Raw genomic sequence first — 55161 nt, forward strand, 5'->3', positions numbered from 1 at the left:
GCGTTCTTCGGCGTAAGGCCGCCCGGGACCGGCCGGGTCAGGGCGCTGCTCGAAGCCCGGCTTGAGGCGCGCTCATGATCGTGGTGGGGCTCACAGGCTCGATCGGCATGGGCAAGTCGACCACGGCGCAGCTCTTCGCCGAGGAAGGCGCGGCCGTGTTCGACGCCGACGCCGCGGTGGCCGAGCTCTACGGGCCGGGCGGGGCCGCACTAGCGCCGATAGAGGCGATCTTCCCCGGCTGCACCGGGCCTGACGGCGTGGACCGCGCGAAGCTCAGCGCGGCGCTTCAGGCCGATCCGTCGGGGTTTCAGCGCCTTGAAGCGGTCGTCCATCCGCTGGTCGGTCAGGCGCGGAAGGCCTTTTTCGCCGAGGCTGAAAAAGCCGGCGTGGAGATCGTGATCCTCGACGTGCCCTTGCTGTTCGAGACCGGTCAGGCGGACGCGGTGGACGCGGTCGTCGTGGTCAGCGCTGACGAAGCTGTGCAAAAGGCCCGCGTCCTGCAGCGGCCGGGGATGAGCGAAGACAAGCTCGCCGCCATACTGGCCCGCCAGACGCCCGATTCGGAAAAGCGCGCGCGCGCCGATTTCGTGATCACGACCGATGGCGGGATCGAAGACGCCCGCGCTCAGGTCCGGGCCGTGCTCACAGCGCTGAAGGACGCCCGGTGATGAGCGGACGCAAGATCATCTTCGACACCGAGACCACCGGCTTCGAGGCTCGCGGCGGGGACCGGGTGACCGAGATCGGCTGCGTCGAGGTGATCGATTTCATCCCGACCGGCAAGGAGTTGAGGATCCTCGTCAATCCCGAGCGCGACATCCCCGCCGAAGTCACCGAGGTGACCGGGCACACCTGGGAGATGCTCAAGGACGAGCCCAAATTCGCCGAGATCGCCGATCGCTTCCTGGAGTTCGTGGGCGAAGCCGATCTGGTCGCTCATAACGCCGGGTTCGACATGGGCTTCATCAATATGGAGCTCGAACGCTGCGGCCGCCCGGTCATCGCCGAGAGCCGCTTCATCGACACTGCGGCGATGGCGCGCAAGAAATTCCCCGGCGCGCCGGCCAGCCTCGACGCGCTCTGCAAGCGCTTTGATATTTCGCTGGAAAGCCGGACCAAGCACGGCGCGCTGATCGACGCCTATCTGCTGGCCGAAGTCTATCTCGAGCTCAATGGCGGCCGCGAGCAGCGCTTCGGCTTCATCGCCCAGCCCGGTTCGAGGCAGACCGTGGTCTATCCCCCGAGAAAGCCGCGCCCGTCCCCGCTCGCCGAGCGGGTGACCGAAAAGGAACGGGCCGCCCACGCCGCCTTCATCGGCGAAATGAGCGACCCGGTCTGGGAAACCGCGGGCCTTCTGAAACCCGCCGCAAAATAAGCGCTTAGGCGTTGCCCGCAGGCTGACCGCCCTCGCTCGCGGCCTGCTGGCGCGCCAGCTGCTGGCGATAAAGCGCAGCAAAATCAACCGGTTCGAGCATCAAGGGCGGGAAGCCCCCGTCCCGCGTCGCATCCGCCAGGATCCGGCGGGCGAACGGGAAGATGATCCGCGGGCATTCGATCAGCAGGAACGCTTCACGGGCGCGATCATCGACGTTCTGGATCTGGAACAGACCGCCATAGGTCAGCTCTGCGATGAAGACCGGCTTGTCTTCACGGCTCGCCTTGGCCGCCATCAGCAGCTCGACCTCGTAGGTGTCCTCGCCCAGGCTGCGCGCGCGCACGTCGACGCTGAGATCGATCGCCGGCTGGCCGCCGCCGCGCAGGGACTCCGGCGCGTTCGGGTTTTCGAAGGACAGATCCTTCACATACTGGCCCATCACGCGGATGGACGGCATCTGGGGCTGTTCGCCGCCCTGCGGCGGAACGGGCGCGTCGGTCATGGTTTTCAAGTCTCTCGGCTGAACGCGTGGCGCGATAGGCCGCGCTGGAAAAGCGGCGGCCGGGCTCGTTTTACGAGGGGCGCGCGTAGCACTTCCCCGCCCGCCCGGCAAGCGCAGGGCGGGTGACGGGGCGGACGTCAGCGCCTATATCAGAGGTTCGAAAACCGCCGACGCCAGTCAGGACGCGCCGACGCCATGGATATTCTGCAGATCCTCTTCTTTTCCGGTCTCGCCGTGTTTCTCGCGGTCAGGCTCTACATGGCGCTGGGCAAGCCGACCGGCCGCACCCATGAAGATCACATGCGCGAACAGCGCGAGCGCGCCGCGGCCAATGCGCCGGCCGGCCCTGTCGCTGCGCCGGTCGCCGAGCCCGCCCCCGCGCCGAGCTATGCCGGCCCGGCCGGCGAAGGGCTGGGGCAGATCGCGCGCGCGGATCGCAATTTCGATCCCGACACCTTCGTCAAAGGCGCCAGGGCTGCCTATGAGATGATCGTCACCGCCTACGCCAAAGGCGATCGGGACGCGCTGCGCCGGCTTCTGAGCGAGCGCGTCATGGGCGCCTACGATCAGACGATCTCCGAGCGCGAAGCGGCGGGCCAGACCATGGTCACCGAGGTCGAGCGCATCAAGCGGGCCGAGATCGTTGAAGCTTCTCTTAACGATAACCGGGCCAGGGTGCGGGTGGCCTTCAGCGCGGAGCTCGCCAGCGAAGTGCGTGATCCCGAGGGCCGGGCGGTGCAGGGCGACCTGAACACGCTCAGGACCGTCGACGAGATCTGGAGCTTCGAGCGTGACGTCTCTTCCGAAGACCCCAACTGGAAGCTCGCCGGGGTCAAGCCGGCCTAGCCTCGCCGCCCTTCTCGCGCTGCTGCTCGCCGCTTGCGCGGGCGGGCCTGACGCGCCGCCTCCCGCCGCTCCGCCGCCGTCCCGGCCGGCCGCAGAGCCGCGCATCGAAACGCCCCGTGCGCCAGAGCCGGTGCTTCCGCGCCGCGCCGCGCCCCTGTCCTTCAGCGAGGTCGCAGGCTGGCGCGCCGCCGATCCCCGTCCTGCGCTCGCCGCTTTTTCCGAAAGCTGCGCGCGGATCGAGGCCCTGCCCGATCACGAACCGATGAACCCGCGCGCGCCCTATGCGGGAACGGCCGGCGACTGGCGCGGCGCCTGCCTTCAGGCGGCGATGATCAACGCCGGCGCGCCGACCGCCGAACAGGCCCGCGCCTTCTTCGAACGCAATTTCGCACCCGTGAGACTGGCTGAAACCGGGCGGCTGACCGGGTATTACGAGCCTTACGTCGAGGTGCGCTCGCGGCCTGACGCCGAGTTCTCCATGGCGATCCGGGCCCGGCCGGGCGATCTTCTGACCGGCGATCTGGGGCAGTTCATCGCGGGGCTCGAGGGCGAGCGCATCGTCGGCCGCGCCGAGGATCAGCAGTTCCGCCCCTATCTGACCCGGGCGGAGATCGAACGCGAAAATCTCGGCGTGCCTCTGGCCTGGGGCCGGCCAATCGACGTGTTCTTCCTGCAGATCCAGGGCTCGGGCCGGCTGATCTTCGAGGACGGCGGGCAGGCGCGCGCCCGGTTCGCCGCCCATAACGGCCAGCCCTATGTCTCGATCGGCCGGATCCTCATCGATCGCGGCGAGCTGAGCCCGCACGACGCCTCCAAGCAGGACATCCAGGCCTGGCTGAGGGCGCGCGGGCCTCTGGCCTGGCGGCCCCTTTTCGACGAGAACCCGCGCTATGTCTTCTTCTCGCTCGACACCGACATCGACCCTGGCGAGGGCCCGATCGGATCGCAGGGCGCGCCACTCACCCCGATGGCGTCGCTCGCGGTCGATCCGGCCCATCACGCCTGGGGCGTGCCGGTCTGGCTGGAAGCCGCGATCGACGGCGCGCCGTCGTGGAAGGGCCTCGTCGTCACCCAGGACGCCGGCGGCGCCATCACCGGCCCTGCGCGCGGCGATCTGTTCTTCGGCTGGGGCCCCGAGGCGGGCGACCGGGCCGGCCGGCAGAACGACCCGAGCGCGCAGTGGACCCTGCTTCTGCCGACCGAGCTGGCGCACCGCGCGGCGCGCTGAGGCCGCCATGGGCGGTTCACTCTCCCTCTCTGGAGCGTCCGCATGAGCCGCCGGCCGCCCTCGCGCGCCCTGTCGGCGGAGGAGCGCGCGCTCTGGCGCAAGATCGCCCGCGGCGTGACCCCGCTCGATCCGAACCGGCTCAGGGCGCTGGACGATCCCGCGCCGCCGAAGACCGACCCTGCCGCCCGGCCCGTACCGGCGCCTGGGCCTCTCAAGGCCGGCGCAGCCCGGCGCGATCCCGAGCCGGTGCGCGCGCCCGCCGATCAGTCGCATGACAGGAAGCTGCGCCGCGGCCGCATCGAGATCGAAGCGCGGATCGATCTTCACGGCCTGACCGGCGCGCGCGCCCGCCGGGACCTGCTCGCCTTTCTGCACCGCGCGCGTGCGAACGGGCTGAGGCGGGTGCTGGTCATCACCGGCAAGGGCGCCGGCGCCCGGGCGCTGGACCGGCGCAAGTTCGAGCCCTGGGATTCCGACGCGCCGCCTCTGCCCGGCGTCATCCGGCGCAGCTTCGCCAAATGGATGACCGAGCCCGACTTCGCCGAAGTCGCCTCAGGCTACGCCGAAGCCCACCGCCGCCACGGCGGCGCGGGCGCGTTCTACGTGATGATCCGCAGCTAGCCCCGCGCCGCCGGGCAGGCTTCGAGCACGGATCGGGCCGTCGCCGCAGCGTCGAGCGCGGCGCTTGCGGCGGGCACGTCGTCGACGCTGATCACTTCAGCACCATTTTCTGCCATCAGCCTGTAATCGGCTTCGCCCTGACGCTCGGCGCGGAAATCGCCGTAGCTCGTTTCGATCCCGCGTGCGGCGAGGGCGGCGTCGAGCTCGGGATTTCCCGTGCCCAGGCCCAGCCAGGCGGTGAGCAGCTCGGCCTCGACGCCGGCCGCGAGCAGGGCGTCGAGATCGTCGACGCTGCGCATCCCGGCCGAGATCATCGCGCCGGTGTCGTAGCGATCAAACGCGATCGCGTCTTCGGACGAATAGGTGATCACCACAGCGCGGTCGGCGGCGCCCGCTTCTGTGAGGGTCGCGGCGACCGCGTCAAAGCCGATGTCTTTCAGGTCGATCTGCGCCACACCGCGCCCGTCGAGGAAGGCGAGGGTTTCCGCCAGCGTCGGGACCCGTTCGCCGGTGGGCGCCCCGTTCAGATCGACGAGCTCGAACTGCAGAAGCTCCGCATACGTGATTTCCTCGATCTCGCCGGTTCCCGTGGTCGTCCGGTCGATCGTGTCGTCGTGCATGAGGACCAGAACGCCATCTGCGGTGCGGGCGACGTCGATCTCCAGAAACACCGCGCCGTCAGCCAGGCTCGCCTCGATCGCGGCGAGCGAGTTTTCTGCAGCGCCCGCCCGGTCTCCGGCCCGATGCGCCTGAAGCAAGGTGACTCCCTGCTCGCGGGCGCAGTCGAGATAGGCGGAAAGATCGACGCCGGCGAACCAGGCGTCCGTGCTCGCCGGCATGCTCGCGTCCGGCGCCGAGGGCGCAGGCGCGGTGTCGCAGGCGGCGAGGACGGCGAGCGAGGCGGAGAGGGCGAGGGCGGTCCGGATCATGGCTATTTCAGATGCTCTTGCAGGAAGGCGCGCGTGCGCGTGTTGGCGAGATCGGCGTCCTCGGCGTGGAAATGGGCGCCGCCGCGGCGCGCGAACGCATGGTCGCGCTCCGCATAGCGGTGAATCGTGACCTTCGGATGATCGGTCAGCCCGTCGATGATCTTGTCCTGCGCCTCTTTGGGCACGAACTCGTCCTTTCCGGCGACATGCAGCATCAGCGGGCCGGAGATGTTTTTCGCTTCATCCAGCTTTTCCTGAATGTTTACACCGTAATAGCCGACCGAGGCGTCAGCATCGGTGCGGCAGGCGGTGAGGTAAGCCAGAAGCCCGCCCAGGCAGTAGCCGACGGCCCCGGCCTTGCCGTTGCCGACCCGGCGGCCGTAATCGAGCGTGGCGGCGATGTCATTCACGCCCAGATCGGGATCGAATTTCCCGAATAGATCAAACGCCTTATCCCATTCTTCCTGGGTCTGGTCGGTGATGTTCACGCCCGGCTCGATGCGCCAGAACAGGTCCGGGCAGATGGCGCGAAAGCCCTGGTCGGCGAAATCGTCGACCAGCTCGCGCATGACCGCGTTCACGCCGAAAATCTCCTGGATCACGATCAGGGCCGGGCCTTCGCCGTTCTCATAGGCCATGAACGCGCCGTCAGGGCCTGTGATGGTGATTTCCTTGCCGGACATGACGCTCCTCCTCGCGGGACGGGGTGGCTTTTTCAAGCGGGCGGGCGCGCCTATGGTGTGGCGCGAGACACCGCCTGCGTGCGGGGAGCCCAAGGAAGGCGAGGCTGCGATGAAGGTCAACATCAATATCGAATGTACGCCGGAGGAGGCCCGCAGCTTTCTGGGCCTGCCCGACGTCGCGCCGCTGAACGATCAGCTCGTCGAGGAGATGGGCAAGCGGCTGAGCGCCAACATGGACGCGATGGAGCCCGAGGCGCTGATGCGCTCCTGGATGAGCTTCGGCGGGGAATGGCAAAAGCAGTTCATGGGTCTCATGACCCAGGCGCCCGGGGCCGGATCCGGCTCGAAGGACCGCTGAGCCGATCATGACCGACACGATCTTCGCGCTGGCGAGCGCGCCGGGCCGGGCCGGCGTGGCGGTGATCCGCGTCTCCGGGCCCGGTGCCGGGGCGGCGCTGGACGGGCTCGCCGGCTTGCCGCGCCCCGCGCCGCGCCTGGCCGCGTTGCGGCGGTTCAGAACGGCGGCCGGAGCCGTGATCGACCAGGGTCTGGCGCTCTGGTTTCCCGCGCCTGCGAGCTTCACCGGCGAGGATTGCGCGGAATTTCACATCCATGGCGGGCCGGCGGTCGTCTCCGCGATGGCCGACGCGCTGGTAAGCGCGGGTCTGCGCCCGGCCGAAGCCGGCGAGTTCACGCGCCGCGCCTTCGAGCACGGCAAGATGGATCTGACCGAGGCCGAAGGGCTCGCCGACCTCATCGACGCAGAAACCGAAGGCCAGCGCGAACAGGCGCTCGCCCAGATGACGGGGACGCTGCGCACGCTCTACGAGGACTGGCGCGAGGAACTGGTCTCCGTGCTGGCGGCGCTCGAGGGCGAGATCGACTTTCCCGACGAAGACGACGTGCCCGACTATTTGTCGGCAACCGCCGGGGCGCCGCTGGCGTCGCTCGCGGAAAGCCTCGCGGCCCATCTCGACGATGATCGGCGAGGCGAGCGGGTCCGGGACGGCTTCGCGGTCGCCCTTATCGGCGCGCCGAATGCCGGAAAGTCCTCGCTTCTGAACCGGCTCGCCCGGCGGGAGGCGGCGATCGTGACCGACCTTCCGGGCACGACGCGCGACGTGGTCGAGGTGCGGCTCGTGCTGGGCGGCTTTCCGGTGATCCTCGCCGATACGGCCGGGCTCAGGGAGGCCGCCGACCGGATCGAAGCCGAGGGTGTGCGCCGGGCGCTGGCGCGCGCTGAAGACGCCGATCTCCGGCTCGGCGTGGTCGATGTTTCACGTGAAACATCTCACGCCGTCGCCGAGCGGCTTAGGCCCGGCGACGCGCTTATCTTGAACAAGACCGACCTCGTGCGCCCTGAAGACCAAGGCGCGCCGGAGGGCGTTCGGGCCTTTCTGGTGTCGGCCGAGACCGGAGAGGGCGTGGATGGGCTCGAAGCCTGGCTTTCCGAGACCGTCGCGGAGCGGCTCTCGCGCCGTGACGCGCCGGCCCTGTCCCGCGCCCGGCATCGCCGCGCCGTGAGCGTGGCCGCCGATGCGATCGCCGCGGCGCGGCGCCGATTGGCCGACGCGCCCGAGCTTGCGGCCGCCGAGGTGCAGATCGCGGTCCGGGCGCTCGAAAGCCTGACGGGCCGGATCGATGTCGAGGACGTGCTCGACCGGGTCTTCAGCCAGTTCTGTATCGGCAAATAGCCGGGCGCCTCGACTCCGCCACACGGCTCCATTATCTAGGCGGCGATGAAGTCGGTCCGGCGCGGGATGCGCCGGCGCGTCGCGGAACACCCATGATCGAGACCCTGAAACAGCCCGGCGCCCAGGCCTGGGACGTCATCGTCATCGGCGGCGGACACGCCGGCTGCGAGGCCGCGAGCGCAGCGGCGCGCCTGGGCGCGCGTACGCTTCTGATGACGCACAAGGTCGCGACCATCGGCGAGATGAGCTGCAATCCCGCGATCGGCGGGCTGGGCAAGGGCCATCTTGTGCGCGAGGTCGACGCGCTGGACGGGCTGATGGGCCGGATCGCCGACGCGTCCGGCATCCAGTTTCGCTTGCTCAACCGCTCCAAGGGCCCGGCGGTGCGCGGCCCGCGGACTCAATCGGACCGCAAGCTCTATCGCGAAGCGATGCAGGCGGCGATCGCAGAGCACGCCAATCTCGACGTCGCCGAAGCGGCGGCAGAAGATCTGCTCGTCGAAGACGGCGCCTGCGCCGGTGTGATCGACGGCGAGGGTCGGGTCTGGCGGTGCGGCGCCGTGGTGCTGACGACAGGGACCTTTCTCAAGGGCGTCATCCATCGCGGCGAAGAGCGCATACCGGCGGGCCGGCACGGCGAGCAGCCGGCGATCGGCCTGTCCGACCGGCTCTACGGGCTCGGCCTTTCCATGGGCCGGCTCAAGACCGGTACGCCGGCGCGCCTCGACGGCTCGACCATCGACTGGGCGAGCCTTGAGATGCAGGCGGCAGACGACCAGCCCGTGCCGTTCTCGTTCCTGAACGACAGGATCGACGTGCCGCAGATCAGCTGCGGGATCACGCGCACGACTGAAGCGACCCATCAGATCATCGCCGACAATCTCGCGCGCTCGGCGGTTTATGGCGGGAAGATCGCGGGGCGCGGGCCGCGCTACTGCCCCTCCATCGAGGACAAGGTGGTCCGCTTCGAGGATCGCACGAGCCATCAGGTCTTCCTCGAACCCGAAGGCCTGGACGACGACACGGTCTATCCCAACGGCATTTCCACCTCGCTTCCGGCCGAAGTTCAGGACGCGTTCCTGAAGACCATTCCCGGGCTGGAGCGGGCGAAGGTGCGCCGGTACGGCTATGCGATCGAGTACGATTATGTCGATCCGCGCGAGCTCAGCGCCACGCTGGAAGTGCGCGCCCTGCCGCGCCTTTATCTGGCGGGACAGATCAACGGCACCACCGGCTATGAAGAAGCCGCGGCTCAGGGCCTGATGGCCGGGTTCAACGCGGCGCTGGCCGTCTCCGGATCCGCGCCCTTCGTGCTCGACCGGTCCGAAGCCTATATCGGCGTCCTGATCGACGACCTGATCACGCGCGGCGTCACCGAACCGTACCGCATGTTCACCTCGCGCGCCGAATACCGGCTGACGCTTCGCGCGGACAATGCAGACCAGCGCCTGACCGAGCGCGCGATCGCGCTGGGCGCGGTGAGTGTTTCACGTGAAACACGCTGGCGCGCCAAGTCCGCTGCGCTCGCGGATGCGCGCCAGGCCGTTCGCGAGCTGTCGCTGACGCCGAACGAGGCGCGGGCGCACGGGCTGAAGGTCAATCAGGACGGCAAGCGCCGTTCGGTGATCGAGCTGATGGGCTATCCCGATATCGGCTGGTCTGCCGTGACGGCGATCTGGCCGCAGCTCGCGGCCTTCCCCGCAGACGTCGCCGACCAGATCGAGATCGACGCGGTGTATCACGGCTATCTCGACCGCCAGGAAGCGGCCATCACCGCGTTCCGGAAGGACGAGGGCGTGCGCATTCCAGCCGGCTTCGATTATGCGGCTGTCGGCGGTCTCTCCAACGAGGTGCGCGAAAAGCTTCAGCGCGTCCAGCCCGCCACCCTCGGCCAGGCCGCGCGGATTGAAGGCGTCACGCCAGGGGCGCTGACCGCCGTACTCGCGCGCCTAAAGCGGATCGAGCGCGAGCGGAAGTCGGCGTGAGCGCGGGCGATTACGGAGCTGACGCGTTTGCGCGGGACGCCGGTGTTTCACGTGAAACACTGGACCGTTTCCAGACTTGGCGCGACCTGCTCGAAGAGACGAACGCGCACACCAATCTCGTGGGCCGCTCGACCGTCGCCGATTTCTGGGCGCGGCATGCGCTGGACAGCTGGCAGGTGTTCGAGCTCGCACCAGACGCGCCCCGCTGGGTCGATCTCGGCGCCGGCGCCGGCTTTCCAGGGCTCGCGATCGCCTTCGGGCTGATGGACCGTTCGGTCACAGGCGGCCATGTGACTCTGGTGGATTCGGTGGGCAAGAAGGCGGCCTTCCTCAGCCGGGTGATCGGGGCGACCGGCGCGCCGGCCCGCGCTCTGGCGGTGCGGGCGGAATCGCTCGATCCTGTTCCTGAAGCCGATGTCGTGACCGCGCGCGCCATGGCTCCGCTCGACAAGCTTCTGGGCTATGTCGCGCCATATGTGGAAAACGGCGCGCTGGCTCTGCTGCCGAAGGGCGCGCGCTATCATGAGGAATTGACCCGGGCCCGCAAAAGCTGGACCTTCGAGGTCGAGGTCATACCGAGCCGAACGTCGCCGGAGGCCGCCATTCTCAAAATCGAGGGTCTGTCCCGTGTCCGATGACCATCGCTCCGCCCCGCCCAAGGTGATCGCCATCGCGAACCAGAAGGGCGGCGTCGGCAAGACGACCACCGCCATCAATCTCGCCACCGCCCTGGCCGCCATCGGCCAGCGCGTGGTGGTGCTCGATCTCGACCCGCAGGGCAACGCCTCGACGGGTCTCGGCGTGGGTCGGGCCGAGCGCAAGGCGACGAGCTATGACGTGCTGGTCTCCGAGCGGCCGATGGAAGAGGCGCTGATCGACACCGCCGTGCCGGGCCTGTCGATCATCCCCTCGGACGTGGATCTGTCCGGCGCGGAGCTCGAGCTGTCCAGCGCGCCGCGCCGCTCCTACCGGCTTCGCCACGCCGTCGATCGCTTCCGCCGCGCGCTCGCCGCGAAGGGGCAGAGCTGCGATTACGTGCTGATCGACTGTCCGCCCTCGCTCAATCTTCTGACCGTGAACGCGATGACGGCCGCGGACTCGGTGATGGTGCCGCTGCAGTGCGAGTTCTTCGCGCTGGAAGGCCTGACCCAGCTCATGCGCACCATCGAGCTGGTTCGAGGGAATCTCAATAAAAACCTTGTTATTCAGGGCGTTGTGCTGACCATGTTCGACAAGCGCAACAATCTCAGCGCCCAGGTCGCCGCCGATGTGCGCGAGCATTTCGGCGACAAGGTGTATGACACGGTCATACCGCGAAACGTCCGGGTGTCCGAGGCGCCGAGCTTCGGCAAGCCGGTCTTGCTCTACGACATGCATTGCGCCGGCGCGCAGGCCTATATCGGTCTCGCCAAGGAGGTCGTCCGGCAGGAGCGCGGCGCGAAAGCCGTGGTGCCGGCGTGAGCGGCTCAGACGACAAGCCCCGCAATCGCGGTCTCGGCCGGGGTCTGAGCGCCCTTCTGGGCGAAGGCGAAGCGGCTGAAGCGGTGCGCGGCGAGGCCCAGGATACAGGACCTGTCCGCGGCGCCGGCGTTCGCATGATCCCCGTCGAGCTGATCGAGCCCAACCCCGATCAGCCCCGGAAGGTGTTCGACGAAGAAAAGCTCGCCGAGCTCGCCGAGAGCGTCGCCGACAAGGGCGTGCTCCAGCCCCTGCTCGTCCGGCCGCTGCCCGGTCCTGCCGAGCGCTACCAGATCGTCGCCGGCGAGCGCCGCTGGCGCGCCGCCCAGGCCGCCCGGCTTCATGAAGCGCCCTGCGTGGTGCGTGAGCTGACCGACCGCGAGACGCTGGAAATCGCCATCGTCGAGAACGTTCAGCGTTCCGATCTTAATCCGGTGGATGAAGCGCGCGCGCTCAAACAGCTCGTCGACAGCTTCGGTCATACCCAGGAAGACGTCGCCCGCGCGGTGGGTAAATCCCGCGCCCATGTCGCGAACATGCTGCGGCTTCTGAGCCTGCCCGCCCCCGTGCTCGACCGCCTCGCCGCCGGCGAGATCAGCGCCGGCCATGCGCGGGCCATCGCGACCGCGCCCGATCCCGCCGCGCTCGCCGACAAGGTCGTCGCCGAGGGGCTTTCGGTCCGGGCCGCGGAAAAGCTGGCCCGCGAAACGCTCGGCCGGTCCGAGCGCAAGGGCGGGTCGACGCCGCCCTCGGCCAAGGACGCCGACACGCGCGCGCTCGAAGCCGACCTCAGCGCCCGGCTCGGCCTGGAGGTGGAGATCGATGCGAAGGGCGAGCGAGGGGCGCTGACAGTGAAGTTCGCCACGCTCGAGCAGCTCGACGAGATCTGCCGCCGACTCACCCAGGAGACGCAGTCGGGCGCCTATTAAGCCTCAGCGCGAGCGTCTGGCGTGCGGTGAAACGGGGCGTAGCGCGATCGATTGAATTTTGCGCGCTCTGACGCGCATTGCGACGAAACGCATATATAAAACAAACCAGTAGGAAGGCGCGCTCAGCGCCTTGGCGAGGCGGCGCGCGCCAGTCGCAGCAAAAGCTCGCCGACGATCGCTTCGGCGGGCGCTCCGGAGCGCTTCACCGCGCGCTCGGCCTCGAAGGCGAGCTTCCGCGCCTGATCGAGCCGCCGGCCGGAGAAGGCGCGCGCGCCGCGCTTGAAGGCTTCCGCGGGCGGACCGAAGCGCGGGGCGCCGGACCGGGCGAGGGCGCCCGCGTCCCCGCCCGCGGCGTGGAAGGCGTCGAACTGATCGATCCGCCGCTGCAGCGCCCGTAGAACCGCGACGGGGCTCGTGCCTGACCCGAGCGCGCGGCGATAGGCGCTGTCGGCGCGGGCGGGATCGCCGCCGAGCGCCGGTTCGAGCACCTGGTCGAGCACGGCGTCGGCTCCGGCGGCCGAGATCGCCGCGACGTCCGCGCGTTCGACCACGGCGGGCGCGCCGTCGCGCTGTGACTTCAGGCCTTTGTAGAGGATCAGCTTGTCGATCTCTCCGCGGGCGAGCGCCCGATCGCCCTCCAGGAACGGCGCCAGCATGGCGCGGGCGTCCGGGGCGAGGGTGATGCCTTCTGCGGCGAGCTGATCTTCGGCGAGCGCGAGGAGATCGCGCGCCTCGTCGGCGTAGCAGGGGATGGCGAGGCTGGCCGCGCCGTCCTCGGCCGCTTTGCGCAGCTTCGAGGCTTTCTTGAGGTCGCCCGCCTCGATCACGAGCGCGGCTTCGAGCGGCTGAGCGCCGGACTCGATCTCGCCCAGTATCTGGGCGAGCGCGGCCATGTCGCCGGAAATCCGTACACGGACGAGCCGGTCGGCGCCGGTCAGCGACAGGGCGGACAGCGCGTCGGCGAGCGCGGCGGGATCGGCCTTGATGTCCTCGTCAGACAGCCGGGTGACGGCGAACGGGTCGTCGGGGTCGGGGACGAGGGCTTTGCACAGCTTGCCGGCGCGCTCGCGAACGAGGCCTGAATCAGGCCCGTAAATCAGGAAGATGCGGTACCGCCCGTCCGGCTTCTCGACGGCCCGGTCGGCCTCGCGCGCCTTGACCTTCATTCCGCAGTGGCGACGCCGCGCAGCTTGGTGGCGACGTCCTGAAGCACCTGTTCGGCCTGCAGCGCCGCAAGCCGCTCTTCTGCAGCGCTTCGCGCCGCGATGACGGCGAAGGGATCGCGCGGCGTGTCGAAGCCCAGGCTGGTCGCGGTCGTGCCGGTGAGCCCGGTCTCCGCGCCGCCCTGCAGCGTCCAGCGCGACACCGCGCGCAGCACGATGCGGGTCGCTTCACCGGTCGGAGACAGGCCGCGCGGCTGCTCCTGCAGATCGGTTTCGATGATCAGGGTGCGGCTCTGCCGGCCGGGGCCCGCAAAATCGCGCACCGCGTCGGCCAGCAGATAGTCGAACCGGCCCTGGCCGGTCTCGACATCCAGTCCAGCGAGCGCGGCGAAGCCCGGCCCGCCATAGAGCGGACGGAAGCCGCAACCGGACGCGCTGAGCGCGCCGGCGGCGGTGAAAGCGAGCGCGAAGCCCCGTCGAGTGATCATGGCTCCGCCTCCTTCAGGCGTTATTCCTCGATCTGGGAGATGCGGATCTGACGGGCGCGGGTGAGGATGGCGTTCTCCACCTGGATCCGGGTCGCCGGGTCCACAGAGGCGTCGACCCAGCCGCCGTCCTCGCCGCGTTGCTGCTTGAACAGCTGCACCGACAGCGCGTCCGCGCGCAGGCGGGTGTCGAGGATGTAGACCGTCGCCTTGAAGCGCTCGCTCGGCAGCTCGGGATTGGCGTACCAGTCGGTGATGATCACGCCGCCGAACGGGTCGACCTCGTCGAGCGGCATGAAGGACAGCACGTCCAGGCTCGCGCGCCAGAGATAGCTGTTAACGCCGATGCCCGCTTCGGGCTGGTCGGAGACCTGGTTCGAGCCGCCGCGGTTCAGAAGACCGCTGAGCAAGCCGCCGTCGCTTTCGCCCGAGTCGCGAGACGCGCAGCCGGCGAGCATGGCCGCGGCGGCGGCGAGAAGAACGAGACGGGAGGGACGAAGCAGCATGGACGGCGACTCCTGCAGACGGAAAATGAATCATGGTTGCGGCGCACCCGCTCGTCGCCTCTATACCATGTGCAGCGCCGGTGGCCAGAGTCCCCGGGCGCAGCCCGCCGGAGCCGCGGAAGTGATATTAATGACACGATGTTCGAAAGAGCGCGGCGCGCAGCCCTCCGCCCCGCTTGCAAGCCCGCCCGCATCCGGCGATGACTATGGCGCGCGTCCGGGGGGACGGGGCCAGTCGGCGAGGCCGCGAGACATGAAGCGACTGACCGCGCTTGCGGGACTGACCGCTTCCTGGATCGCGGCCGCGCCGGCGATCTCCGCGCAGCCTGACGATCCGGCGACGTCCGGATGGCTGTCCGGCGTTGAAACCAGCACTGAAATCGATCTCGACATTCTCTTCGCGCTCGGCGAAGGCGATGCGCCGCATGACGGTCCGTATGCGGATCTGCGCGCACGCTTCGAAGCGGAGAAGGTCGCGGACGCGACCCTCAGATACGGCGTCCGGCTCGCCGGAGGCGCGGTCCGTCATGACGGCGGGCGCGGTCCGGGCGGCTATGTCGAGTGCGGGCCTGGATGCCCGGACGCGGTCGGGCTCGCAACCGGCCTGCATACCGCCGCGGCGCTCGGTCCTGACGAAGCGCGCGCCGGGCTCACGCGCGCAGAAGCGTATGTAAAGTCCGGCTATTTCGAGATCATCGGCGGGTTGGGCGAGACGGCGGCGCAGGCTGGCCGCATCGCGCCGTCCGGCGTGTTCCGGCTCGCCGGCGCGGACGCTGCGTTGGTGTCTCCGGCCGGTTCGGGCCATCCCGATACGGCGCTGTCGCTCAGCGCGCCGACCGTGCGCGTGATGGCGCGCAGCCGCCGCCTGGCCGGGTTTCGGGCGAGCGTGTCCTGGGCGCCCGAGGCCGACCCGTGCGGCCTCGATCAGTGCCGGCCCGCCGCGCCCCTGTTCGGGCGGCCGTCGCTCGATGGTCTGTGGTCGGCCGGGGTCGATTTCGATCATCAGTTCAGAAGCTCCGGCGTCAGATGGTCGGCCTCGGCCGGGGTCGAACGGGCCGATGCGAGCGCATCCTCGCCGCTTTACGCCGATCCGTGGCTCGTTTCGGCGGGCGTCTCGCGCGAAGAAGGCGGCGTCACCGTCTCGGCGCGCTGGCTCGCGTCGAACGACGGGCTCTCTTCGGGCCGGTACGAGGCCGCGTCGCTGGCGGCGACCTATGAGCGGGGCGACTGGCTTTACGGCGTATCGGCGGCGAACGCCCGGTCCGACGCCTTCGATGTTTCAGAGACTTCGATTCTTTTCGGCGCGTCTCGCCTCATCGGGCGGAACGGGCTTGCCGGGGCCGGCGTTCAGATCAGCAGCGAAACCCGGCCAGGCGCGCCGGGACGCGACGAGGACGCCGCGCTGCTCGCCGAGCTGGGGTGGCGTTTTTGACACGGTTTCGGACCTGTCGCGTCAAAGCGCTTCATAACCGGCTTACCTGAGCCGCCATGAGCCGGTATAAAGGCAGGATCGACTGGGGACGAACATGCGCGCCACGATGAGGAACATGGTTCTGACGACCGCCGCCGCCGGCTTCGCCGCGCTGGCTGCGCCGTCGCTCGCCTTCGCGCAAGCCTCTGAATCCCAGCCGGAAATTACGCTGCGTGGCGATGTGCGCCTGCCTGCTGCCTACGATCCGATCGAGTTCAGCGTGCCCGCGACGATCGCTGCGCCGGCGTCGCGGACCGAACGGGCCGATCTCGACGCCGCTCTGCGTCTGGGCGACAACGAAGGCTCGGCCAGCGCCATGCAATGGTACGAACGCTTCACGCTCGCGCCAAGCGAGCCGCAGATCCTCTGGGGCGAAGGCGAGGCGTTCGAGATGCAGGCCGGCGAGCGCTGGGGCGTGACGCTGGGCTATTCCGAAGTCGAGCACAGCCCGCAGACCTTCGATCTCGAAGACTTCAGCGCCGGCGCCTTCTTCGAGCTGACCGAGCGGCTCCGCCTTGGCGGCCAGCTGCGCTTCACCTCGCCCGAGGAAGAGGTGTTCGGCTCGGAGACCGAAGACAAGACCCCGGAAGTGCGCTTCGAATCCGCGTTCAAATTCTAGGCGTCCGCGTCCTCTCGCGTGCCCCTGATTGCGGCGATCGCGCCCACCCCTGAAATTCCGAGCCTTTCAAGCCGCCTGACCGTGCGCGTGTTCACCCCGCCGAGCGCGTAGACCGGCGCGCTGCTGCGCGTTGCGTAGGCGGCGAGCCGGAACGGCCCGATCGGTCGGCCGGCGCTGGGACTGTTCGACGCGAAGACGGCGGAGACGAAGACCGCGTCGGCTATCCGGCCTGCACGGCGGATCGCCGACGGCCCGTGCGCGCTCGCCGTGACGATCGCGCCCGGCCACGGCCGAAATGCGCGGCGCAGATCCCGCTCGGGCCAGTGCACGCCGTCCGCGCCGCAGGCGCGCGCAAGCGCCGGGTCCGCCGCGATCAGCAAGGCGACGCCCCGGTCACGGCACGTTTCGGCGAGTTCGAAGGCCTTCGCCTCGATGTCAGCCTCGCCGAAGGTGCGCAGGATCAGGCCCGCCCCAGCAGGCAGCGCCCGGGCCAGGCGCACCGGGTCCGGCGTGCGGGCCGGATCAGTCAAGGCGAAGAGCGCGGGAAGGCCCCGAGGTCTCGGCCCGCCCAGCCGGCCGGCCAAGCTTGCCAGCGCTGCGGCGCCGTCATAGGACCGTGCCGTCATGACCCCTGAAACCTCTTCCGACATTCCCGCCGCCCGCGCCGAGATACTGGAGCGCCTCGCCGCCGCCGCCAAGGCGGGCGGACGCGATCCGGGCGCCGTCACGCTGGTCGCGATCTCCAAAAAGCAGCCCGAGGACCGCATCGAGGCGATGCTCGCCGCCGGTCAGCGCGTGTTCGGCGAAAACCGGGTGCAGGAGGCGCAGGCGCGCTGGACCGAGCGCCGCGCCGCGCTTCCCGATCTCGAGCTGCGCCTGGTCGGCCCGCTTCAGACCAACAAGGCCGAAGATGCGGTCGCGCTGTTCGACGTCATCGAGACGCTCGACCGCGACAAGCTCGCCGGCGCGATCCGCAAGGCGATGGACAGGACCGGCCGTACGCCCCGGCTCTACGTGCAGGTCAATACCGGCGAGGAAGATCAGAAGGCCGGCGTTTCTCCCGCCGAGGCGGCCGAGTTCGTCGCCCGTTGCCGTGACGGGCACGGGCTTATGATCGAAGGGCTGATGTGCATCCCGCCGCTCGACGAACCGGCCAGCCTCCATTTCGCGCTGCTGAACAAGCTCGCCGCGGCGTGCGGGGTCGAAAAGCGGTCCATGGGGATGAGCGCGGATTTCGAGCTCGCCGCGCGGCTGGGCGCGACCTCGGTCAGGGTGGGCTCGGCGCTGTTCGGCGAACGGCCCGCGCCGCAGGCTTAACCGCGTGCCTTGAGGCCGTATGAGCTCGGCTCAGGGCGCGATTTCGATTGCGTCGGCAGGCGTGAGGCGGGCCAGCAGCGTCACCAGTTCCGCACGCGGGATCGCCACGCAGCCGAGCGTGGGTTTCAGGCCGCCCTCCTCGGAGGGCAGGGCGCAGTGCAGGAAGATCGCAGAGCCCAGGCCCGGCACAGGCGGGTCGTCGTTATGGCCGAGCGCGACGACGAGGTCGTAAAGCCCGTCCTCGCGCCACATCGCCTCATGGGACGCCGCATAGGGGCGCAGCACGGGCCGGTTATAGGCAGGGTCGCCAGGATCGTCGCACCAGCCGTCCGCTTCGGTGAGCGGATCGAGGATCAGCGCGCTTTGGGGCCTGTCGATGCGGTCGGGCCTGTACCAGCCCTTCCGGAGCTTCCAGCGGCCAAGCGGGCTCATTTTGTCGCCTTCCCGCTTATCGGATGCGGCGATCACGCCCGCCTTTCCGAACGCGCAGGGCGCGTCGAAGCCGGGGCCGGTCAGCCGGCGGGTCGAGAATGAGGCGGTGTAGACGGTCATGCGGCGAGGCTAGCGGGATTCGCACCGTGGCGGGGTCGGCGCCGGACAGATCGTGCGGGGCCGTCACCAGCCCCGGAAATCGTCCGGTCGCCTCCCCCACCACGGCGGGCGGCCTCACGCAAGGGTGCGCGAGGCTCACGCAAGGGTGAGCAAGCCCCGGGCCAGCGCCGGTCTATAAGCCCGGCCTTGCGATCTGGCCGCTCGCGCTTGCGCGCGGGCCCGGATCGGGCAAGGCTTGCCGGGCGGTTCTTTCCCGCCCGGCGCGAACCGGTGAAGAAGGCGCGAACACAATGGCCCGCAAGACCCTGCTCATCGTCGACGACGACCCGCTCCTGCGCGACGCGCTCGCCGAACAGTTCACCTATGACGAGCAGTTCGACGTGATCACGGCCGACGCCGCTCGGCCGGGCATGGCGATGGCGAAGGAGGAGGGCGTCGATCTCATCATCTTCGACGTCGGCCTTCCCGACATGGACGGGCGCGAAGCCTGCCGCCGGCTGCGCGAGGAGGGCGTGAAGACGCCGATCATCCTTCTGACCGCCCAGTCCGGCGACGCCGATCACGTGCTGGGCCTGAGGTCGGGCGCGGACGATTTTCTCGCCAAGCCGATCAGCTTCATGGTCCTGCTCGAGCACGTGAACACGCATCTGCGCCGCCACCAGCAGAGCGAGGACGCGGTGCTGCAGATCGGGCCCTACCGGTTCAAGCCCTCGATGAAGCTCCTGCTCGACGAGGCCGAGAAGAAGATCCGGCTCACCGAGAAAGAGACTAACATTCTCAGATATCTTTACCGCGCGGGCGGCAAGCCCGTGCCGCGCGAGGAGCTGCTCGACCAGGTCTGGGGCTATCACCGCGAAGCCAACACCCACACGCTGGAAACCCATGTCTACCGGCTGCGCCAGAAAATCGAGCCCGACGGCAAGGGCCGGCTGATCGTCACCGAAAGCGGCGGGTACAGGTTGCAGGTTTAGAGCCCGCCTAACCCAGCCTCAGCGTCACCGGGGCATGGTCGGAGGGCTTGTCCCAGTCCCTCGTGTCCTCCCAGATCCGGAAGGCGTCGCGTCCGGCCGACAACGCGCGCTCTTTCAGCGCCTCGGTCACCCAGACATGGTCGAGGCGGCGGCCGCGGTTTGACTTGCGCCAGTCCCGGTTCCGGTAGCTCCACCAGGTGTAGACCTTTTCAGGCTCCGGGATCAGTTCGCGGGCGACGTCCAGAAAGCCGCCGGCATCGCGGATCCGTTCGAGGCCTTCGGTCTCCGGCGGGGTGTGGCTGACGACTTTCAGGAGCTGTTTATGGCTCCAGACGTCGTGCTCGCGCGGGGCGATGTTGAGATCGCCGACCAGCACGATCGGCGCGTTCTCCGCCGCCCGCTCTTTCGCATAGTTTTCGAGCGCCTCGAGGAAGGCGAGCTTGTGAGCGAAGCGCGGATTGATGTCGGGATCGGGCTCGTCGCCGCCGGCGGGGATGTAGAAATTCTGGATCTCCACCCCGTCGATCTCCACCCGCTGGAAGCGGGCTTCGTGCTTGGGGCAGATCCTGTGCTGGTCGAGCGGCGTGAGCGGGCGTCTGGAGACGATCGCGACGCCGTGCAGACCCTTCTGACCGACCACGTGCTGGTGGGGATAGCCCATCTGTTCGAAGGCTTTGCGCGGGAACTGGTCGGGCTGGCACTTGATCTCCTGAAGGCAGATCACGTCGGGGTCCGCATCCCCGGCCCAGCGCGCGATCAGCGGATGGCGCAGGCGGACGGAGTTGATGTTCCAGGTGGCGACGGTCAGCGCGCTCATCGGCGGCTCCTGAAGGCTCAGAGGATGTTGTAGGTGGCGCCGGCGACGCCGACGGGCCAGCGGCCGCGGACATAAAGCCGCCAGCGCGCCAGGAAGGGATGGGGCGGGTCCTCGTCCTCGGCTTCGGCCAGAAGCACCAGAACCGCCCCGTGAGCGGCCTGCACCAGCCCGCCGGCCGCGGCGTTGACCACCGCCTCGTCATAGACGTCGTCGAGCGCGGCGCTGGCCTCGGCGGCCTGGCGCGCGATCTCGCCGATCTTGGCGGCGACCAGCGTCAGCGCAGCTTCCAGCGCCCGCTCGTCCAGCCTCTGCAGCACCTGATCGACCAGGCTCGTGCGCAGCATCTCCTCAGCCTCCCAGGCCAGGGGATCGCGATCGAGCGCTTCTGCGGCGGCGACCGCGTCCGCCCAGTCGCCCAGCGGCGCAGGATCGGCGTCGGGAAAGCCCAGCCCGTCGAGATAGGCGCGGGCGAGCTTGGTCTCGCGCGTATCGAGCGTTTCGCCGAGCCGTGAGAAGAAGGCCGGATCGGTGACCGATTCGGCGAAGGCGCGCGCCTTGTACAGGAGCGGTATCTCGTCGAGCAGGCGGGCGATCTCGTCTTCGGCGCCGCCGGGCCCGTCGTCATCTGAAAAGTCGGTCATGGCCACGTGTCTAGCGCGCTCAGCGGCGCTTCGCACGCCATGATCTGCACGCCGGAAGCGAAAAGCGCCCGGCGGTGAGGGGACCGCCGGGCGCGTCGAGGCCCTTATCGCTCCGGGGTGAGAGCGGGTCCGGGCGCGCCGGGTCTGGGGGGAAACCGGCGCGACACCCTGGCAAGGCCGCGGGGGGACGGCGCCAGGAGCAGCGTTTGCTGCAGGTGTATTTGTGCCACAAGAGGGCGGGGTTGTTCAATTAAATTCGAGAAAGATATTGCACGTGGCGCAAAGGTCACAGGGTTGTGACCCGCGCGCCCGGCCCTCCGCTAGCCGGCGACGGCCGCCGCGCCGGGTTCGGCGAAGCGCTCGAGCTCGTCCATCGGCATGGGCCGGCCGAACAGATAGCCCTGGGCCAGCGTCGCGCCGAGATCGCGCAGCGCCTTGTACTGCTCGGTGGTCTCTACACCCTCGGCCACTGTCTTGAGTTTCAGCGAGCGGGCCATGGCCAGGATCGTCTCGACCACGATGCGGGCGTGCTCGTCCTTGCTCATGTCGCGCACGAAGCTCTGGTCGATCTTGAACACGTCGAACGGCATCCGCGTGAGATAGCTCAGCGAGGAATGCCCCGTGCCGAAATCGTCGATGGCGAAGGTCACGCCGATCTTCCGCAGCGGATCGATCTGCTGGATCACGCGCTCGGGATCGCGCATGGCGGTGGACTCGGTGAGTTCGAGCTCCAGCATCTCAGGCGGCAGGCCGGATTCGTGCAGGGCGTCGAGCACGGTCTGGGCGAAATCCTCGGATTCAAACTGCATGGCGGAGACGTTGACCGCCACAGGCGTTGCGTGGCCGCGATCGGCCAGGGCCTTGATCTCGCGGCAGGCGCGGCGCAGCACCCAGTCGCCGATCTCACCGATCAGGCCGCATTCCTCGGCCGCCTGGATGAAGGCGCCCGGAGACAGAAGGCCCGCGGTGGGATGGCGCCAGCGCACCAGCGCCTCGGCGCCGGCCAGCCCGCCGTCGGTCATGCGGACCTTGGGCTGATAGAACACCACCAGCTGATCGTCGCGCACCGCCTCGCGCAGCTCGTTTTCCAGCACCAGACGCTCGAACGCGCTCTGGTTCATCGAGGATTCAAAGAACTCCACGGCATTGCCGCCCGAGCGCTTGGCCGCGGCCATGGCGAGGTCGGCATGGCGCAGCAGCGTTTCGGGGTCCGAGCCGTCGCGCGGGAACACCGCGACGCCGGTGGACACGCCCAGGAACACCTGGTGCCCGCTGACCTCGAACGGCCGGCGCACGGCGTCGATGATCCGGCGGGCCAGGCGCGCGGCGTCGGCGGGATCGCGCAGGCGCGGCATCAGAAGCGTGAATTCGTCCCCGCCCAGGCGGGCGACCATGGACGGGCCGGCGCCCAGATCGCCGTTGGCGAGATCCCAGCCGCGCGCCGCTTCGCGCAGGCGGCGTCCGACGGCTTCGAGCAGACGGTCGCCCTCGCCGATGCCGAGCGAGTCGTTGACCCGCTTGAACCGGTCCAGATCGAGAAACAGGATCGCGCCTTCATGGCCGGAGTCGGCGGCTTCGCGCGCCACGCGCTCGACTTCCTTGCGGAATCGCTCGCGATTGGGCAGCTCGGTGATCATGTCCACATAGGCCAGCCGGTGAACGCGCTTCATGCTGGCGTCGAGCCGGGCGAACATGCGGTTGAAGGCGTTGGCGAGCATTTCCAGCTCGTCGCCGGTGTTCACCTCGATCCTGAGGTCGAGCTTGCGCGAGCTGGCCAGGCGCGCCGCCTCGGTCAGCTTGCGGATCGGCCCCAGAGCCTTGCCCACCGAAAAGGCGACGAGCGGCAGGAAGATCACCAGCGCGGCGAGCGCGATCAGGATCTGGCGGCGCAGGATTTCTCCGGCCGGCCGGGCGACCGCAGAGATCGGCACGGTGACCACGACCGCGCCCACCAGCCGGCCTTCATGGAAGGCGGGTTCGGCGACGCGGATCATTGTTCCGATCGTTTCGATGCGCGTATCCACCGCACCGATGGCGGACTGGATCAGATGGTCTGCGGCGCGCTCTCCGGGATGGTGCGCGGTCTCGCCCGAAGCGGCGAGGACGCGGCGATTGACGTCTGCAGCGTAGACAGAAGCCACGTCGTCGCGGCCGACGAAGTCGACGATTCGCCGGTCGAGCATCCGCGTGTCGCCAGTCGCAAAAAGCGGCGCGGAGTTCGCCGCGAACAGCTCGGTGATCAGCTCGGCGTGGGTGAGGCCCGCCTCGGTGTTCTCCGCCCGCTTGAGCTGGAACTCGATCACCATGAGCATGGCTGTCGCGAGGACCAGAAGCACCCCGCACAGCAAGGTGAACTTCATCACGAGCGAGCGCATCACTCTGGCGAAAGCGTGTCGGATCGGCGCCATCAGGCCCCCGGCTGTCGGCGTCGCGCGGGAAGTCGCGCAAGGTCAGACCGGAAGCTTGGCGCAAACAGGCTGAAAAAGCCGTTAATGTGACACAACGGCGAAGCGAAACGCTTGAATTCCGGTCCGCCGCCGGAGTTTTCCCCAGGGCGGGGCCGCGGCGGACCAGGCTGTGGATCGTTCGAAAATCAGCTGGCGGGGGGCAGCTCGAGGCCCGCACGGTTCACGAGCTCGTGAAGCCGCACGTTCGGACGCGCGCCCATGTGGGAGATGATCTCGCCCGCCGCGATCACGCCGAGACGGCCCGCCACCGCAAGGCTCGTCCCGCGGGCCAGACCGATCAGAAGACCTGCGGCGAACAGGTCGCCCGCGCCGGTGGTGTCGACGACTTTCTCGACGGGCTCGGCGGGAACCTCGGCGGTTTCCTGGCCGGAGACGATCACCGCGCCCTTTTCCGAGCGCGTCACCGCGGCGATCTCGACCTCGCTGCGCACCTGGGTCAGCGCGCTGTCGAAATCCTCGGTCTCATAGAGCGATTTCAGCTCGGCCTCGTTGGCGAGCAGGATGTCGATATGGTTCTTCACAAGGTCGCGGAAGCTGTCGCGATGACGCTCCACGCAAAACACGTCCGACAGGGTCAGCGCGACGCGCCGGCCGTGCTTCTTCGCAAACTCGGAGGCCTTGACGAAGGCCGCCTTGGCTTCGGGGCGGTCGAACAGATAGCCCTCGAGAAACACGATCCCCGCGTCCTTGATGAGGGACTCGTCGATATCGGTCTCGCTCATCATGGTGGAGGCGCCCAGGAAGGTGTTCATCGCCCGGCGCGCGTCGGGCGGCACCGCGATCAGGCAGCGCGCCGTGGCCGGGCCGTCTTTCAGCGGTGCGGTGTCGTAGTGAACGCCCGCAGCGCGCAGATCATGGGCGAAGACCTCGCCCAGCTGATCGTCGGCGACCTTGCCGATATAGGCGCCGCGCCCCCCCAGGCTCGCGATCCCGGCAAGCGTGTTCGCCGCCGATCCGCCGGAAATCTCCTGGCCGGGAGGGAACGCCTCGTAGAGCGCCTTCGCCCGGTCCTCGTCGATCAGCAGCATGGCGTCCTTGGCCAGGCCGTGCTTGTCGATGAAGGCGTCGGGGACGGAGGCGAGCACGTCGACGATGGCGTTGCCGACGCCCAGGACGTCGTAGCGGAGTTCGGTCATGGATCTCGCAAGGGTCTGCTGTGATGGACGGGTCGCGCCGGGCTTAGCCCGGCTCAGCGGCGCTTACAAGCGCGCCCCGGTCTGGGCAAAGCCGCTCGGAGCGGCTAAGTCCGCGCGAACGCTTCTGGAGCCCGGCCGTGACCCGTTTCTGCTTTCTCACTTCGGCGAACATGATGAAGGACCGGCCCGGCGCCCGGGAGGACTGGATCGAGTACGAGCTCGAATTCGGCGCGCTGTCCCGCGCCTGTGCGGCCGAAGGGATCACGCTGGAGAGCCGGATATGGGATTCCGGCTTCGATCCCGAAGGCTATGCCGGCTTCATGATCGGCACGGTCTGGGATTACCCGCCGAAGCTGCCGGGCTTTCTCGCAGCGATCGACCGGCTGAACGAGACCGCGCCGGTCCATAACCCGCCTCATGTCGTGCGCTGGAACATCGAGAAGACCTATCTGCGCGAGCTCGCTGCAGCGGGCGCGCCCTCCATCCCGACGATCTGGGCGGACCGGGCCGATGCCGCCACGATCACAGAAGCCTTCGACGCGCTGGACACCGGCCGGATCGTCGTCAAACCGCTGGTGGGCGGCGGCGCCTGGCGACAGGCGCTGGTCACGAAGGGCGAGCCCGTCCCGGCCGCCGAGGATCTGCCGCCTGCGGCGTGTCTCATTCAGCCCTTCCTGCCGGCCGTGCCGGAAGAAGGCGAGTACAGCTTCGTCTTCTTCAGCGGCGCGTTCTCCCACGCGCTTCAGAAATTGCCCAAAGCAGGCGATTACCGCGTCCAGTCGATCTTCGGCGCGCGTGAAGTCGCGCATATCCCCCGACCCGGCGAGCTCGATCTTTGCCGTCAGGTGCTCGACGCGGCCGCGGAGATCACCGGCGAAGCCGATCTGCTCTACGCCCGGGTGGACATGGTGCGCGGGCTGGACGGTCATCTGGCCGTGATGGAGCTCGAAATCATCGAGCCCTATCTTTACCCCGAACAGGGCCCGGCCATGGGCCGGGCGTTCGTGAGGGCGCTCAAGTCCAAGCTCTAGCCCTCACCCCCCGAAGCGCTTGACCAGCGCCGCCGGATCGTAGGGGGCGGGCCGGCCCGGTCTGAACAGCCAGGCGAGATAGCCGCCCGCCACGGCGAACGGCAGGCCGATCAGGCCCAGAAGCGCGCTTTCGCGGACCACGAGCATGTACCCCGAGAACGCCGCCGCGCCGCTGGCGACCGTGATCCCGGCGGCGGTCATGGCCAGCCGGAAGCCGAGCGTCTGGCCTTCCAGGAAGGCGACCTCGCCCCAGCGCGGCTCGAGCACCCTGTGAACCGCGACCAGCGCAGCCTGAAACGCGAGCGCGTTGTCGGTCCATCCTGCGCCCTTCGCGCTGCGGCTGCCGAAGGCGATCTCTCCTGACGCCGCGCGTACACGGCAGACGACCTGTGTCTCGCTTCCGGCTGGCTCTACGGTCAGGCGCACGCTCTGCGCCGCCTCGACGGGGATGCGTTTGACCAGCCGGCCGGCCTCGGACAGCTCGATCCGGTCGGCGTAGACCGACACCGTCCGCTCGGGCTCCAGCGGATTGCGGCGGTCGGTCAGTTCGGCCTGAAGCTTTCCCGGTTCGGTCATGGACGCTTGCCGCCTTCGCCAGATCGCGGCACGGTCAGCGTATGACCGTGCGCAAATTCCTCGTCATTGCAGACGGCTCCGACGAGAGCCGCACAGCGGCATACTTCGCCGCACGCCGGGCGCGCAACACCGGCGGGTCGGTGACGATCCTCGCCGTGGCCCAGACCGAGCAGGGCTTCGAGCACTGGCTGGGCGTGGGCGAAACCATGCGCGCCGAAGCCATGGAGGCGGCCGAGACCGCGCTCGAAAGCCTGGCCGAGGACGTCGAAGGCGTCACCGAAACCCGGCCTGAGCTGATCCTGAAGGAAGGCGATCTGCTCGCCTGCCTCAGAACGCTGGTCGCCGACGATCCCTCGATCGCCATCCTCGTGCTCGGCGCGGCCACCGACGGCGGCGGGCCCGGCCCCCTCGTGGGCGCGCTGTCGCGGCCCAGGGGCCTGTTCGAGGACCGGCAGATCCCCGTCACCGTGGTGCCCGGCGGGCTGTCGCGCGAGGACGTGAAGGCGCTGAGCTGAGGCTTTTCCCTACTCCTCGAAGGGTTGCGCGCAGCCGCGCCCGGCGTCACCTGTAGGCGCAAGACCGCCGCTGGAGCTTCTGATGTTCATCCAGACCGAAATCACGCCGAACCCCGAGACGCTGAAATTCCTGCCCGGCCGGGAGATCAGCCCCGAGGCGCCGCGCGAATTCGCCACCCCTGAAGAGGCGCAAGCCTCGCGCTTGGCCCGCGAGCTCTTCGCTGTCGAAGGCGTGGTGCGGGTCTTCGCCGGCGCCGATTTCGTCTCGGTGACCAAGGCCGAGGGCGTTGAATGGGCCCATATCCGCCCCGCCGTTCTGGGCGCGATCATGGACGCGCTGGAAAGCGGGCAGGACCTGTTCGACGGCGCAGCCGGCGAGGGCGGGGCGGCGCAGTCCGACGATCCCATAATCCGGGAAATCGTCGAAGTGCTGGACACCCGCGTGCGCCCGGCCGTGGCGCGCGACGGCGGGGACATTGTGTTCCACTCCTACGACGAAGCCAGCGGGATCGTGATGCTGCACATGCGCGGTGCCTGCGCAGGCTGCCCGTCCTCGACGATGACCCTGAAAATGGGCATCGAGAACCTCCTCAAGCACTACGTGCCCGAGGTGAAGGGCGTCGAGGCGGTGGTTTAGGAAAAAGGCTTTTTCAGCCCGCGCGGTTTGATCCTGCGTTCGCCCGCCCTATCGTTCCGGCGTCGATCACGAACCGAACCGGAGCGATCATGTCCGCCGAGACCCAGAACGCCGAGCCGAACGAAGGTCAGCCGCTGGCCAAGCCCGACCGGCACGCGATCCTGCCCGATCACAGCCTCGAACAGCTGTTCCGCGGTGCGCGCACCTTCTATTCCTGGGAGGAGCGCGACGTCTCCGACACGACGCTGCGAGCGCTCTACGAGCTTCTTCAGTTCGGACCGACCAGCGCGAACCAGTCCCCGGCGCGCTTCCTGTTCCTGAAGGGCGAGAGCCAGGAAAAGCTGCGCCCGCATCTGATCGAACCCAATATCGAAAAGACGCTGACCGCCCCGGTGACCGTGGTGGTCGCCTGGGACTGGAATTTCCACGACAAGATCCCCGACCTGTTCCCGCACAATCCCGAAGCGAAAGAGTGGTTCGCCTCTGACGAGGCGCGGTTCGAGAACGGGTTCAGGAACTCCTCGCTCCAGGGCGCCTATCTGATCATGGCCGCCCGTGCGCTGGGGCTCGATTGCGGGCCGATGAGCGGGTTCGACAAGGAAGGCGTGGACGAGACCTTCTTCAAGAACGATCCCGAAATGGGCGCCTGGCGGTCGAACTTCCTGTGCAATATCGGCTACGGCACCACCGACAAGCTGTTCCCCCGCCTGCCCAAGCTGAGCTTCGAGGCCGGCGCCAAGATCCTGAAATAGAGGCGGGATCGGAGTGAAGACCGGAACCGCTGCGCTTCATGGTGCGTTAGCGGGAGCCGTATTATCTTCATGTCATGACCCCTGTTCTCGTACTCGACACGATCGGACCCTGGTGCGCGGCGGCGCTGGACACCGCCAATGGGCGCTTCGTGCGCGTCGAGGAGATCGGCCGAGGCCACGCCGAGCGCCTGGCCCCGATGGTCGAGGCGCTGCTGGCCGAGGCCGGCCTGCCCGCCGGCGCGCTGTCGCGCATCGGGGTGAACACCGGGCCGGGCAGCTTCGCCGGCGCGCGGGTGGGCGTGTCGTTCGCGCGCGGTCTGGCGCTGAGCACCGGCGCGCAGGCGATCGGGATCGGGCTCCTGCCCGCCCTCGCCCGCCGCGCCGACCCGAAAGCCGAACGCACGGTCATGGCCGTGCATGACGCAAGGCGCGGCGAGCTTCTGTGGACGATCTTCGCCCATGGCGCCGCGGTGACGGGGCTCGAACGCGGCCGCGCCGAAGACGCGATCGAAGAGCTTGAAGCCTACGGCGACATTCATCTGACCGGATCGGGCGCGTCGCTTCTGGGGGCCGATCCGGCCCATTTCGATCCCGCCCCGCCGCTGGACGCGCTGATCGCCCTGACACGCGAGGCCGCCCCCGACGCGCCCCGGCCCGCGCCGGTTTACGCCAGGCCGCCCGACGCGAAGCTGCCCGGCGGCGCCGAGCCGGCCTAGGCGAAGGCGCGCTCGTGATAGGCGGCTGAAAGCGCGGCGTAGCTGCCGAACACGCGCTCGGCCCCGGCTGCGGCCAGGCCTCGCCCGTGACCGTCCGGGCAGTGCCCGCCGCCGATGAAGCCCCAGGCGGTCATCCCGGCCCGGCGCGCGGCGGTGACCCCGTAGACGCTGTCCTCAACCACCAGGCAGTCGGCCGGATCGGCGCACAGCCCGTCCGCGGCGCGCAGGAACAGGTCCGGCGCGGGCTTGGCGTGCGCCACGTCCGACCCGCCATGGACATGCGCGCCGAACAACGGCGCGAGCCCGGTCTTTCTGAGCTTCATTTTCAGAACCGGCGTGCGCGAGGACGAGGCGACCGCGCGCGGGCAATCCAGCGAGGCGGCGAACTCGCGCACGCCGTCGATGGCGGCGACTTCGCGTTCCAGTGCCCGGACCCGCCGGGCTTCGAGCGCGTCCATGAAGCCTGCCGGCAGGCCGCCGCCGTGAACCGCACGATGGTCGGCGTCGAGACCGGCCTCGAAATCCTCCTCGCTGCAGCCGACATAGCGCGCGATGTAAGCGTCGCGGTCATAGGTCACGCCTAGCTCGGCCATGGCGGCGATCTCGATGTCCACCACGATCGCCTCGGTGTTCACGAGAACCCCGTCACAATCGAAAATCACGCTATGCATGCGCCGGCTCCGGAAACTGCGATTGGTGGGGAACCCGTGAAACCGCAAAAAGTCTCAGTGCGAAGCTTCGGCGCCGAAGCGGCCGGCCTGTGCGCGCAGCTGCATGCGGGCGGGTTCGACCCTGGCTGGAGCGAAGCCGAGATGGCGGGCCTTTTGGGCTCGACCGGGGTGGAGGCGCTGATCCTCAGCGAAGTGGAAACGCCGCTCGCCGTGGCGCTGATCCGCACCATCGCAGGCGAAAGCGAGCTTCTGACGATCGCCGTACCTGAGGCGCGCCGCGGCGAGGGGCTCGGCGCACGCCTGCTCGCCGCATGCCTTGATCAGGCGCGGGCGCGCGGCGCCGAGGCGATGTTCCTCGAAGTGTCGGAAGCGAACGCGCCCGCGCGCGCGCTCTACCTTCGGGCGGGCTTTATCGAGGTCGGCCGCAGGCCGCGCTATTACCGCGACGGCTCGGACGCGGCGCTGATGCGGCTGGCGCTCTAGGCGGGCTTTGTATGGACAGGGCTCGGCGGCGGGGCGTATCTAGGGACGTGAAGGTGAGTCAGGGAGGCGCGGCGATGCCGGACCGGATCGAAAAGCTCTGCATCGACAAGGGTCTGCGCATGACCGAGCAGCGGCGCACCATTGCGCGCGTGCTCAGCGAGGCCGACGACCATCCCGACGCCGAGGAGCTGCACCGCCGCGCCAGCGCCGAGGACAGCCGGATTTCGCTCGCCACCGTCTACCGCACGGTGCGCCTGTTCGAAGAAGCCGGCATCATCGAGCGCCACGACTTCCGCGACGGCCGCTCGCGCTATGAAGAAGCCGCCGACGACCATCACGACCATCTCATCGATATGAATTCCGGCGAGGTGATCGAATTTTTCGACGAAGAGATCGAGCGCCTGCAAGAAGCCATCGCCCGCAAGCTCGGCTACAAGCTCGTCGATCACCGGCTGGAGCTTTACGGCGTGAAGCTGAAGGACGGCGAGTAGGGAGCGGTAACTCCCTCCTCCCCTTGCCAGACAGGCGTTTCATCCCCATAACCCCTCGTTCGCGCGCGCGAGGGGTTTCCGCTCGCGCCCTGAGCAGCTGAAGTCACGCCGGCGAGGAGGCCGGCTTCGGTCATGAGCGACACGACGCCCGCCCCGGCGCCTTCCGGCGACAAGGCCAAAAAGCGCCTGTTCATCAAGACCTATGGCTGCCAGATGAACGTGTACGATTCAGATCGTATGCGCGATGTTCTGAGCCCGCTGGGCTATGAGCCGAGCGAGACGCCCGAGGGGGCGGATCTCGTCATTCTGAACACCTGCCATATCCGCGAAAAGGCCGCCGAGAAGGTCTATTCCGAGCTGGGCCGGCTGAAGCCCCTGAAGGAGGCCAAGGCCGCCGAAGGCTCGTCGATGACCGTGACGGTGGCGGGCTGTGTGGCCCAGGCCGAAGGCGCGGAGATCCAGCGCCGCGCGCCTGTCGTCGATCTGGTGGTCGGCCCGCAGACCTATCACAAGCTTCCCGAGCTGATCGCCAACGTCCATCGCGGCCGAGGCGAAGGCCTCGACACCGAATTCGAGGTCGAGGAGAAGTTCGACACGCTCGCCGCGCCCGAGCGCCAGGTCGACGGCTACACGGCTTTCGTCACTGTTCAGGAAGGCTGCGACAAGTTCTGCACCTTCTGTGTGGTGCCCTATACGCGTGGCGCGGAGTGGTCGCGGCCGGCGGATCAGGTGGTGGCCGAGGTGCGCCAGCTCGCCGCCAAGGGCGTCCGCGAGGTCACGCTTCTGGGCCAGAACGTCAACGCCTATCACGGCGAAGCGCCGGCGGGCGACGAGGCGGGCGGAAGCTGGGGTCTGGGTCGTCTGGTGCGTCATCTCGCGCTGATCGGCGGGATCGAGCGCATCCGCTTCACCACCAGCCATCCGCGCGACATGGACGAGGATCTGATCTCGGCCTTCGCCGATACGCCCAAGCTGATGCCGTACTTCCACCTGCCGGTTCAGTCGGGCTCGGACAAGATCCTGAAATCGATGAACCGCAAGCACACCGCGGCGGAGTATCTCGACATCATCGCCCGGCTGCGCGCCGCGCGTCCCGATATCGCGATCTCGGGCGACATGATCGTGGGCTTTCCCGGCGAGACCGAGGCCGATTTCGAGGCCACGATGGAGCTTGTGCGGCAGGTGAACTACGCCAGCTGCTTCTCGTTCAAATACTCCCGCCGTCCCGGCACGCCGGGCGCGGCCATGTTCGGCCAGGTTGACGAGGCGGTGAAGACCGAGCGCCTCGCCCGGCTTCAGGCGCTGCTGGCGGAACAGCAGCTCGCCTTCAACCGTTCGATGATCGGCCGCAGGCTGCCGGTGCTGTTCGAGCGCGAGGGCCGGCATGACGGCCAGCTCTCGGGCCGCAGCCCCTATCTGCAGGCGGTCCATTGCGACGGCCCGGCCTCCCTGATCGGCGAGATCGCCGAGGTGGAGGTCACCGGCGCCTCGAAGAACGCGCTCGCCGCACGTCTCGTCCCCGAGGAGACCCGCGCCGCGTGAGCCGCTCGCCGAAATCGCGCCGCCCCAGGCGGGAACCGGCCGAAACCCTCTATTTCGACGACGCCGAGCGGGTGCGCCTGCTCGCCGGGCCGAGCCACGAGAATTTCGCCGTGGTCGAAGCCGAGCTCGGCGTGCGCCTCGAGGCGCCCGGCGGCGGTCAGGTCATGATCGTCTCCGGCGACGGCCGCGCGCGCACCGAGGCGCGCCGGGTGCTGAGCGCGCTCTATGGCGGGCTGGAAAGCGGAGTGCAGATCGATCCGCCGGCTGTGAAGGCCGCCTGCCTGATGGCCGACGACGAGCCGGGCGAGGAGATCGACGCGGTCATCCGGGTGCCGCGCGGCGAGCATTTCGCCGCCCGCACCGACGGCCAGAAAGCCTATGTCCGCGCGCTGAAAAACGAGAAGGCCCACGACATGGTCTTCGGCGTCGGCCCGGCGGGCACCGGCAAGACCCTGCTTGCAGTCGCCTACGGCGCCTCCCAGCTGGCGCTGGGCAATGTCGAGCGGCTGGTGATCACCCGCCCCGCGGTGGAGGCCGGCGAGCGTCTGGGCTTTCTGCCCGGCGATCTGACCGAGAAGATCGACCCTTACCTGCTGCCGATCTGGGACGCCCTGCGCGACGCGCTGGGCCAGCGCGTGTACGAGAAGATGCGCGACGAGGGCCGGATTGAAGTCGCCCCGCTCGCCTTCATGCGCGGCCGCACCCTGTCGCGCGCCTTCGTCGTCGTCGACGAGGCGCAGAACGCCACCGTGCCGCAAATGCGCATGGTGCTGACCCGCCTGGGCGAAGGCTCGCGCATGGCGGTGACCGGCGATCCGACCCAGACCGATCTTCGGCCCGGCGAGCCTTCGGGCCTGCCGCACGCCTTGTCGATCCTCGGCGATGTCGAGCGCATCGCGGTGCGCCGGTTCGGCCGGCAGGACGTGGTCCGACACGGCCTGGTCGCCCGGATCGTCGACGCCTATGAGCGCGACGACGAGCGGCGGGAGACACGCAAATGAGCACGCCGCGGCTCGAATTCATGATCGACGACGCGCGCTGGGAAGGCGCGGCGGGCTTCGAGGCTCTGGCTGAGAAAGCCGTCGAGGCCGGGCTCGCCCGGCTCGACGCGGCAAGGCCGGGCACGGCCGTGGTGCTGTTGTCGGGCGACGCGGTGCTGCGCGATCTCAATCATCGTTTCCGGGGCAAGGACATGCCCACGAACGTCTTGTCCTTTCCCGCGCCGGAGAGCGAAGGCTATCCCGGCGATCTCGCGCTGGCCTGGGAAACCTGTGCGCGCGAGGCCGAGGCGGCCGGAAAATCGGTCGTCGAGCACGCCGTGCATCTTGTCCTGCACGGCGTTCTGCATCTCAATGGACTGGATCATCAGGAGGAAGACGAGGCGGCCGAGTTGGAGGCGCTGGAAAGCGCGGTCCTGACCGGCCTGGGGATCAAAGATCCCTATCTCGTGGAAACGGAGTCATGACAGACCCTGCGTCTCGAAGTCTTCTGGCGCGCCTGACGCGCGCCTTCAACCGCCCGGCCAGTCAGGCCGAGCCCGCCCCTGTCGAGAACGGCGTAAGCGTCGAAGGCGCGGCGGGCGGCGATCTTCTGCTGAACGTGCAGAATTTCCATGAAAAGCGGGTGCAGGACGTCATGGTCCCGCGCGCCGACGTCACTGCGGTCGACATCGACACCCCGCTGAAAGAACTCGCCAAGATTTTCGGCGAGGCCGCCCATTCGCGCCTGCCGGTGTTCCGCGAGACCCTCGACGATCCGGTCGGCGTGGCGCACATCAAGGACGTGGTCGGCTATCTGTCGCGTTACGCCGAGCAGGGCGGCGCAGGCGGCGAGGACTGGGGCGAGGCGAAGATCCTGCCCGCCATCCGCCGGCCGCTTCTGTACGTGCCGCCGTCCATGCGCGCGCTCGACCTACTTCTGAAGATGCAGTCGCGCCGCCAGCACATGGCGCTGGTCGTCGACGAGTTCGGCGGCACGGACGGCCTTGTGACGCTGGAAGACCTGCTCGAACCGATCGTCGGCGACATCGAGGACGAGCACGACGAAACCGAGCCGGCCAGCGTCAAGTCCAAGGGCGCAGCCTGCTGGGAAGCCGATGCGCGCGCGGAGATCACCGAGCTTGAAGCGGTGATCGGCCAGGACATCGCCACCGACGAGGAAGAAGCCGACGTCGACACGCTCGGCGGTCTGGTCTTCCGCCTCGCCGGACGCGTGCCCGAGCGCGGCGAAGTGCTGGCCCACCCGTCGGGCTTTGAATTCGAGGTGCTCGATTCAGATCCGCGCCGGATCAAGCGCGTGCGCGTGCGTCCCGCCGCGCCCGCGCCTGAAGAGCCGGCGAAAGCCGCTTCGGCGAACGGCGCGGCGTGAGCGCGGCCGGGCCGGCCTCTGCGGGCCGCAGGGCGCTCGCCCGCTGGCGCGCGCTGAAGGGCTGGCCGCTCTACGCGGCGCTGTTCGCGCTGGGCGCTCTCGGCGTGTTCGCGCATGCGCCCTACCACTCCCAGCCCGTCCTGATCGCCGGCTATGTCGCGCTGGTCTGGAGCCTGGACGCGTCTCGGCGCACCGCTCGGCCATGGCGCGCGGGTTTCGCCCGCGCCTGGTGGTTCGGCGCGGGCCAGTTCCTGGCCGGCACGTTCTGGGTTGCGAACGCCTTCCTCGTAAGCGCGGGCGATCACGCCTGGCTGATCTGGGCGCCGCTCATTCTCCTGCCGGGCGGGCTGGCGCTGTTCTGGGGCGCGGCCGGCGCGCTCTACGCCCGTTTCGCGCCCTCCGGCCCCGAGCGCGTCTGCGTGTTCGCCGCGCTGTTCCTGATCGCCGAGCTTCTGCGCGCCACGATCCTTTCAGGCTTTCCCTGGAACCTGCCGGGCCATGTCTTCGCCGCAGGCGGCGCGGTGAGCCAGGCCGCAGCGCTGGCGGGCGCGTTCGGGCTGAGCGCGCTCGTGCTTTTCGCTTTCGCCGCGCCCGCAGCGCTCGCCGGACCGGGCGCCGCCTGGCGGCGCGCCGCGCCTGCGCTGACGGGGCTCGCTTTGCTCATCGGGGCGTGGAGCTTCGGTGCGATCAGGCTTGCGGACGCGGACGTGCGGGAAACCGGCCTGACCGTCCGGGTCGTCCAGCTCGCCATCGAGCAGGCCGACAAGCGGTTCGAGCGCCGCGAGGCGATCCTGGAAGACTATCTCGACCTTTCCGCGCAGCCGGGTCTCGAGGCGGTGGACGTGCTGGTCTGGCCTGAGGGAGCGATTCCCGCTCTGCTCCTGCGCGATCGCGCCCTGCTCGAACGCATTCGCGACAGATTGTCGCATAATCTCATTCTCGTAACCGGTACGACCCGGGCCGAGGCGGGCGAAGGCGGCGCGCCGGACGCCTACTTCAACGCGCTCGCAGTTCTCCAGATAGACGAAGCTGTGACCCTTAGAGCGGTCTACGACAAGGTGAAACTCGTCCCCTTCGGCGAGAGCAATCCGGTTCATGCGCTGACCCGTCCGCTGGGGCTGGACACGCTCAGCCAGTGGGGCGCGGCCTACACACCGGGGCCCGGCGCGCGGACCCTGTCAGATACCGGGCTGCCACCGTTTTCTCCGCTGATATGCTATGAAGTGGTGTATGCCCGCTTCGCGCCGCGCGGCGTGGATCGGGCGAACTGGCTCGTCAACGTGTCCAACGATTCCTGGTACGGAAACACCACCGGACCGCGACAGCACTTCAACCAGGCGCGATATCGCGCGATCGAGGAGGGCCTTCCGATGGTGCGGGCGGCGTCGAAAGGCGTTTCAGGACAGATCGATCCGTATGGACGCCCTGTACAGGTCCTCGGGCTCGACGCGAACGCGGCATTGGACTTTCGATTGCTTGAGCCGCGCGGGGAAACTATTTACGCCCGGCATGGAGACTGGCCCTGGTTGAGCGTGTTCAGCTTGCTACTTCTGGGGCTCGGCTTGCTTCTGCGCCGGTCAGGGGCGGCGGATCCCGCCGATGGCGTACGGCGCCGTGTGTAACTGTTTATGGGCCGAACCCGTGTATGGTGCGGCCAGTTTGTCGATAGGGAACAGCCTGCAATGAGCAACACACCCAATCCCCGCGGTCCGAACGCCGTCGACCGCCATGTCGGCTCGCGCGTCCGCCTGCGCCGGCAGCTTCTGAACATGAGCCAGGAAAAGCTCGGTGAAGAACTCGGGGTGACGTTCCAGCAAGTCCAGAAATACGAGCGCGGCACCAACCGGGTCGGCGCGGGGCGGCTCTGGCATCTCGCCCGCGTGCTCGACGTGCCGGTGTCGTTTTTCTACGAAGGCGTCTCTGAAAACGCGCGTCAGCCGGGCTTCTCCGAAGGCGATCAGACCCCGATCGTGGACGATTTCATCCAGTCCGCAGACGGCGTCCAGCTCGCCCAGGCCTTCGCGCGCATCAAGGACTCCAAGGTCCGCCGCCGCATCCTTGAACTTGTCCGCACCCTCGCCGCGGAAGAGGCCGAAGCGGCTGCGCCGTCGAAATAGGCGCGTCCTCGGGGAATAATCGGAAGCCGGGCCTTGCCTTGCGGGGCCGGATCGGGTTTATGCGCTCCATATAAAGCAAGCTTTATATGGAGGCCCTGTCCGTGGCTCGATCGTCCTATCTGTTCACCAGCGAAAGCGTATCCGAAGGCCATCCGGACAAGGTGTGCGACCGCATCTCCGATGCGATCGTGGACCTGTTCCTGTCCAAGGACCCGGTGGCGCGCGTGGCCTGCGAGACCCTGACCACGACCAACCGGATCGTGCTGGCCGGCGAGGTGCGCTGCGCAGGCGATATAGACGAGGCCGAGATCGAGCAGGCCGCACGCCGCGCGGTGAAGGATATCGGCTACGAGCAGGACGGCTTCCACTGGGAGACGGCCGCGTTCCAGAACTATCTGCACGAGCAGTCCGCCGACATCGCCCAGGGCGTGGACGAAGGCACCGGCTCGTACGAAGAGGAAGGCGCCGGCGACCAGGGCATCATGTTCGGTTTCGCGACCGACGAGACGCCCGAGCTGATGCCCGCGCCGATCACCTACTCCCACCAGATCCTCAAGGAGATGGCGCGGCTGAGGAAAACCGGCGAGCGGCCCGAATTCGAACCCGACGCCAAGTCCCAGGTCACGCTGCGCTACGAGAACGGCAAGCCGGTCGCTGTCACCTCGGTCGTGGTCTCCACCCAGCACAAGGACGGGGTGAGCCTCGGCGACGTGCGCGAGCTGGTCCGTCCGGTGGTTCAGAAGGTCCTGCCCGAAGGCTGGTTCCCGCCCGAGGACGAGTTCTACGTCAACCCGACCGGCAAGTTCGTCATCGGCGGACCCGACGGCGACGCCGGCCTGACCGGGCGCAAGATCATCGTGGACACCTATGGCGGCGCGGCGCCCCATGGCGGCGGCGCGTTCTCCGGCAAGGATCCCACCAAGGTGGACCGCTCGGCGGCCTATGTCGCGCGCTATCTCGCCAAGAACGTCGTCGCGGCGGGCCTGGCGAAGAAGTGCACCATCCAGCTCAGCTACGCGATCGGGGTGGCCAAGCCGCTGTCGGTCTATGTCGACACGCACGGCACCGGAAACGTCGACGAGGCGAAGCTGGAGAACACGCTGCGCGAGCTGGTGGACCTGCGTCCCAAGGGCATCCGCACCCATCTCCAGCTCAACCGCCCGATCTACGAGCGCTCGGCCGCCTACGGCCATTTCGGCCGCACGCCGGACAATGACGGCGGCTTCTCCTGGGAGAAGACCGATCTGGCCGACGCGCTGAAGAGCCGCTTCTAGGCGCCTCGCAGGCCTGAACGAGAAGCCCCGGCGCCCGGCGCGCCGGGGCTTTTTCATGCGCGGCGCTTTACCCGCAGCCGATCGCGCGTATACCCCGCGCCATGACCGAGACACCGCAGAACCGACGCCTTTATGGCCGCGCACAGGGCCACAAGCTCACCGCGCGCCAGCAGACCCTCGTCGACACGCTCGGCGAGGCGCTGGCCTGGCCGGACGGTGGGCTGGACCCGTCCGCGCTGCTGCCCGATTTCGATCGACACGTGCTGGAGATCGGCTTCGGCGCGGCGGAGCACCTGATCGAACAGGCTGCCCGTGCGCCGCAGACCGGCTTCATCGGGATCGAGCCCTTCCTGAACGGCGTCGCCAAGGCGCTGACCGGGATCGAGGATCGGGGCCTTGGAAATGTGCGCGTCAAGCGCGCCGACGCGCGTGACGAGATCGAGGCTGCGCCTGAGGCCGCGTTCGATCAGATCTATCTGCTCTTCCCCGATCCCTGGCCGAAGAAACGCCACGCCAAGCGCCGCTTCGTGCAGGACGACACCGCGCGTCAGCTCGCCCGGATTCTCAAGCCTGGCGGTCGGCTGCGCGTGGCGACCGACGTACGCGCCTACGCCGACTGGGCGTTTCCGATCCTGCTTCAGACGCCGGGACTGAACTGGACCGGCGCGCACCCTGACGACTGGCGCGAGAATCCGTCAGATCACGTGGTGACGCGCTATCAGTCCAAGCATCTGGGCGATATCGATCCGGTCTTCTTCGACTTCGTGAAGGGCTGAAGCGCGCCCCCGTTGCGCGCTCGCCCTGAGAGGCGTATACAGCGCCTCAACAAGTTCGATACGCCGGACGGCGCGATCGGGCGGCTCGGAGCACCGGGCCGCCCTTTTCGTTTCCTGATCCGGGCCGCACGGAGAGCCCATGAAGGCGCGTACGCCCCAAGACGAGCGGGTGCTCGATCTCGCCGAGCCGGTCGCCGAGACCCTCGGCATGGAGATCGTGCGCGTGCGCGTGATGGGCGGCAAGAAGACCACCGTGCAGATCATGGCCGAGCGCAGCGACGGAACGATGAACGTCGAGGACTGCGCGAAGCTGTCGCGCGCCCTGTCGGACATCTTCGAGGAAGCCGATCCGATCAGCGGCGAATACGATCTCGAGGTCAGCTCGCCGGGCATCGACCGGCCGCTCACCGCGCTCGATCACTTCGCGCGCTGGGAAGGATTCGAAGCCAAGCTCGAACTCGACCGGCTGGTGGAGAACCGCAAGCGCTTCCGCGGCGTGCTCGCCGGGGTCGAGGACGGTAACGTCATGATCGACCTCAAGGGCGAAGAAGACACCGCGCTCATCCCGTTCGACTGGATCGCGGACGCCAAACTCATACTCACCGACGCGCTGATCGCGGCGAGCCTGAAGGGCCGCCCGGCCGCGCCGGACCAGACTTCCAACGACAAGAAGGACGCATAGTCATGGCCATCGGGGTCAGCGCCAACAAGCTGGAAATCCTGCAGATCGCGCGTGCGGTCGCCGCCGAGAAGATGATCGACGAATCCATTGTCCTCGAGGCGATCGAGGAAGCGATCCAGAAGGCCGCGCGCTCGCGCTACGGCGCCGAGCTGGACATTCATTGCGACATCGATCCCAAGACCGGCGAGATGCGGCTGACCAGCCGCACCACCGTGGTCGAGGAGGTCGAGAACGACACTCACGAGCTGACGCTGGAACAGGCCAAGCGCCGCGATCCCGAAGCCTTCGTCGGCAAGGTCTATGAAGAAGAGCTGCCGCCGATCGAGTTCGGCCGGGTCGCCAGCCAGACCGCCAAACAGGTCATCACCCAGAAGGTCCGCGAGGCCGAGCGCCGCCGCCAGTACGAAGAGTACAAGGACCGCGTGGGCGAGATCGTCAACGGCATCGTCAAGCGTGTCGAGTACGGCAACGTCATCGTCGATCTGGGCAAGGCCGAAGGCATCATCCGGCGCTCCGACGGCATTCCGCGCGAAAGCCTTCAGGTCAACGACCGCGTCCGCGCCTATATCTACGATGTGCGCGAGGAGGTCCGCGGCCCGCAGATCTTCCTCAGCCGCGCGCATCCGGACTTCATGGCGGCCCTGTTCGCCCAGGAAGTGCCCGAAGTCTACGAAGGCGTCATCGAGATCCCGCGCGTGGCGCGCGATCCGGGCAGCCGCGCGAAGATCGCCGTGATCTCCAACGACAGCTCAATCGATCCGGTCGGCGCCTGCGTGGGCATGCGCGGCAGCCGGGTTCAGGCCGTCGTCAACGAACTCGCCGGCGAGAAGATCGACATCATTCCATGGAATCCCGATCCGGCGACCTTCATCGTCAACGCCCTGCAGCCCGCCGAAGTGGCCAAGGTCGTGCTCGACGAGGACGATCAGCGCATCGAGGTCGTGGTGCCTGACGAGCAGCTGTCGCTGGCCATCGGCCGGCGCGGCCAGAACGTGCGCCTGGCCAGCCAGCTGACCGGCTGGGCCATCGACATCCTCACCGAGGAAGAAGAGTCCGAGCGCCGTCAGAAAGAATTCTCCGAGCGCACCGCGCTGTTCATGGAGGCGCTGGACGTCGACGAGGTCATCGCCCAGCTGCTGGCCACCGAAGGCTTCGCGGACATGGAAGACCTCGCCTTCGTCGAGCTCGACGAGATCGCGGTCATCGAGGGCTTCGACGACGACACGGCGTCTGAAATCCAGACCCGCGCGCGCGAATACCTCGAAAAGGTCGCCGCCGAGCAGGACGCCAAGCGCAAGGAGCTGGGTGTCGAGGACGCGGTGCTCGAGATCGAGGGCGTGGACCTGCCGATGGCGGTGCGCTTCGGCGAGAACGAGGTCCTGACCGTCGAGGACGTGGCCGGCCTGACCCCGGACGATCTGCGCGGCTGGTACGAGACCCGCGACGGCGAGCGCGTGCGCGAGCCGGGCATTCTGGACGGGTTCGACATCTCCGCCGAAGACGCCGAGCAGCTGATCATGCGCGCCCGGGTCGAGGCAGGCTGGATCGAGGCCGACGCGCTCACGCCCGAGCCTGAAGAAACAGAGGACGGGGTTGAAGACGAGGCCGGCGATGTCGATCTCGACGATATCGACCTCGCCGATCTCGAAGCCGAAGCCGAGCGCCTGGGCGTCGATCTCTCCGAACTGCTCGGCGAAGATCCCGGTCTCGCCGTCGAGGACACGGGCGACGCGCCCGCCGAGGACGCTGATCCCGATCGCGAAGACGACGAGGAGCGCTGAAAGGACGAACGGTGAGCCGGGGCGCCAGAACCAGCCGGGTGAAGGAGCCGCGCGAGCGCAGGTGCGTGGCGACAGGCGAGGTGAAGCCCGAAGCCGAGCTGCTCAGGGTGGCGCTGGGGCCGGACGGTGTTCTGGTCCCCGACCTCGCCGCCAGGCTGCCCGGCCGGGGCGGCTGGGTGAGCGCGGACCGCGCCTCGGTCGATCTGGCGGTGAAAAAGCGGGCCTTCAACCGCGCTTTCGAGCGCCCGGTCGAAGCGCCCGCCGACCTCGCGGACCGCTTCGAGGCCCTTCTCGAAGCTCGTGCGTTGTCGCTGCTGGGCCTTTCAAGGCGCGCGGGACGGCTCGCGATAGGGTATGATGGGGCGAGGCTCGCCCTGTCGAAGGGGGCCGAGCCGGCCTGGCGGATCGAGGCGAGCGACGCGAGCGCCGACGGGCGCGGCAAGCTCGACCGGCTCGCCGAGGCCGCCCGGCCCGGCCTTCCGGTCGCCGCCTGCTTCAGCGCCGAGGCGCTGGGCGCGGCGCTTGGACGCGGCGGGATCGTGCATGCGGTCCTGGCGCAGGGGCCTGAAGCAGCCGGGTTCGGCGCGGCGATCGGCAAGCTCGCCGGTTTTCGCGCCATAGACCCGGCGGGCGCACAGAACGGTTGATCCGCCGCGTTTGGCGGCTAGGTTAGCGGGCCTTCGGGGCCGGGCGCGACGATACGCGGCGCGCCGGCGGCGAAAAGGCCCTGAAACATGACGGTTCTCCGCACGCGGCGGCGGGGGTCCGGTCTCATTCGAAAGCCGCGAAGGACGCTCATGAGCGACGCTGACGAACGCAACACCTCGGGCCGCAAGCCCCTCTCCCTCGGCGGACGATCCTCCGGGACCGTGCAGCAGAGCTTCGCGCGCGGACGGCAGAAGTCCGTCGTCGTGGAGAAAAAGCGCAAGCGCGGACCCGGCACGGGCGGCGGCGCGGCGGAAAAGCCGCAGGCCGCCTCCAAGGGTCCGGTTTCCGACAAGGATCGCGCCCGCGCCGCTCTGGCCGCCAAGGCCAAGCAGCTCGGCCTGTCCGAGGAGGAGCTGCTGCGCCGGCAGGCCGCGATCCAGCGCGCCAAGGCCGAATCCGAAGCGCGCGAGCAGAAAAAGCGCGCCGAGGAAGAGGACCGCAAACGCCGCCAGCAGGAAGAGCTGAAGGCGCTCGAGGATCAGCGCAAGCGCGAGGAAGAAGAGCGCCGCGCCCGCGAGGAGGCCGATCGCCGCGCCGCCGAGGAGGCCGAGGCCGCCCGCCGCGCCGAGGCCGAACCCAAAGCGGCCAAGGCCAAGCCCAAGCGCAACGCCGAGGCCGAAGCGCCCGCTCTGCCTGAGGAGCCGGTCAAGCCGGCCAGCCGCAAGGCCGACAAGTCGCGCGACAAGGACGACGACGAGCCGCGCAACCTGCTCGAGGAGATGGGCGGCCGGGTCAAATCGAAGAAGACCCCGCCTGTCGGCGACAAGGCCGCGCGGACGAAAGAACCCAAGCGCCGCCAGGGCAAGCTGACGATCCAGAACCTCGTCGAGGACGACGAGGACCGGCAGCGCTCGCTCGCCTCGATGCGCCGCGCCCGCGAACGCGAAAAGCAGCGCCGCATCCAGCAGGGCAAGGGCCGCGAAAAGGTCGCCCGCGAGGTGATCGTCCCCGAAGTCATCACCGTCCAGGATCTCGCCCAGCGTATGGCCGAGCGCGCTGCGGACGTGGTGAAATTCCTGATGACGCAGGGCCAGATGGTCCGCGCCAACGACGCGCTGGACGCCGACACCGCCGAGCTGATCGTCGAGGAGTTCGGCCACACCGTGAAGCGCGTGTCGGAATCCGACGTCGAGGAAGGCTTCATCTCCCGCGACGATCCGGACGAGAGCAAGAAGCCGCGCTCGCCGGTCGTCACGGTCATGGGCCATGTCGACCACGGCAAGACCTCGCTTCTGGACGCGCTGCGCGCCACCGACGTGGCCGCCGGCGAGGCCGGGGGCATCACCCAGCATATCGGCGCCTATCAGGTGCAGCTGAAATCGGGTGAGAAGATCACCTTCCTGGACACGCCCGGTCACGCGGCCTTCTCCGCCATGCGCTCGCGCGGCGCCCAGGCGACCGACATCGTCATCCTGGTGGTGGCCGCCGACGACGGCGTGATGCCCCAGACGATCGAGGCGATCAGCCACGCCAAGGCGGCCAAGGTCCCGATGATCGTGGCGGTCAACAAGATCGACAAGCCGGGCTCGGACCCCAACAAGGTCCTGCAGGAGCTGCTCCAGCACGAAGTCTTCGTCGAGGACATGGGCGGCGACGTGCAGTCGGTGGCGGTCTCGGCGCTGAAAAAGCAGGGCCTGGACGAGCTGACCGACGCGATCACGCTTCAGGCCGAGCTGCTCGAGCTGAAAGCCAATCCCGACCGCTCCGCCGAGGGCGTGGTGATCGAAAGCCAGATCGACAAGGGCCGCGGCCCGGTGGCCACCGCGCTGGTCAAGCGCGGCACGCTCAAGCGCGGCGATATCGTCGTGGCCGGCGCCCAGTGGGGCAAGGTCCGCGCGCTGGTCAACGAACGCGGCCAGCAGCTCAAGGAAGCCGGCCCGTCCGAACCCGCCGAGATCCTGGGCCTGGACGGCGCGCCTGAACCCGGCGAGGTCTTCGCCGTGGTCGAGACCGAAGCGCGCGCCCGCGAGCTTGTGGACTATCGCCAGCGCATGCTGCGCGACAAGGCGGCGGCCGCCCGCACCGGCGGCGGCGCCTCGCTCGAGCAGATGATGGCCAAGCTGAAGACCAATCAGCTCAAGGAGATGCCGATCCTCGTCAAATCCGACGTGCAGGGTTCGGCGGAAGCCATCGTCGGCGCGCTGGAGAAGGTCGGCAACGAGGAAGTCGCCGCACGCGTGGTGCATTCGGCGCCGGGCGGGGTTTCGGAAAGCGACGTGCTTCTGGCCCAGGCCTCGAACGCGCCGATCTTCGCGTTCAACGTCCGCGCCAACAAGCAGGCCCGCGAGCTGGCCGAGCGCGAAGGCGTCGAGATCCGTTACTATTCGGTGATCTACGACCTGATCGACGACGTCAAAGCGACGCTGGAAGGCATGCTGGCGCCGGAGAAACGCGAGACCTTCATCGGTTACGCGGAGATCCTGGAGGTGTTCAACATCACCAAGGTCGGCAAGGTCGCCGGTTGCCGCGTCACCGACGGCGTGGTCAAGCGCGGCTGCGGCGTGCGCCTGCTGCGCGACGACACGGTCATCCACGAAGGCGAGCTCTCCACGCTCAAGCGCTTCAAGGACGAAGTAAGCGAAGTGCGCGCCGGCACCGAGTGCGGCATGGGCTTCGTGGGCTATCACGATCTTCAGGTCGGCGACCAGATCGAGTGCTTCCAGGTCGAGGAGATCGAGCGCAAGCTCTGATCCGCCCCGCCTTACCGAACGCAGCGGGCGGCCCGTCGGGCCGCCCGTTTGCGTTTGGAGTGTCGCGCCCTAGCTGACACGCCGAGCCGAACGGAGCCGCGTCATGAACCTCTCCTACGCCCTGCCGCTTCTGGGCACGATCGTCGCCGGAGCGGCGGTGTCGCTGCAGCCGGCGTTCAACGGCCAGCTCGCCGCCCATCTCGGCTCGCCCTTCCGCGCGGCGCTGGTGAGCTTCACCGCCGGCGCGCTGACGCTGCTGGTCGTGGTGTCCGCCCTGGCCTTCCGCACCGGCCTTCCAAGCACCGAGCGCGTCGCGAACACGCCGATCCATTTGTTCATCGTCGGCGGGATGCTGGGCGCGCTGTTCGTCTCCACCGCAGCCTGGGCGACGCCGAAGATCGGCGCAGGGGCGTTCTTCGCAACGCTGATCGCCGCGCAGCTCATCGTTTCGCTGGTCATCGACCATTTCGGCCTGATCGGGCTCGACGCCAGACCGGCCAATCTCGTGCGGATCGGCGGGGTCGTCCTGCTGATCGCCGGCGGCTGGATGGTCGTGCGCGGCTAGCGCCTCAGGGAAGCCCGGGGAAGTGCTCGACGTACGCGATGGTGAAGTCGGGGAAGTGATCGACGAGGCGGATGGTGAAATCGGGAAATTGCTCGACGAACGTCCACTCGCCGCACGCGTCAGGGAAATGGGACACGCGTTCCACCTTCAGATCGGGGAAGTGCTCGACGACCTGGACGTCGAAATCGGCGAAGTGCTCGACGATCTGCACCCGGCCGTGCAGCGGTATGCCGTCAAGGGTGCAATCGTCGGCGATCGTGTCGACGGCGAGGGCGGCGAAGAGCTCGATCATGGGGTCGAGCCTGGCGAAGCGAAGCTGAACGCCCGGTGAAGCGGCGCGCGAGCGCATCCCGCCTCTCGCCTTGCCGCGTCCGGCCCGCTAGGTTCGCGCGCAAACACCGTTCAAGGGGAGGAGAGTTTCATGTCCGAGAAGGATCTGTCGCTGGAAGGCAAGGTCGCGCTGGTCGCCGGCGCGAGCCGCGGCATCGGCGAGGCTGCGGCCAAGCGGCTGGCGCGCGCCGGGGCCACCGTCATCTGTTCGAGCCGGAAGATCGGCGATTGCGAACGCGTGGCTGAAGAGATCCGGGCCGAGGGCGGCAAGGCTCGCGCCTTCGTGCTGCACCTGGGCGAAGCCGAGGACCGCGAGAAGGCGATCGAGAACATCAAGGCCGAGGAAGGCCGGCTCGACGTGCTCGTGAACAACGGCGCGACCAGCCCCTATTTCGGCGAAGCGAAAGACACGCCCGACAGCGCCTGGGACAAGACCTTCGACGTCAATGTGAAGGGCCCGTTCTTCCTGAGCTCGCTGGCGATCAACGCCTTCATGCAGACCCAGATGTCGGGTTCGATCGTCAACGTCGCCTCGATCAACGGCATGCGTCCGGGCTTCTTCCAGGGCGCGTATTCGATCTCCAAGGCCGCGGTGATCTCGATGACCCAGGTGCTCGCCCAGGAATGCGGCGGGTTCGGCGTGCGTGTGAACGCGCTCTGCCCGGGCCTGACCGAGACCAAGCTCGCGAGCGCCCTCACCTCGAACCCCGAGCTGAAGGACATGATGCAGCGGAACTTCTCGCTGCAGCGCGTCGGCCAGCCCGAGGACATGGCCGCCGCGATCCATTTCCTCGCCAGCGAGGCGTCGAGCTACATGACCGGCCAGTGCCTGACCGTGGACGGCGGCATCACCGCGCGCGGCCCGCTCTGAGCCGATGCTGAGCCGGGACGATTGCCTCGCGCTGGACGCGGCCGATCCGCTGAAGGATCGGCGCGCGCTCTTCGCGCTCAAGGACGGGCTGATCTATCTCGACGGCAATTCGCTCGGCGTGCCGCCGAAGGCGGCGCTCGCCCGGCTGCGGGAGGCCGCCGAGACCGAATGGGCGAACGGGCTCATCGCGTCCTGGAACGACGCGGGCTGGATGGATCTGCCGCTGACCCTGGGCGGCAAGCTCGCCCGGCTGATCGGGGTTCCGCAGGACGAGGTGATCGCGATCGACACGGTCACGATCAACCTCTTCAAGCTGTGCGCGGCGCTGATCGCCCGGACCGGCGGCGCCATCGCCGCCGAGGCCGGCGAGTTTCCCACCGACAATCACGTCATGGAGGGCCTCGCGCAGATCACGGGCGCGCAGATGCACCGGGTCCCGGCGAACACGAGGCCGGCCGATCTGCCTGAAGACGTCACCGTCTTCATCAAGTCCGGCGTGCACTACAAGAGCGCCGAGATCGCCGATTTCGAAGGCTATGAGCGCGAAGCGAAGGCGCGCGATCTCGCCATCGTCTGGGATCTCAGCCACGCCACCGGGCTGGTCGATCTCAAGCTCGAAGCCTGGGGCGCGAAATACGCGGTCGGCTGCGGGTACAAGTTCCTCTCCGGCGGGCCCGGCGCGCCGGCGTTTCTCTACTGCGCCGCCGAAGAGACCGCGCAGCTCGAACATCCGATCTCGGGCTGGCTCGGCCATGCCCGGCCCTTCGGTTTCGAGGACGCCTACGAGCCCGCTGACGGCATCGTCCGCTGGCGGACGAGTTCGCCTTCGATCCTCGCCCTCTCCGCGCTCGACGGCGCGGTCAGCGCCTATGACGGCGTGGACATGGCCGAGGTGGAGAAGAAGGCCGGAAAGCTCGGCGACGTGCTGCTGCAGCGCGCGCAAAGCGTCGGCCTGACCCACGCCTGTCCGGGGATCGGCGCGCGGCGGGGCGGCCATGTCGTGCTCGAACATGAGAACGGCTACGCGATCGTCCAGGCGCTGATCGCGCGCGGGATCGTGGGAGATTTCCGCGCCCCGAACCTGATGCGCTTCGGCTTCAACCCGCTCTACAATACGTACACGGAAGTCTTCGACGCCGGCGCCGCCCTCGCCGAGGTGATCGAGACCCGCGCCTGGGACCGGCCGGAGTTTCTGGCGAAGAAGGCGGTGACTTAGGGCCCCGCCCCGCCGCTTGCCCTTCGCCGCGCCTTCGCCCAAGCTCCTCAAAACACAAGGGGAGGGGCGCAATGCGCTGGATTGTCGGGATTATCGCGGTGCTGGGCGCGGCCGTTCTGCTCGCCGCGTACGGGCCGGGCGCGCTCAATGCGGTGAAGTTCGATCCGCCTGCGCCCGATCCCGCGCTTGAAGCGCTGTTCGCGGACCCGGCCGAGCCGGCGGTGCGCGAGGCGGCCGATCTTTACGGCGCGGAGGACCTCGAACCGGGGCCGGACGGCCGGCTCTACACCGGGCTCGCCGACGGCCGGATCATGGCGCGCGGGCCCGACGGCGGCTGGGCCGAGATCGCGAACACGGGTGGGCGTCCGCTGGGCCTGGCTTTCGTTCCCGACGGCGCGCTGTTCGTCGCCGATGCGAAGAAAGGGCTGCTGCGCCTCGGCGCGGACGGGACGTTCGAGACCTGGATGGCCGATGAAAGCGAGGGTGGGCCGCTGGTCTTCACCGACGATCTCACCGTGCTCGCTGACGGATCGGTCATCCTCACCGACGCCTCGCGGCGCTGGGGCTATGGCGAGTACATGACCTCGTTTCTCGAAGGCGAGCAGACCGGGATCGTCTACCGGATCACCGCGCCGGGCGAATACGACGCGCTGGCCGAGGGCTTCGCTTTCATCAACGGGGTCGACCACGATCCGGAGACAGGCCTGGTCTATCTCAACGAGACCTATGCCGGCCGGGTCTGGACGCTGGACCCTGAGACCGGAGAGACAGAAGTCCTGATCGAGGGCCTGCCGGGCTATCCGGACAATCTCGAATTCGATGCGGACACGGGTCTTCTGTGGATCGCCATGCCGTCGAAACGCTCCGCCGATCTCGACGCGCTGCATCCGCGGCCGTTCGTGAAGCGCCTGATGTGGCGCTGGATCCAGATCGCCGGCCTGCCGCCTTTGCCGCCGCGCCCGGCCATGGCGTTGGCCGTCACCACAGGCGGCGAGCCGGCTTATGCGCTGTACGGCCCGGACGATACGAGCTTCGGGATCACCACCGCGACGCCCTGGCGCGGACAGGTCTGGACCGCCGGGCTCGAACGCCCGGCGATCGACGCCTATGACGCGCCGGCCGACATCGTCCCGCCTTTTACGGAGAGCGCCGGCGTCGACGACGCGCCCGAACCCGCCGCCGAGCCGAACCCGTGAGCCGCACCGCGCTCATCACTGGCGGGTCGAGCGGGATCGGGCTCGCCCTGTCGCGCCGTCTGGCCCAGCGCGGCTGGCGGCTTTTGTGGGTCTCTCTGGCCGAAGCCGAGCAGGCCGGGGCCGCCGCCTCTATCCGCGCCGACCAGCCCAATGCCGAGATCGAGGCGCTCGCGCTTGATCTGTCAGAGCCCGGCGCGGCGGACCGGGTCTTCCAGTGGGCGCAGGGCCAGGGGCCACGCCTCGAGCTTCTGGTCAACAATGCCGGGATCGGCGTCTACGGGCCCAGCGCCAGCCTGCCGGTCGAGGCCGAGCAGTGCATGATCGCGGTCAATATCGGCGCGCTGCACGCGCTCGCGCGCGCCTTCATCCCGGCGATGGAGGCTGCAGGCGGCGGGACCATCGTCAACATCGCCTCGAACTCCGCCTTCACGCCTGCGCCCGATCTTGCGGTTTACGCCGCCACCAAGGCCTTCGTCCGGCATTATTCCGAAGCGCTGCACGAAGAGCTGGCCGAAGCGAAAAGCGCCGTCCGCGTCATGACGGTCTGCCCCTCGGCGGTGTCGGACACGCCGTTCAAGAGCCGCGCCTCGATGGACGGAGTGCGGACCTTTGAAAGCTTCACCGCGACCACCGCTGATGAAGTGGCGCGCGACATCCTCAAGGGCCTCGACGTCGGGGCGCGATCGGTGCTCACCGGCGCGGCGATGCGCCGGGCCATGCTTGCGATGAAGCTCTCCCCGGCGCCGCTTCTGCGCTGGATGACGCGGCGGGAGACGCGCAAGCTCTGAGCCCGCGCCGGGCCCGCCTTCCACCCTTGGGGAAAATCGTCTACACCGCCCGCTCCTCCCCGCATGACACCGGAAGACGCGCGCGATGAAAGCCTTTCCCGACAGCTACGACGTGAAAGCCTCCGAGGAGGCGCTCAAGGCCCGCTGGGCGGACGAAAAGGCGTTCCAGTGGGACCCCGAAGCGCCGGCGGACACCGACTACGTCATCGACACCCCGCCGCCGACCGTCTCGGGCGCGCTGCATATCGGGCACGTGTATTCCTACACCCAGGCCGACATCACCGCCCGCTACATGCGGATGAGCGGGCGCAACGTGCTCTACCCGATCGGCTGGGACGACAACGGCCTGCCGACCGAGCGCCTGGTGGAGAAAGTGAAGAAAGTGCGCGGCGGGACGATGGCGCGCGAGGAGTTCGTCGCCCTCTGCAAGGAGGTCATCCCCGAGTACGAGCAGCAGTTCCGCGATCTGTTCTCGCGGCTCGCGCTCAGCGTGGACTGGTCGCGCCAGTACCAGACGATCTCCGACGAGAGCCAGGCGGTCAGCCAGATGAGCTTTCTGGATCTCTACCACAAGGGCCTTCTCGAGCGCCGGCTCGAACCCTCCCTCTGGGACCCCGCCGACCGGACCGCTCTGGCCCAGGCCGAGGTCGAGGAGATCGAGCGCGAAGGCAAGCTCAACCAGATCCCGTTCGAGATCGAGGGCGGCGGCGAGGCGGCCGTGATCGCGACCACCCGCCCCGAGCTGATCGGCGGCTGCGGCGCGCTGATGATCCATCCCGACCATCCCCGGGCGAAGGAGCTCGTGGGCAAGCGTGCGATCAGCCCGCTTTACCGCGTGCCGGTCCCGATCATCGCCGACGATGCGGTGGACCCCGAAAAGGGCACCGGGATCGTGATGTGCTGCACCTTCGGCGACATCCAGGACATCAACTGGTGGCGCGCGCACAAGCTGCCGCTGCGCGTGGTCATCGACCGCGCCGGCAAGATGGAGCCCGAGCTGGGGATCGGGTCTGAGGACTGGCCGAGCCTCGACCTCGACGGGGCGCGCGCGATCATCGCCGAGCTGGCGGGCCTGAAGGCGGAGAAGGCCAAGGCGCGAATCCTTGAGATTCTCGACGAAAAGGGTCTGCTGCTCGGTCAGCAGACCACCCATCAGGTGGTGCCGGTGGCCGAACGCTCCGGCGCGCCGCTGGAGATCATCGTCACCCCGCAATGGTTCATCCGCACGCTGGAATTCAAGGCGCAGATCCTTGAAAAGGCGAACGAGATCACCTGGCGGCCGGCCTATATGAAACAGCGGCTGGAAAGCTGGGTGGACGGTCTGAAATGGGACTGGCTGATCTCCCGCCAGCGCCATTTCGGCGTGCCGATCCCGGTCTGGTACTCCAAACGCCCCGGCGAGGAAGGCAAGCTCATCGTACCGGGCAAGGACGAGCTGCCCGTCGATCCCACCACCGATCTGCCGAAGGGCTACGAGGCCCATGAGGTGGAGGGCGAGCGCGACGTGATGGACACCTGGGCGACCAGCTCGGTCAGCCCGCAGCTCAATACCCGCTCGATCAACGAGGACTATGCGCTCGATATCGAGGCGCATCGGCGGCAATTCCCGATGGCGCTGCGCCCGCAGGCGCACGAGATCATCCGGACCTGGGCCTTCTATACGATCGTCAAGGCGCTGCACCACGAGAACAAAGTCCCGTGGACGAACATCGCCATCTCGGGCTGGTGCCTGGCCGGGGACGGCTCGAAGATGAGCAAGTCCAAGGGCAACGTGGTCGACCCGATCAAGCTGCTGGACCAGTACGGCGTGGACGCGGTGCGCTTCTGGACCGGCACTTCGCGCCTGGGTCAGGACACCGCGCTCAGCGAGAACACGCTCAAACAGGGCAAGCGGGTCGTCAACAAGCTCTGGAACGCCTCGAAACTCGCCCATATGGCGCTGAAGGCGGCCGAGGATCATGGCGCGCTCGACCCCACGACGCCCGCCGGAGACATCAAGCGCGGCGCGATCTCCCATCCGCTCGACAAGTGGCTGCTCGGCCGTCTCGCCGAGGCGGTGAAGACCGCCACCGAGAGCTTTGAAAACTACGAGTACGCGGCCGCTCAGAGGGCGATCGAGGACTTCTTCTGGCGCACCTATTGCGACAACTATCTTGAGATCGTGAAGCGCCGCACGCGCTTCGAGCGCGCACCCACGGCGGAGGAGAAGTCCGCCGTCCTGACCCTGTGGCACGCGACCGACACGATCATCCGGCTTTACGCGCCCTTCTGTCCTTACGTGACCGACGCGCTCTACGACGTGCTGCACGGCGACCGCGCCGGCAGCCCGGCGACCGTGCATGCGCGCGGGCAATGGCCCAAGGCGTCTGATCAGGCCGAGCCGGGGCTCGATCGCGAGCTCGGCGAAACCTTCGTCCAGATCCTGGCCGCGGCCCGCAAGGTGAAGTCCGAAGCCCAGGTCTCCATGAAGGTCCCCGCCTCCATGCTTACCGTCGTCGGCGAAGCTTCGCTGGACGCGCTGATCGGGGAAACCGTGACCGATCTGCTCGCCGTCACGAACGCCGAAGCGGCCCAGGCCGGCGACGCGCCCGACGGCGCGCGGTCCGCGCAGAGCCCTGACGAACGCTTCACGGTGGCGCTCACGCTCGCTCCGGCCGAGGGCTAGCACACCGGTGACCCGCTGGTTCGTCCGCGTCCACAAATGGCTGGCCCTGATCGTCGGGATCCAGATCTTTTTGTGGGTGCTCGGCGGGCTGGCGATGAGCCTGATGGATCTCGAGCGCGTGCGCGCCGAGCACACGATCGCGCCTGCGCCCTCCTACGCCCTGCCGCTCTCGGACGTTCTGACGCCTGAGCGCGCTGCGGCGGTGGCCGGGCTCGCCCGGATCGACGAAGCCGCGCTGGTGCGCTGGGCGGACGGTCCGGTCTGGCGGTTTCAGGGCGAAGAGGGCGTGGTCGTCGTCGACGCGATGTCGGGCTTGCGCCTGACCCCGATCGACGCAGCCCGCGCCGCCGAGATCGCGCGGGCCGGTTACGCCGGGCAGGCGCCGGTCACCGCGGTCGAATACTTCGCCGAACCGACGGTCGAATATCGCCGTGAGGGCGCGGCATGGCGCGTCGGCTTCGACGACGGCGAAGGCACCCGGATCTATGTCGACGCCGCCAGCGGGGCGATCACGGCGCGCCGCAACGATCTGTGGCGCGTGTTCGACGTCTTCTGGACGCTGCACATCATGGATTATGGTGAGCGGTCGAACATTAACAATCCGCTGCTTCAGGTCTTCGCCGGCGTGGCGCTGATCACCGTTCTGGCGGGGCTGGGCCTTCTGATCCAGCGCATGCAGCGCCTGGTCCGCGCCGAGCTGGCGGCGCGCCGCAGACGGCGTAACGCGCTCGCCCGGGTCCGTCCGCAGATCAGGGACCGCTAGCGGCGGCCGGGACGGGCTCGGCTGCAGGCAGGTCGACGATGAAGCGCGCGCCGCGGCCCGGTGCGCTGTCCACCGAGATGGTCCCGCCCATGCGCTCTGCGGCCTGCTGACAGATCGCAAGGCCGATGCCCGTGCCTTCGTATTCGTCGCGCGGATGCAGGCGGGCGAACGGCTCGAACACCTTCTGGGAGAAGCGGGGATCGAAGCCGATGCCGTCGTCCTCGAACACCAGGCGCACGCGGCCGTCGGCGACGTCGCAGGTGACGGAAACCTTCACCCCGTCCGACTTTCGGTATTTCAACGCGTTGCTGAGAAGGTTCGAGATGAGCAGCTGCAACAGGACACGGTCGCCCTTCACCGGCGGCAGAGGCGCGACATCGAGCGCCGCGCGCGCCTCCTCGATCACCGCGGCCTGTCCCGCCGCCACCTCGTCCCAGACCGCCTGAAGATCGACCGGTTCAGGCGCCAGAGGCCGGCTCGAGGCCCGTGAATAGGCCAGAAGGTCGTCGATGAGGCGGCGCATGCGGCCCGCCGCGTCGACGAGGTAATCGAGGAACCGGTCGGCGTCCGCGTCCAGCCGGCCTTCATAGCGCCGCCGCAACAGGCTGGCGAAAGCGGAGATCTTGCGTAGCGGCTCCTGCAGATCGTGCGAGGCGACGGTGGCGAAGCGGTCGAGTTCGCGGTTGGCGCGTTCGAGCGCGGTCGCCCGGTCCTCGAGCTCGCGCCGTGCGGCGTTCAGATCGCCCACTTCGGAGAAAACCCCGTGGGCGCGGATCTTCCGGCCTTCCGCGTCGGTCTCCCAGAACGCGCTCAGGCGCGCCTCGACACGCGCGCCGGACTTGTCGACGAGCACGACCGGCTCGTTGGTGATCGAGCCTTCGCGCCAGGACCTGCGCATGATTTCGCCTTCTGCGCGCGCGCGCTCTTCCGGCGCGATGAAGATGCTGGCGGGCTGGCCTATCAGCTCGGCTCGCGCAAATCCCATGCGTTCGATCCAGTGATCGCTGACCATGACGATCTGGCCGGCCTCATTGATCGAGCAGAGCAGCGCCGGCGTGTTCTTGTAGAACGTCTCATAGCGCTCGCGCTCTTCATCCAGCGCCTCGGCGAAGGCGTACTCGGACTCGGTATCCAGGATGATGCCGGCGGCGCGCAGGGGCCGCCCGCTGGACGTCCGGTCGACGATCCGGCCGGTCGTGCGCGCCCATCGCCAGCCGTCGGGCGACTTGAGCCGGTAGTCGAAGCGATCGAAATCACGCCCCTCCTGAAAGTCCCTGAACGCGGCCAGCGCCTTGGGCAGATCGTCGGGATGGATCACGGCCCGCCAGTGTTCGGGGCCGGCCGCGGTCTCGCCTTCGGCGAGGCCCATCCAGCCGGCGATCTCGCCGAACACCGCCTGCCGGTTGGTGACGAGATCGATACTCCAGGCGCCGATCAGTCCCGCCGAGACCGCGTCCCTGAGCTGGCTTTCGCGCGCCGCGACCTGGCGTTCGAGCATGCGATTGGGGCCGATCTCGGTGATAAATCCCGAATAGCGCAGCGGCGCGCCGGAAGCGTCCTGTTCGCTCACCCCGCCGCGCAGGGCCAGCCAGACATGCTGGCCGCCCTCGGTCCTGACCCGGTACTCTGTCTCCGTCAGCCCGGTCTCGACGAGATCGCGCGTCGCGCGGTCCATGCTGGCGAGGTCTTCATTGGGCACCCGCGCGCGCCAGGCCTCGACCGGCGTCTTCCAGACCGGGCCGGGCAGCCCGAGCGTGTTCAGTACCTCGCCTTCGAGCCGGACCGTGCGGGTCTGCACGTCGTAGATCCAGGCGCTGACGCCCGCCGAACGCACCGCCTGGCCGGCCAGATCGTCCTCGACGCGCACGAAGCCCGATGCGCGCGCCGGTGCGCCCGGCTCGGCCGATCCCACCACGCGCAGCGTCTCCCAGTCCCCGTCGCCGCGCCGGACCCGAAAGCTTCGATCGAGCGCCGCGCCGAACGCCATGGAGAGGAAGGCGGCGGTCAGGCCCTGAAGATCGTCGGGATGCACCACACGACGGAAGGCTGCGGGTGAAAAGCCGGCTCCGGGCGGGAACCGGTCCGCCGCTTGCCCCTCGACCCAGCTCTCCCCGCTGTCGAAATCATGCATCCACGGGCTGAGGCCGCCGAGCGCTGCGGCGTGGTCGAGGCGCGCCTCGGAGACGGCCAGCGCGGCCTCGGCGGCTGCTAGATCGCTCACGTCGGACGCCGTGCCGGCGAGCCTTATCGCTCCGCCCTCCGCGTCGAAAGCGGACGGACGGCCTTCGAAACGCACGTACCGGAATTCGCCCGTCCCCGACGCTTTCAGCCGGAGCCGCAGGTCTGGCGCGTCAGCGGGCCGTTTCAGCCAGCCGTCCAGCCCTGCGCGGTCGTCGGAATGCACCGCCTCTCGCAGGGCCGCGATCTCGACAGCGCTTTCGCCATCTTCCAGCCCTAGAAGCCGCGCGAGCAGGCCCGAGACGCGGCCCCGCCCTGTTTCGAGATCGAAGCTGAACGCGCCGTCGCGCGGTTCGGCGAACGCGTCGGCGAGGCGGCGTTCGG

At 68.6% G+C, this 55161-nt stretch carries 58 protein-coding genes (2 of these 58 only partly in view); 42 read left to right on the plus strand and 16 right to left on the minus strand.

What is annotated here, in order from left to right; translation table 11 throughout:
* The 3 genes in view from aroE to dnaQ are tightly spaced (each overlapping or abutting the next) and all read left to right on the plus strand, a layout consistent with a single transcriptional unit that may run on beyond the window.
* Positions 1-78 carry the 3' end of a shikimate dehydrogenase gene (gene aroE / locus ABL308_04800; GenBank protein XBQ17197.1) on the plus strand. Its footprint begins 747 nt before the window's first position, so only the last 78 of its 825 coding nucleotides appear in the window; its start codon lies off the left edge, out of view; the stop codon is at positions 76-78.
* On the plus strand, positions 75-668 hold the full coding sequence (coaE, locus tag ABL308_04805; protein XBQ17198.1) for a dephospho-CoA kinase: 594 nt from the start codon (positions 75-77) through the stop codon (positions 666-668). The genes aroE and coaE overlap by 4 nt, the downstream gene beginning before the upstream one ends.
* The gene (dnaQ, locus tag ABL308_04810) at positions 668-1375 is read left to right on the plus strand and encodes a DNA polymerase III subunit epsilon (protein XBQ17199.1); all 708 of its coding nucleotides are present in this window, start codon (positions 668-670) and stop codon (positions 1373-1375) included. The genes coaE and dnaQ overlap by 1 nt, the downstream gene beginning before the upstream one ends.
* 4 nt (positions 1376-1379) lie before the next feature.
* Here dnaQ and secB read toward each other — a convergent pair whose 3' ends face one another.
* Entirely contained in the window at positions 1380-1877 is a 498-nt protein-coding gene (gene secB / locus ABL308_04815; protein XBQ17200.1) for a protein-export chaperone SecB, read from the minus strand.
* A gap of 195 nt (positions 1878-2072) precedes the next feature.
* Between secB and ABL308_04820 the strand changes: the two genes are divergently transcribed.
* The 3 genes from ABL308_04820 to ABL308_04830 all read left to right on the plus strand — a co-directional run bounded on the left by ABL308_04820 (position 2073) and on the right by ABL308_04830 (position 4572).
* Entirely contained in the window at positions 2073-2723 is a 651-nt protein-coding gene (locus ABL308_04820) for a Tim44/TimA family putative adaptor protein (protein ID XBQ17201.1), read from the plus strand.
* A 130-nt stretch (positions 2724-2853) separates the two neighbouring features.
* Positions 2854-3951 carry an MltA domain-containing protein gene (locus ABL308_04825; GenBank protein ID XBQ17202.1) on the plus strand — a complete coding sequence of 366 codons (1098 nt, stop codon included), beginning with the start codon at positions 2854-2856 and terminating at the stop codon, positions 3949-3951.
* A 42-nt stretch (positions 3952-3993) separates the two neighbouring features.
* Positions 3994-4572 (plus strand): Smr/MutS family protein, encoded by a 579-nt coding sequence (locus ABL308_04830; protein ID XBQ17203.1) that lies wholly within the window; start codon positions 3994-3996, stop codon positions 4570-4572.
* Here ABL308_04830 and ABL308_04835 read toward each other — a convergent pair.
* Together ABL308_04835 and ABL308_04840 are read right to left on the minus strand one after the other, a co-directional pair.
* Positions 4569-5501 carry a glycerophosphodiester phosphodiesterase family protein gene (locus ABL308_04835; protein ID XBQ17204.1) on the minus strand — a complete coding sequence of 311 codons (933 nt, stop codon included), beginning with the start codon at positions 5499-5501 and terminating at the stop codon, positions 4569-4571. The genes ABL308_04830 and ABL308_04835 overlap by 4 nt on opposite strands.
* A gap of 2 nt (positions 5502-5503) precedes the next feature.
* Entirely contained in the window at positions 5504-6184 is a 681-nt protein-coding gene (locus tag ABL308_04840) for a dienelactone hydrolase family protein (GenBank protein ID XBQ17205.1), read from the minus strand.
* 109 nt (positions 6185-6293) lie between these two features.
* Here ABL308_04840 and ABL308_04845 point away from each other — a divergent pair, with 109 nt between their 5' ends.
* The 6 genes from ABL308_04845 to ABL308_04870 all read left to right on the plus strand — a co-directional run bounded on the left by ABL308_04845 (position 6294) and on the right by ABL308_04870 (position 12250).
* Positions 6294-6542 carry a DUF6489 family protein gene (locus tag ABL308_04845; GenBank protein ID XBQ17714.1) on the plus strand — a complete coding sequence of 83 codons (249 nt, stop codon included), beginning with the start codon at positions 6294-6296 and terminating at the stop codon, positions 6540-6542.
* A gap of 7 nt (positions 6543-6549) precedes the next feature.
* Positions 6550-7878 (plus strand): tRNA uridine-5-carboxymethylaminomethyl(34) synthesis GTPase MnmE, encoded by a 1329-nt coding sequence (gene mnmE / locus ABL308_04850; GenBank protein ID XBQ17206.1) that lies wholly within the window; start codon positions 6550-6552, stop codon positions 7876-7878.
* 92 nt (positions 7879-7970) lie between these two features.
* Positions 7971-9863 (plus strand): tRNA uridine-5-carboxymethylaminomethyl(34) synthesis enzyme MnmG, encoded by a 1893-nt coding sequence (gene mnmG, locus ABL308_04855; GenBank protein XBQ17207.1) that lies wholly within the window; start codon positions 7971-7973, stop codon positions 9861-9863.
* Positions 9860-10501 (plus strand): 16S rRNA (guanine(527)-N(7))-methyltransferase RsmG, encoded by a 642-nt coding sequence (locus ABL308_04860; protein XBQ17208.1) that lies wholly within the window; start codon positions 9860-9862, stop codon positions 10499-10501. Before mnmG ends, ABL308_04860 begins: the two co-directional genes overlap by 4 nt.
* Complete coding sequence (locus ABL308_04865) at positions 10491-11324, plus strand: ParA family protein (protein XBQ17209.1); 834 nt, start codon at positions 10491-10493, stop codon at positions 11322-11324. Before ABL308_04860 ends, ABL308_04865 begins: the two co-directional genes overlap by 11 nt.
* Positions 11321-12250: a ParB/RepB/Spo0J family partition protein gene (locus ABL308_04870; protein ID XBQ17210.1), complete on the plus strand. Its 930-nt coding sequence runs from the start codon at positions 11321-11323 to the stop codon at positions 12248-12250. Before ABL308_04865 ends, ABL308_04870 begins: the two co-directional genes overlap by 4 nt.
* A gap of 122 nt (positions 12251-12372) precedes the next feature.
* Here ABL308_04870 and holA read toward each other — a convergent pair whose 3' ends face one another.
* Genes holA through ABL308_04885 form a run of 3 tightly spaced genes read right to left on the minus strand, consistent with a single transcriptional unit; the run spans position 12373 to position 14404 of the window.
* On the minus strand, positions 12373-13416 hold the full coding sequence (gene holA, locus ABL308_04875) for a DNA polymerase III subunit delta (GenBank protein XBQ17211.1): 1044 nt from the start codon (positions 13414-13416) through the stop codon (positions 12373-12375).
* Positions 13413-13901, minus strand: coding sequence for a hypothetical protein (locus tag ABL308_04880; protein XBQ17212.1), 489 nt, complete (start codon positions 13899-13901; stop codon positions 13413-13415). Before ABL308_04880 ends, holA begins: the two co-directional genes overlap by 4 nt.
* 20 nt (positions 13902-13921) lie before the next feature.
* Positions 13922-14404 carry a DUF3576 domain-containing protein gene (locus ABL308_04885; protein XBQ17213.1) on the minus strand — a complete coding sequence of 161 codons (483 nt, stop codon included), beginning with the start codon at positions 14402-14404 and terminating at the stop codon, positions 13922-13924.
* Between the two features lie 253 nt (positions 14405-14657).
* On the opposite strand from ABL308_04885, the gene ABL308_04890 reads away from it, so the two are divergent.
* Both ABL308_04890 and ABL308_04895 read left to right on the plus strand, forming a co-directional pair.
* On the plus strand, positions 14658-15836 hold the full coding sequence (locus tag ABL308_04890) for a hypothetical protein (GenBank protein XBQ17214.1): 1179 nt from the start codon (positions 14658-14660) through the stop codon (positions 15834-15836).
* 94 nt (positions 15837-15930) lie between these two features.
* Positions 15931-16494, plus strand: a complete 564-nt coding sequence (locus ABL308_04895) for an NtrZ family periplasmic regulatory protein (GenBank protein ID XBQ17215.1) — start codon at positions 15931-15933, stop codon at positions 16492-16494.
* Here the strand turns inward: ABL308_04895 and ABL308_04900 are convergent.
* Positions 16491-17120, minus strand: coding sequence for a thiamine phosphate synthase (locus tag ABL308_04900; protein XBQ17216.1), 630 nt, complete (start codon positions 17118-17120; stop codon positions 16491-16493). The two genes, ABL308_04895 and ABL308_04900, sit on opposite strands and share 4 nt — an antisense overlap.
* Between ABL308_04900 and ABL308_04905 the strand changes: the two genes are divergently transcribed.
* Positions 17119-17811 (plus strand): YggS family pyridoxal phosphate-dependent enzyme, encoded by a 693-nt coding sequence (locus ABL308_04905; GenBank protein XBQ17217.1) that lies wholly within the window; start codon positions 17119-17121, stop codon positions 17809-17811. The genes ABL308_04900 and ABL308_04905 overlap by 2 nt on opposite strands.
* Before the next feature lie 30 nt (positions 17812-17841).
* On the opposite strand, the gene ABL308_04910 is transcribed toward ABL308_04905, so the two are convergent.
* The gene (locus tag ABL308_04910) at positions 17842-18363 is read right to left on the minus strand and encodes a L,D-transpeptidase family protein (GenBank protein XBQ17218.1); all 522 of its coding nucleotides are present in this window, start codon (positions 18361-18363) and stop codon (positions 17842-17844) included.
* A 290-nt stretch (positions 18364-18653) separates the two neighbouring features.
* On the opposite strand from ABL308_04910, the gene ABL308_04915 reads away from it, so the two are divergent.
* A complete protein-coding gene (locus tag ABL308_04915; protein ID XBQ17219.1) occupies positions 18654-19334 on the plus strand; it encodes a response regulator transcription factor in 681 nt (226 codons plus the stop codon).
* 7 nt (positions 19335-19341) lie between these two features.
* On the opposite strand, the gene xth is transcribed toward ABL308_04915, so the two are convergent.
* From xth to ABL308_04935, 4 genes are all read right to left on the minus strand, one after another.
* A complete protein-coding gene (gene xth, locus ABL308_04920; GenBank protein XBQ17220.1) occupies positions 19342-20151 on the minus strand; it encodes an exodeoxyribonuclease III in 810 nt (269 codons plus the stop codon).
* Positions 20152-20168: 17 nt separating this feature from the next.
* Positions 20169-20792, minus strand: coding sequence for a hypothetical protein (locus ABL308_04925; GenBank protein XBQ17221.1), 624 nt, complete (start codon positions 20790-20792; stop codon positions 20169-20171).
* Between the two features lie 320 nt (positions 20793-21112).
* Positions 21113-23167 carry an EAL domain-containing protein gene (locus ABL308_04930; protein ID XBQ17222.1) on the minus strand — a complete coding sequence of 685 codons (2055 nt, stop codon included), beginning with the start codon at positions 23165-23167 and terminating at the stop codon, positions 21113-21115.
* A 218-nt stretch (positions 23168-23385) separates the two neighbouring features.
* A complete protein-coding gene (locus tag ABL308_04935) occupies positions 23386-24396 on the minus strand; it encodes an adenosine kinase (GenBank protein XBQ17223.1) in 1011 nt (336 codons plus the stop codon).
* 137 nt (positions 24397-24533) lie between these two features.
* On the opposite strand from ABL308_04935, the gene ABL308_04940 reads away from it, so the two are divergent.
* Positions 24534-25427, plus strand: a complete 894-nt coding sequence (locus ABL308_04940) for a hypothetical protein (GenBank protein XBQ17224.1) — start codon at positions 24534-24536, stop codon at positions 25425-25427.
* Positions 25428-25430: 3 nt separating this feature from the next.
* Here the strand turns inward: ABL308_04940 and ABL308_04945 are convergent, their stop codons facing one another.
* Positions 25431-26003, minus strand: coding sequence for a hypothetical protein (locus tag ABL308_04945; protein XBQ17225.1), 573 nt, complete (start codon positions 26001-26003; stop codon positions 25431-25433).
* Between the two features lie 41 nt (positions 26004-26044).
* Between ABL308_04945 and ABL308_04950 the strand changes: the two genes are divergently transcribed.
* The 4 genes from ABL308_04950 (at position 26045) to tsaB (ending at position 28623) form a co-directional block, all read left to right on the plus strand.
* The gene (locus ABL308_04950) at positions 26045-26518 is read left to right on the plus strand and encodes a universal stress protein (protein ID XBQ17226.1); all 474 of its coding nucleotides are present in this window, start codon (positions 26045-26047) and stop codon (positions 26516-26518) included.
* A gap of 82 nt (positions 26519-26600) precedes the next feature.
* A complete protein-coding gene (locus ABL308_04955; GenBank protein ID XBQ17227.1) occupies positions 26601-27155 on the plus strand; it encodes a NifU family protein in 555 nt (184 codons plus the stop codon).
* Positions 27156-27244: 89 nt separating this feature from the next.
* A complete protein-coding gene (locus ABL308_04960) occupies positions 27245-27907 on the plus strand; it encodes a malonic semialdehyde reductase (protein XBQ17228.1) in 663 nt (220 codons plus the stop codon).
* A gap of 74 nt (positions 27908-27981) precedes the next feature.
* Positions 27982-28623, plus strand: coding sequence for a tRNA (adenosine(37)-N6)-threonylcarbamoyltransferase complex dimerization subunit type 1 TsaB (gene tsaB, locus ABL308_04965; GenBank protein ID XBQ17229.1), 642 nt, complete (start codon positions 27982-27984; stop codon positions 28621-28623).
* On the opposite strand, the gene ABL308_04970 is transcribed toward tsaB, so the two are convergent.
* Complete coding sequence (locus ABL308_04970; GenBank protein ID XBQ17230.1) at positions 28620-29294, minus strand: HAD family phosphatase; 675 nt, start codon at positions 29292-29294, stop codon at positions 28620-28622. The two genes, tsaB and ABL308_04970, sit on opposite strands and share 4 nt — an antisense overlap.
* 36 nt (positions 29295-29330) lie before the next feature.
* Between ABL308_04970 and ABL308_04975 the strand changes: the two genes are divergently transcribed.
* From ABL308_04975 to ABL308_05045, 15 genes are all read left to right on the plus strand, one after another.
* The gene (locus ABL308_04975) at positions 29331-29777 is read left to right on the plus strand and encodes a GNAT family N-acetyltransferase (GenBank protein XBQ17231.1); all 447 of its coding nucleotides are present in this window, start codon (positions 29331-29333) and stop codon (positions 29775-29777) included.
* Between the two features lie 74 nt (positions 29778-29851).
* Complete coding sequence (locus ABL308_04980) at positions 29852-30268, plus strand: Fur family transcriptional regulator (protein XBQ17232.1); 417 nt, start codon at positions 29852-29854, stop codon at positions 30266-30268.
* Positions 30269-30400: 132 nt separating this feature from the next.
* Positions 30401-31810 carry a tRNA (N6-isopentenyl adenosine(37)-C2)-methylthiotransferase MiaB gene (gene miaB / locus ABL308_04985; protein ID XBQ17233.1) on the plus strand — a complete coding sequence of 470 codons (1410 nt, stop codon included), beginning with the start codon at positions 30401-30403 and terminating at the stop codon, positions 31808-31810.
* Entirely contained in the window at positions 31807-32811 is a 1005-nt protein-coding gene (locus tag ABL308_04990; protein XBQ17234.1) for a PhoH family protein, read from the plus strand. Before miaB ends, ABL308_04990 begins: the two co-directional genes overlap by 4 nt.
* The gene (gene ybeY / locus ABL308_04995) at positions 32808-33275 is read left to right on the plus strand and encodes an rRNA maturation RNase YbeY (protein XBQ17235.1); all 468 of its coding nucleotides are present in this window, start codon (positions 32808-32810) and stop codon (positions 33273-33275) included. The genes ABL308_04990 and ybeY overlap by 4 nt, the downstream gene beginning before the upstream one ends.
* Positions 33272-34177: a hemolysin family protein gene (locus ABL308_05000; GenBank protein XBQ17236.1), complete on the plus strand. Its 906-nt coding sequence runs from the start codon at positions 33272-33274 to the stop codon at positions 34175-34177. The genes ybeY and ABL308_05000 overlap by 4 nt, the downstream gene beginning before the upstream one ends.
* Positions 34174-35799 carry an apolipoprotein N-acyltransferase gene (lnt, locus tag ABL308_05005; GenBank protein XBQ17237.1) on the plus strand — a complete coding sequence of 542 codons (1626 nt, stop codon included), beginning with the start codon at positions 34174-34176 and terminating at the stop codon, positions 35797-35799. The genes ABL308_05000 and lnt overlap by 4 nt, the downstream gene beginning before the upstream one ends.
* A 60-nt stretch (positions 35800-35859) precedes the next feature.
* Positions 35860-36294, plus strand: a complete 435-nt coding sequence (locus ABL308_05010) for a helix-turn-helix domain-containing protein (GenBank protein ID XBQ17238.1) — start codon at positions 35860-35862, stop codon at positions 36292-36294.
* A 101-nt stretch (positions 36295-36395) separates the two neighbouring features.
* Positions 36396-37568 carry a methionine adenosyltransferase gene (metK, locus tag ABL308_05015; protein XBQ17239.1) on the plus strand — a complete coding sequence of 391 codons (1173 nt, stop codon included), beginning with the start codon at positions 36396-36398 and terminating at the stop codon, positions 37566-37568.
* Positions 37569-37669: 101 nt separating this feature from the next.
* Complete coding sequence (gene trmB, locus ABL308_05020; GenBank protein ID XBQ17240.1) at positions 37670-38344, plus strand: tRNA (guanosine(46)-N7)-methyltransferase TrmB; 675 nt, start codon at positions 37670-37672, stop codon at positions 38342-38344.
* A gap of 139 nt (positions 38345-38483) precedes the next feature.
* On the plus strand, positions 38484-39026 hold the full coding sequence (gene rimP / locus ABL308_05025; GenBank protein ID XBQ17241.1) for a ribosome maturation factor RimP: 543 nt from the start codon (positions 38484-38486) through the stop codon (positions 39024-39026).
* 2 nt (positions 39027-39028) lie between these two features.
* On the plus strand, positions 39029-40807 hold the full coding sequence (gene nusA / locus ABL308_05030; protein ID XBQ17242.1) for a transcription termination factor NusA: 1779 nt from the start codon (positions 39029-39031) through the stop codon (positions 40805-40807).
* A gap of 11 nt (positions 40808-40818) precedes the next feature.
* Positions 40819-41454, plus strand: a complete 636-nt coding sequence (locus tag ABL308_05035) for an RNA-binding protein (protein ID XBQ17243.1) — start codon at positions 40819-40821, stop codon at positions 41452-41454.
* Between the two features lie 150 nt (positions 41455-41604).
* Positions 41605-44205: a translation initiation factor IF-2 gene (infB, locus tag ABL308_05040; protein XBQ17244.1), complete on the plus strand. Its 2601-nt coding sequence runs from the start codon at positions 41605-41607 to the stop codon at positions 44203-44205.
* A gap of 103 nt (positions 44206-44308) precedes the next feature.
* Entirely contained in the window at positions 44309-44770 is a 462-nt protein-coding gene (locus tag ABL308_05045; protein ID XBQ17245.1) for a DMT family transporter, read from the plus strand.
* A 4-nt stretch (positions 44771-44774) separates the two neighbouring features.
* Here the strand turns inward: ABL308_05045 and ABL308_05050 are convergent, their stop codons facing one another.
* Positions 44775-45119: a hypothetical protein gene (locus ABL308_05050; protein ID XBQ17246.1), complete on the minus strand. Its 345-nt coding sequence runs from the start codon at positions 45117-45119 to the stop codon at positions 44775-44777.
* A gap of 72 nt (positions 45120-45191) precedes the next feature.
* Here ABL308_05050 and ABL308_05055 point away from each other — a divergent pair, with 72 nt between their 5' ends.
* From ABL308_05055 to ABL308_05080, 6 genes are all read left to right on the plus strand, one after another.
* Positions 45192-45971 (plus strand): glucose 1-dehydrogenase, encoded by a 780-nt coding sequence (locus ABL308_05055; protein ID XBQ17247.1) that lies wholly within the window; start codon positions 45192-45194, stop codon positions 45969-45971.
* A 4-nt stretch (positions 45972-45975) separates the two neighbouring features.
* On the plus strand, positions 45976-47187 hold the full coding sequence (locus ABL308_05060; protein XBQ17248.1) for a hypothetical protein: 1212 nt from the start codon (positions 45976-45978) through the stop codon (positions 47185-47187).
* Positions 47188-47258: 71 nt separating this feature from the next.
* Entirely contained in the window at positions 47259-48383 is a 1125-nt protein-coding gene (locus tag ABL308_05065) for an SMP-30/gluconolactonase/LRE family protein (GenBank protein XBQ17249.1), read from the plus strand.
* Positions 48380-49171, plus strand: a complete 792-nt coding sequence (locus ABL308_05070; GenBank protein XBQ17250.1) for an SDR family NAD(P)-dependent oxidoreductase — start codon at positions 48380-48382, stop codon at positions 49169-49171. Before ABL308_05065 ends, ABL308_05070 begins: the two co-directional genes overlap by 4 nt.
* An 85-nt stretch (positions 49172-49256) precedes the next feature.
* Entirely contained in the window at positions 49257-51836 is a 2580-nt protein-coding gene (locus tag ABL308_05075) for a valine--tRNA ligase (protein ID XBQ17251.1), read from the plus strand.
* 7 nt (positions 51837-51843) lie between these two features.
* A complete protein-coding gene (locus ABL308_05080) occupies positions 51844-52599 on the plus strand; it encodes a PepSY domain-containing protein (protein ID XBQ17252.1) in 756 nt (251 codons plus the stop codon).
* Here the strand turns inward: ABL308_05080 and ABL308_05085 are convergent.
* A protein-coding gene (locus ABL308_05085) for a PAS domain-containing protein (GenBank protein XBQ17253.1) crosses the window boundary here: on the minus strand, positions 52586-55161 show its 3' portion. It continues 367 nt past the right edge of the window; the window shows 2576 of its 2943 coding nt (coding positions 368-2943); its start codon lies off the right edge, out of view; its stop codon occupies positions 52586-52588. The genes ABL308_05080 and ABL308_05085 overlap by 14 nt on opposite strands.

Origin of the sequence: Oceanicaulis sp. (assembly GCA_040112665.1) — a bacterium.
GTDB lineage: Bacteria > Pseudomonadota > Alphaproteobacteria > Caulobacterales > Maricaulaceae > Oceanicaulis.

What these genes read in the sequence shown, in the direction of transcription:
- ABL308_04905 (XBQ17217.1), top strand. Translation starts at nt 17,119, where the DNA reads ATGACCCCTGAAACCTCTTCCGACATTCCCGCCGCCCGCGCCGAGATA.
- tsaB (XBQ17229.1), top strand. Translation starts at nt 27,982, where the DNA reads ATGACCCCTGTTCTCGTACTCGACACGATCGGACCCTGGTGCGCGGCG.
- ABL308_04955 (XBQ17227.1), top strand. Translation starts at nt 26,601, where the DNA reads ATGTTCATCCAGACCGAAATCACGCCGAACCCCGAGACGCTGAAATTC.
- ABL308_04820 (XBQ17201.1), top strand. Translation starts at nt 2,073, where the DNA reads ATGGATATTCTGCAGATCCTCTTCTTTTCCGGTCTCGCCGTGTTTCTC.
- ABL308_04845 (XBQ17714.1), top strand. Translation starts at nt 6,294, where the DNA reads ATGAAGGTCAACATCAATATCGAATGTACGCCGGAGGAGGCCCGCAGC.
- mnmG (XBQ17207.1), top strand. Translation starts at nt 7,971, where the DNA reads ATGATCGAGACCCTGAAACAGCCCGGCGCCCAGGCCTGGGACGTCATC.
- ABL308_05010 (XBQ17238.1), top strand. Translation starts at nt 35,860, where the DNA reads ATGAGCAACACACCCAATCCCCGCGGTCCGAACGCCGTCGACCGCCAT.
- infB (XBQ17244.1), top strand. Translation starts at nt 41,605, where the DNA reads ATGAGCGACGCTGACGAACGCAACACCTCGGGCCGCAAGCCCCTCTCC.
- dnaQ (XBQ17199.1), top strand. Translation starts at nt 668, where the DNA reads ATGAGCGGACGCAAGATCATCTTCGACACCGAGACCACCGGCTTCGAG.
- coaE (XBQ17198.1), top strand. Translation starts at nt 75, where the DNA reads ATGATCGTGGTGGGGCTCACAGGCTCGATCGGCATGGGCAAGTCGACC.
- ABL308_05065 (XBQ17249.1), top strand. Translation starts at nt 47,259, where the DNA reads ATGCGCTGGATTGTCGGGATTATCGCGGTGCTGGGCGCGGCCGTTCTG.
- ABL308_04960 (XBQ17228.1), top strand. Translation starts at nt 27,245, where the DNA reads ATGTCCGCCGAGACCCAGAACGCCGAGCCGAACGAAGGTCAGCCGCTG.
- ABL308_04830 (XBQ17203.1), top strand. Translation starts at nt 3,994, where the DNA reads ATGAGCCGCCGGCCGCCCTCGCGCGCCCTGTCGGCGGAGGAGCGCGCG.
- ABL308_04935 (XBQ17223.1), bottom strand. Translation starts at nt 24,396, where the DNA reads ATGACCGAACTCCGCTACGACGTCCTGGGCGTCGGCAACGCCATCGTC.
- ABL308_04880 (XBQ17212.1), bottom strand. Translation starts at nt 13,901, where the DNA reads ATGATCACTCGACGGGGCTTCGCGCTCGCTTTCACCGCCGCCGGCGCG.
- ABL308_04885 (XBQ17213.1), bottom strand. Translation starts at nt 14,404, where the DNA reads ATGCTGCTTCGTCCCTCCCGTCTCGTTCTTCTCGCCGCCGCCGCGGCC.
- ABL308_05060 (XBQ17248.1), top strand. Translation starts at nt 45,976, where the DNA reads ATGCTGAGCCGGGACGATTGCCTCGCGCTGGACGCGGCCGATCCGCTG.
- nusA (XBQ17242.1), top strand. Translation starts at nt 39,029, where the DNA reads ATGGCCATCGGGGTCAGCGCCAACAAGCTGGAAATCCTGCAGATCGCG.
- ABL308_04840 (XBQ17205.1), bottom strand. Translation starts at nt 6,184, where the DNA reads ATGTCCGGCAAGGAAATCACCATCACAGGCCCTGACGGCGCGTTCATG.
- xth (XBQ17220.1), bottom strand. Translation starts at nt 20,151, where the DNA reads ATGAGCGCGCTGACCGTCGCCACCTGGAACATCAACTCCGTCCGCCTG.
- ABL308_04945 (XBQ17225.1), bottom strand. Translation starts at nt 26,003, where the DNA reads ATGACCGAACCGGGAAAGCTTCAGGCCGAACTGACCGACCGCCGCAAT.
- ABL308_05045 (XBQ17245.1), top strand. Translation starts at nt 44,309, where the DNA reads ATGAACCTCTCCTACGCCCTGCCGCTTCTGGGCACGATCGTCGCCGGA.
- ABL308_04950 (XBQ17226.1), top strand. Translation starts at nt 26,045, where the DNA reads ATGACCGTGCGCAAATTCCTCGTCATTGCAGACGGCTCCGACGAGAGC.
- trmB (XBQ17240.1), top strand. Translation starts at nt 37,670, where the DNA reads ATGACCGAGACACCGCAGAACCGACGCCTTTATGGCCGCGCACAGGGC.
- ABL308_05050 (XBQ17246.1), bottom strand. Translation starts at nt 45,119, where the DNA reads ATGCGCTCGCGCGCCGCTTCACCGGGCGTTCAGCTTCGCTTCGCCAGG.
- ABL308_04835 (XBQ17204.1), bottom strand. Translation starts at nt 5,501, where the DNA reads ATGATCCGGACCGCCCTCGCCCTCTCCGCCTCGCTCGCCGTCCTCGCC.
- secB (XBQ17200.1), bottom strand. Translation starts at nt 1,877, where the DNA reads ATGACCGACGCGCCCGTTCCGCCGCAGGGCGGCGAACAGCCCCAGATG.
- ABL308_05055 (XBQ17247.1), top strand. Translation starts at nt 45,192, where the DNA reads ATGTCCGAGAAGGATCTGTCGCTGGAAGGCAAGGTCGCGCTGGTCGCC.
- ABL308_04970 (XBQ17230.1), bottom strand. Translation starts at nt 29,294, where the DNA reads ATGCATAGCGTGATTTTCGATTGTGACGGGGTTCTCGTGAACACCGAG.
- holA (XBQ17211.1), bottom strand. Translation starts at nt 13,416, where the DNA reads ATGAAGGTCAAGGCGCGCGAGGCCGACCGGGCCGTCGAGAAGCCGGAC.
- rimP (XBQ17241.1), top strand. Translation starts at nt 38,484, where the DNA reads ATGAAGGCGCGTACGCCCCAAGACGAGCGGGTGCTCGATCTCGCCGAG.
- ABL308_04895 (XBQ17215.1), top strand. Translation starts at nt 15,931, where the DNA reads ATGCGCGCCACGATGAGGAACATGGTTCTGACGACCGCCGCCGCCGGC.
- ABL308_05075 (XBQ17251.1), top strand. Translation starts at nt 49,257, where the DNA reads ATGAAAGCCTTTCCCGACAGCTACGACGTGAAAGCCTCCGAGGAGGCG.
- ABL308_04900 (XBQ17216.1), bottom strand. Translation starts at nt 17,120, where the DNA reads ATGACGGCACGGTCCTATGACGGCGCCGCAGCGCTGGCAAGCTTGGCC.
- ABL308_04890 (XBQ17214.1), top strand. Translation starts at nt 14,658, where the DNA reads ATGAAGCGACTGACCGCGCTTGCGGGACTGACCGCTTCCTGGATCGCG.
- ABL308_04980 (XBQ17232.1), top strand. Translation starts at nt 29,852, where the DNA reads ATGCCGGACCGGATCGAAAAGCTCTGCATCGACAAGGGTCTGCGCATG.
- mnmE (XBQ17206.1), top strand. Translation starts at nt 6,550, where the DNA reads ATGACCGACACGATCTTCGCGCTGGCGAGCGCGCCGGGCCGGGCCGGC.
- miaB (XBQ17233.1), top strand. Translation starts at nt 30,401, where the DNA reads ATGAGCGACACGACGCCCGCCCCGGCGCCTTCCGGCGACAAGGCCAAA.
- ABL308_05000 (XBQ17236.1), top strand. Translation starts at nt 33,272, where the DNA reads ATGACAGACCCTGCGTCTCGAAGTCTTCTGGCGCGCCTGACGCGCGCC.
- ABL308_04930 (XBQ17222.1), bottom strand. Translation starts at nt 23,167, where the DNA reads ATGCGCTCGCTCGTGATGAAGTTCACCTTGCTGTGCGGGGTGCTTCTG.
- ABL308_04915 (XBQ17219.1), top strand. Translation starts at nt 18,654, where the DNA reads ATGGCCCGCAAGACCCTGCTCATCGTCGACGACGACCCGCTCCTGCGC.
- ybeY (XBQ17235.1), top strand. Translation starts at nt 32,808, where the DNA reads ATGAGCACGCCGCGGCTCGAATTCATGATCGACGACGCGCGCTGGGAA.
- ABL308_04910 (XBQ17218.1), bottom strand. Translation starts at nt 18,363, where the DNA reads ATGACCGTCTACACCGCCTCATTCTCGACCCGCCGGCTGACCGGCCCC.
- ABL308_04925 (XBQ17221.1), bottom strand. Translation starts at nt 20,792, where the DNA reads ATGACCGACTTTTCAGATGACGACGGGCCCGGCGGCGCCGAAGACGAG.